Source organism: Agrobacterium tumefaciens (assembly GCF_031801495.1).
GTDB classification, from domain to species: domain Bacteria; phylum Pseudomonadota; class Alphaproteobacteria; order Rhizobiales; family Rhizobiaceae; genus Agrobacterium; species Agrobacterium tumefaciens_K.
The window spans coordinates 1528009-1584759 of the sequence record NZ_JAOEGC010000002.1; the positions used below are offsets into that span (position 1 = coordinate 1528009).

Here is a 56751-nt window from a genome sequence, read left to right on the forward strand (position 1 = left end):
CGCTGGCCTCGATCATCGTCGCCGGTACGGGCGTGCCGGTTGCAAAGCACGGCAACAGGGCTCTGAGTTCGAAATCCGGCACGGCGGATGCTCTGTCAGCGCTCGGCGTGAAGCTCGATATCGGCCCGGATCTGATCTCGCGATGCATCAGCGAGGCCGGACTGGGCTTCATGTTCGCCCAGCTTCACCATTCGGCCATGCGCCATGTCGGCCCGACCCGCGTCGAGCTTGGCACACGCACGGTCTTCAACCTTCTCGGGCCGCTGTCGAACCCGGCAGGTGCAAAACGGCAGTTGCTCGGCGTGTTCTCGCCGCGCTGGCTGGTGCCGCTGGCCGAAGTGCTGCGCGACATGGGCTCGGAGAGCATCTGGGTCGTGCATGGCGACGGCATGGACGAGATCACCACCACCGGCGTGACCCATGTCGCGGCACTGGAAAACGGCAAGATCCGCACGTTCGACCTGACGCCAAAGGATTTTGGCGTCGAAGTGGCGAAAATGGATGACCTGAAGGGTGGAGACGGCATCGCCAATGCGGCGGCGCTACGCGACGTTCTGTCCGGCAAGCGCGATGCCTACCGCGACATTTCACTCTGCAATGCGGCGACCGCGCTTGTGATCGCCGGCAAGGCCGAAACACTGGGCGACGCCATGAAGATCGCCTCCGCATCCCTCGATGACGGCAAGGCCGCAGCCGCACTCGACCGGCTGGTCGCCGTTTCCAACGAACAGTAAGGCAAGATCATGAGCGATATCCTGAAAAAGATCGAAGCCTATAAACTAGAGGAAATCGCCGCTGCCAAGGCGAAGGTTTCTCTGGCGGATCTGAAGGCGATGGCTGCGGACCAGACCGCACCCCGTGGTTTCTACAGGGCGCTGAGGGAAAAACAGGCGGAAGGCAAGTTCGGGCTGATCGCCGAAATCAAGAAGGCAAGCCCCTCCAAGGGTCTGATCCGCACCGATTTCGATCCCCCGGCGCTGGCCACGGCCTATGAGGCCGGAGGTGCTGCATGCCTTTCCGTACTGACGGATACGCCGAGCTTTCAGGGCGCTCCCGAATTCCTGACCGCGGCGCGTAACGCCTGCTCTCTGCCCGCGCTGCGCAAGGACTTCATGTTCGACACCTATCAGGTGTATGAAGCGCGCGCCTGGGGTGCGGACTGCATCCTCCTCATCATGGCGTCGCTTTCGGATGATGACGCACGGCGCCTTGAGGACGAAGCACTCTCTCTCGGCATGGACGTTCTCATCGAGGTTCACGACCCCGAGGAAACAGAGCGTGCCCTGAAACTCTCGTCGCCGCTTCTCGGCATCAACAACCGCAACCTGCGTACTTTTGAAGTCAGCCTCGAAACCAGCGAAAAACTGGCCGGCCTCGTGCCTGCCGACAAGCTGCTGGTGGGTGAAAGCGGCGTCTTCACCTTCGAGGATTGCAAACGCCTCGAAAAGAGCGGCATCAGGACCTTCCTCGTTGGCGAAAGCCTGATGCGCAAGGATGATGTGACTGCCGCGACCGTGGCGCTGCTGACGGGTAATACCGGCATTCTGGCTGCGGAGTAAGCGAGCGAACATGAGCGGAGAGGCGAAACTCACCCATATCGACGCCAAGGGCGAAGCGCATATGGTGGATGTCGGCGACAAGGCAGAAACGGTCCGGGTCGCCGTCGCCGAGGGTTTCGTGAAGATGAAACCGGAGACGCTCGCCCTCATTCTCGAAGGCAATGCCAAAAAGGGTGACGTCATCGGCACGGCAAGGCTGGCGGGCATCATGGCGGCGAAACAGACATCCAATCTCATTCCGCTCTGCCACCCGCTGATGCTGACCAAGGTTTCCGTCGACATCAAGGAAGAGCCTTCCCTGCCCGGCCTACGCGTCGAGGCCATGGCCAAGCTGACCGGCAGGACGGGCGTGGAAATGGAGGCGCTGACTGCCGCTTCCGTTGCCTGCCTGACAATCTATGACATGGCAAAGGCCGCCGACAAGGCCATGGAAATCATCAATATCCGCCTCACGCAGAAGAGCGGTGGCAAATCCGGCGACTTCCGGCGCGAGGAGCAATGAATGAAGTCGCTGATGCCCGTTGACGACGCCAAGGCCCGGCTTCTGGAGGCAGCCTCTCCCGTTACCGGAAGCGAAACCTTGCCGCTGGTCGAATGCGACGGACGGGTACTGGCGACCGATTTGCCTGCCCTCCTGACCCAGCCGCCTTTTGACGCCTCTGCCATGGATGGTTATGCGCTGCGCACGGCCGATGCGCCGTCCATCGGTTCGGTTCTGACCGTCATCGGACAGGCTGCCGCGGGCCATGCCTTCGAAGGCATCGTCGGTCAGGGTGAGACAGTCCGCATATTCACAGGTGCCCCCGTTCCGGAAGGCGCCGACACGGTTCTTATTCAGGAAGATGCGGAACTGCTGGACGGCGGCAAGATACGGACAGCCTTCGAGGTAACGATCGGCAGACATATCCGTCCACGCGGGCAGGATTTCGCAAAAGGCGAGGTCGTACTTGCAGCCGGGCGCAAACTCGGCTTTGCCGATCTGACGGTTGCGGCGGCGATGAACCACGCGGCGCTCGATGTCTACTGCAAGCCGCGCATCGCCATCCTTGCGACGGGAGATGAGCTGCTGCCGCCGGGAAGCGCCCCCGACCCTGCGCAGATCATCGCTTCGAACACGTTCGGCGTCGCAGCCCTTGCCCGCGAGGCAGGCGCAGACGTGATCGATCTCGGCATCATTCCCGACGACGACGCACTGATCCGTGCCGCCATCGGCAAGGCAATCGCCGCAAACGCCGATGTTCTGGTGACACTCGGCGGCGCATCGGTCGGCGACCACGATCTCGTGCAGGCAGCCTTGAAAGCCGAAGGCATGCAGCTCGATTTCTGGCGCATCGCCATGCGGCCCGGCAAACCGCTGATGGTCGGCGCGATCGGTGACATGCAGGTGCTCGGCCTCCCCGGAAACCCGGTCGCAAGCCTTGTCTGCAGCCTGCTTTTCCTCGAACCACTGATCCGCAGGCTTGCCCGCCTCGCGCCGCCGCGGCGCTCGGCAACCGCCCGGACAGCAACAGCGCTCAAGGCAAACGATCACCGGCAGGACTATCTTCGCGCCCGGCTGTTCACCGACGAGAAGGGCCAAACGGTTGCCGAGGCCTATACGAAGCAGGATTCATCGATGATGAAGATCCTGTCCCACTCCGATTGCCTGATCGTCCGCCCACCCGACGCCCCCGGAATGGCAGCGGGCGAAGAATGCCGGATCATCCGGCTTCGGACATAAAAGCGGCACCCCGCGCAGCTGTCGCAATGGCGCGACGATATTCGTGAAAAGCGCCAGCCGACACCCGTCTGCTGTGAAGATCGCGTATGGTCGGCATCCGCTTGCGGTGGTAAGTATGTATCCCTCACTGTCTCGATCGCCCGGGTGACTCAACGATATGGAAATGCCGGTAAAGCTATGCCAAGGAAAGCAGTCACGAAGCGTGATGAAATGAAAAATTCGTATTTATTGAAGTAAGCCATAAATTAGAGAAATAAATTCGGTGAAGAAAAATTCACTTACTGTGAATTAGGCTTCCCAAAACAAGTTTCGTAATAATAATCATAATCAATAAGTAGACTCACTGGAGTTCCTTGATGAACACGGTATCCACGCCGAAGGCGACGGGGCCTGACATAGCCGCGCAGATCACCTATGCAATGCGCAGCATGGGTGTTTCGCCGATTCCGCGTAACTACAACCTCTTCTACGAAGCCTATATCGGCTCGAACCCTACCCTGACCAAGGAACTGGCGGCACTGGGCGGCCGCGCGACGCAGGAAGAACTGGACGAACTCGGTGCACGCTATTTCGAGACGAGCGCCGTCCTGCTGATCGACGAAGTGCATGAAAAGGTCCGGCAGGAACTGGAATCGCTTCTTGGCACGCTGCGCCGGGAGCAATCCTCGATCGAGAACTACAACAGGATTCTCGGTGAAACGCGCCAGCGGATCGACGACAAGAACATCTCCAGCGCCAATATCCTGAAAAGCGCCATCGCGCTGCTCGCCGAGGCCACCGGTTCCAAGCTGGTTGACGGCGAAAAGGCGTTCAATGACGTCAATCGTCACGCCGAGGAAATGCAGCAGGTCCGTCTGGAACTGGACGAATACAAGCGCATCGCCAACACCGATTCCCTGACGCGGCTCTCCAATCGCCGCGCCTTCGACGACCGGCTTGCCAATGTCTATGACAGCTCCATCGGTCTGCAATACACGACACTTGCCCTGCTCGACATCGACCATTTCAAGAAGATCAACGACACCTTCGGCCACCCGGTCGGCGACAAGATTCTCGCCACCGTCGCCTCCGTCATCCGCGCCAACGTCCGCAAGGACGGTTTCGTGGCGAGAAGCGGCGGTGAGGAGTTCGCGGTCATTCTGGATGGAAGCACACCGGAAGAAGTCATGGTGATCTGCGAGCGTATCCGTCTTGCGCTGGAAAGCACGCCATTCCGCCATTCCAAATCGGGCGCGGATTACGGTCCGGTGACGATTTCCATCGGTTTCGCTTGTGCATCGCAGGCGGACAACCCAGCCGAACTGTATTCCCACGCGGACACGGCGCTGTATCACGCCAAGGAAACGGGTCGCAATCGCACCATCTTCTATGAAGAAGGCATGCAAAAGAACTATGTCGGCAAGAACTGGCTGATCTACAAGAAGTAAGGTCGGTGTGTGTCGGGTGGTTCTATGCGAATTCCGGGACACCCTCTCTGCCACCCTCGCCCTTGAGGCGAGGATCGATCATTTTGACGGTTAATGGATTCTCGGCTCAACCCCGAGGATGACGTCGAATATGCGTCAGGTTTTTACCTGCGGCTCCCATACTCTGTCACCACATCGTCTTTGCGGCGCGGGCAGCCCATTCCCGATCATAGGTTTCCTGATCGAAACTGGCCTTCGCGGCCTTGAGCAGGTTTCCCGGCGTCGGCAGCGAAGCGGGATCAACGAAATGCTCGGGGTTCCAGAGTTCGGACCGCATCAACGCCCTCGCGCACTGGAAGTAGACCTCCCCGATGGTGATGACAATCACCGTTCGCGGGTTCCGGCCATCCATCTCGAAACTTTGCAGCAGGTCCGGATCGGCCGATACGATCGCCGTGCCGTTGACACGCATCGTCGTGTTGGAACCGGGGATCAGGAACATCAGCGCCACGCGGGGATCACGCACGATGTTCATCAGGGAGTCGACGCGGTTGTTCCCGCGCCAGTCCGGCAACAGCAGCGTCGTTTCATCCTCGATGCGAACAACGCCGTCACCTGACTGCGGCCTGTCACCGCGCGGCGAGCAATCCACACCCTCCGGGCCGACCGTCGCCAGCGCCACAAAGGGCGATGCCTCGATCATCTGCCGGTACTCGGCGGTAAGCGCGGTCGTCACCTTGGCAACCGATGCCTCGCTGACCCCGTCATAGATGGCTTTCAGTTCCTCGACGCTGCGAATGATCGTCATGTGCCTGTTTTCTCCCTGTAACCGGCCTCGCCTCCCGAACGGAGAACGATGCTGCGGTCATTCCTCTTCCTGTTCCACCTTTTCCCGTTCGGCGCGCTCGCGGGCCGTACGGGCGGCAACGAGATCGGCTGGCTGGGCATTGCCGCGGATCAGCGACCTTCCCGCATAGATACCGCCGACGATTTCCATCGCAAAGCGCTCCGCATCCCGGTCGCGGAACTCCTCGACGAGACGTAGCGCATCCTCTTCGTTCTCGCCCATGGCCGTCAGAACCTCGCCGCTGAAAATCAGGGCAGATTCCAGCGTTTCGCGGATCTGGTAATCCACACCCGCCTTCAGGAGATCGATGGCATGACCACGGTCGAAGGCGCGGGCAAGAACGGGAACAAGCGGGAACTCGTGCTTGACGATCTCGGCAATGCGGATTGCCGCCGCCCTGTCGTCTACGCAGATCAGTACGGCACGCGCCGTGCCTGCCCCGGCCGCATGCAGGATTTCCGCTCGCGAGCCATCGCCATAATAGACCTTGAAACCGAAATCCGATGCATCGCGAACAAAGTCCGCATCCTTGTCGATCAGCGACAGCGTATAACCACGCGCCAGAAGCGGCTGGCTGACGATCTGGCCAAACCGCCCGAACCCGATCATGAGGATGCTGCCCTCGACATTCTCAGGCACATCGAGATCGTCGGTGTTGGGAACCGCCGCCGGAACGACCCGGTCGTGCAGGATGACCATCAGCGGCGTCATGACCATGGAAATGATGATGGTTGCCGTCAGGATGGCATTGGACTCGCGGTCGAGAATGCCAGCGCTGACAGCCGCAGCGTAAAGCACGAAGGCGAATTCGCCGCCCTGCGCCATCAGCACTGCCCGCTCAACACTTTCACGCCGAGTGGTGCCGAGCGCCCGCGCCACGCCGTAGATCAGGAAGCCCTTGAGCAACATGTAGCATGTCACGCTGACCAACACGAGCTGCCAGTTCGAGACAATGACCGCAAGGTCGATCGCCATGCCCACGGCCAGGAAAAACAGGCCGAGCAGAATGCCTCGGAACGGTTCGATATCCGCTTCGAGCTGATGACGGAACGAGGATTCCGACAGCAGCACGCCAGCGAGAAAAGCCCCCATCGCCATGGAAAGACCGCTGACCTGCATCAATAGCGCCGATCCGAGAACCACCAGCAGGGCAGCGGCAGTCATCACCTCGCGCGCACCGGAGGCCGCCAGAAGCCGGAAGAACGGATTGAGCAGATAGCGCCCCGCAAGGATGAGCGCGGCGACAGCTGCGAGTGCGATGCCAACCGAAATCCACCGCTCGGAGGGAGAGACATGCTCGCCGCCCGCGCCAAGAAAGGCAACGAGCGCCAGAAGCGGCACGATGGCGAGATCCTCGAACAGCAGGATCGCGACGATGCGCTGTCCTTTCAGGTTCGACATGCTGTTGCGCTCCTGAAGCATCTGCATGACGATTGCCGTCGATGTCAGCACGAAACCCGTTCCGGCGACGAAGGAAGGGATGACGGCAAAGCCGAGCGAAACGCCGATCAGCGTCAGGCCCGCCATGCAGACCAGCACCTGCAGCGCCCCCAGCCCGAAAATGTCCTTGCGCATCGACCACAACCGTGATGGCTGCATTTCAAGGCCGATGATGAACAGGAACATCACCACCCCGAGTTCGGCGATATGCAGGATGGCCTGCGAATCCGAAAAGAAACCGAAACCATATGGACCTATGGCAAGACCGGCAGCCAGATATCCCAGAACGGAGCCCAGACCGATCCGCTTGAAAATCGGCGCAGCCACGACACCGGCCGCCAAAAGCACGACCACCTGGGCCAGATCATTTCCGTTCGCTTCGACCGCCACACATCACTCCGTATAACAATTGCAGGACGAGCGCGCGCTGCTCGCCGGATCATCTGGTAAACCTGTCCCCCTCGCGCCGTCATCTTCGGGCTTGCCCCAAGGATCCATCTTGCTTGAGGTTGAGGATCCTCGGGCAAGCCAGAGGATGACGGCGGAGAGACTTCAACGCCGCTGCCATCGCTTTCGCGCGAGCACCATCGTCATCTTTTTCTAGCGGGATAGCGGTTCCCGGCTCAAGCCTTTTTCCTTGAGTTCCCGTTCATAGGACTGAAACAGTGCGTCGCCCGTTTCACCCAGTTCACGCAGATATCTCCAGGTGTAGATGCCGCTGTCATGCCCGTCGTCAAAGACGATCCTGACGGCATAGTTTCCCGTTGCGCTGAGCGCCCGTATGGCAACGTTGCGTTTGCCCGGAACCGTAACCTTCTGCCCCGGCCCATGCCCCTGCACCTCCGCAGACGGGGAAAGGACACGCAGCATTTCCGCGCTCAGCCGGAAAGCTGCCCCGTCATCGAACGAAACAACCAGTTCCCGCCTGTCTTTCGACACGCGCAGCTCCGTGGGCCAGACATCACTCATTTTTTTACTTCCGCAGACTTTGCTTTTGAGCGAGAATTACGAGCTTGCCCAACGATAGGCAAGGCACTACATCCTAAGCGACGCCCACGAAAGTCTCTAAAGCGATTTTCAAAGGCATTGCGAAAACGGAGACGCAATGTGAACGGCTTCCTCGGATCGCTGGAAAAGGCGCAATCCCTGACGGATAGCACTTCCCCGATGGTGGACCCCTTCGGCCGGGAGATCACCTACCTGCGCGTTTCGGTGACTGATCGCTGCGACTTCCGCTGCACCTACTGCATGTCCGAGCACATGACCTTCCTGCCGAAGAAAGATCTTCTGACGCTAGAAGAACTCGACCGTCTCTGTTCCGTCTTTGTCGCGCGCGGCGTGCGCAAGCTGAGGCTGACCGGCGGTGAGCCGCTGGTGCGCAAGAACATCATGGCGCTGGTGCGCAACCTCGGACGCCATGTCCACACCGGCACGCTGGACGAACTGACGCTGACCACCAACGGCTCGCAGCTGTCGAAGTTTGCAGCCGAGCTGGCCGATTGCGGCGTCAGGCGCATAAACGTTTCGCTCGACACGCTCGACGCTGACAAGTTCCGCCAGATCACCCGCTGGGGCGATCTGGCACGCGTGATGGAAGGGCTGGATGCAGCCCTTGCCGCCGGGATCAAGGTGAAGCTCAACGCGGTGGCACTGAAGGATTTCAACGAGGCTGAAATTCCTGAACTGATGCGCTTCGCCCATGGCCGCGGCATGGACCTGACCGTGATCGAAACGATGCCGATGGGCGAGATCGAGGAAGACCGGACCGACCGCTACCTGCCGCTTTCAGAACTCCGGGCATCGCTGGAAGAGCAGTTCACCCTGTCGGAGATCGATTATCGGACGGGCGGCCCTGCCCGATATGTGACCGTTGGCGAAACAGGCGGCAGGCTCGGTTTCATCACCCCCATGACGCACAATTTCTGCGAGAGCTGCAACCGCGTGCGCCTCACCTGCACCGGCACGCTCTATATGTGCCTGGGCCAGGAAGACGCCGCAGACCTGCGCACCGCGCTGCGCGCCTCCGATGACGACGCCTATCTTTCAAGGGCCATCGACGAGGCCATTCTGCGCAAGCCCAAGGGCCACGATTTCATCATCGACCGCACCCACGGACGCCCGGCTGTCGCCCGCCACATGAGCGTCACCGGCGGTTAGAACTCTTTCTGTCTATCCCCCATATATAAACGGTTGAAATGACACCCGTACCGTGTCACGTCTCAAGCTTGGAGGAATGCGGAGTCGTGATCCGCGGCAACATGTTGCCGTCGCTGCAAGGCCGGATCGATAGACGATTGCGCATGGTCTAGGACAAGATGGAATGGCATTGACGGACAACACCCGCGGCGCTCTGTTCATGGCGCTTGCGATGGCGAGTTTTACAGCCAACGACGCGCTGACGAAATCCGTCACCCCCTACATCAACACAGGCCAGATCATGTTTGTGCGCGGCTTAATGACCGTCGTGCTCATCTACTTTGCCGCCCGCCATTTTGGCGCTCTGCGTCCGTTGAAAATGCTGATGCGACCGATCATCATCCTGCGGTGTGTCTGCGAGGTGACCGCCGCCGTTCTGTACCTGACCGCGCTCGGCCTCATCGAATTCTCCAACGCCTCGGCAATTCTACAGTCGCTGCCGCTGATCGTGACGCTAGGCGCCGCACTTTTCCTGCGCGAACCCGTTGGCTGGCGACGCTGGGCGGCGATCATCGTCGGTTTCATCGGCGTCCTCGTCATCATCCGGCCGGGTCCGGAAGGCTTCACCTCCGGCGCGCTGCTGGTCGTGGCATCGCTTGCCATCACAGCCGCACGCGATCTGCTCACCCGCAAGATGTATGCAGACGTTCCATCGCTTGCCGTGACCGTGATTACCGCTTTCGTCAACATGGCGGTCGGCGGGTTTCTGATCCAGCCCTTCGGTGGCTGGCAACCCATGAACTGGTCGATTCTCACCCACCTTGCCGGTTCGGCCGTTCTGGTTCTGATCGGTTATCAGGCCATCATCACCGCCATGCGAACCGGCGAAATCTCCTTCGTCGCCCCCTTCCGCTACACCAGCCTGCTCTGGGGCTTCCTGATCGGCATGTTCTTCTTCAACGAGCAGATCGATAGCTGGACCATCGTCGGTGCGGTCATCGTCATCGGCTCGGGGCTTTACACCTTCTCGCGCGAAAGCAAGCGCAAGCGGCCGGAACTCGCCAAGCGATCCGCCGTTACGCCGACCGAACCCTCGACGGAAACGCCGGCTTCCGTTACGGAAGCCGACATAACGCCATGCGTGGGCGTCGAAAAGCCGGGAGCTTAATGTGAATACCGGCCGCTTTCTGGACAGGACGTCACCGCCGCACATCCTCACACTCGTCATCATCGCGGGCGTGGCGGCGTTGTGCATGAACGTGTTCCTGCCATCGCTCGCGGCCATGGCCGTCTATTTCGAAACGGACTACGCGGTCATGCAGTTCGCAGTGTCCGGTTATCTGGCCGCGACCGCTTGCCTGCAACTCGTCATAGGCCCGCTCTCCGACCGTTTCGGGCGGCGCCCCGTGATGCTGGTCAGCATCGCGATCATGATCCTTGCCACGCTCATCTGCGCGCTGGCGTCCACCACGGCAGTCTTCATGGCGGGCCGCGTCGCACAGGCGGCCATCGTCTCCGCTTTCGTTCTGGCACGCGCCATCGTACGCGACATGGTACCGATGGAACAGGCCGCGTCGATGATCGGCTACGTCACCATGGGCATGTCCGTCGTGCCGATGATCGGCCCGACCATCGGCGGCATTCTCAACGACGTCTCCGGCTGGCAGGCCAGTTTCGTGCTGCTCGCCGTGCTTGGTGCGGTCATTCTGGCACTGGCCTGGTTCGATCTCGGCGAAACCAACGACAACAGGTCCACACGCTTTTCGCAACAGTTCCATGCATGGCCCGAACTGCTCCGCTCGCCGCTCTTCTGGGGTTACGCGCTAACCTCGACCTTCTCCTCGGGCATGTTCTTCTCGTTCCTCGGAGGCTCACCCTTCGTGGGCAGCGTGATCTACGGGCTGACACCCGCCATGCTCGGCCTTCAGTTCTTCTTCATGGCGACGGGATACATGATCGGAAACTTCATTTCCGGCCGTTACGCCAGCCGCATCGGCATCACCGTCATGATGCTTTCCGGCAATGTCATCGGCATCATCGGCATTCTGGCCGCTATGAGCCTCACCGCCGTGGGCATTCACAGCGCCTATGTCTTCTTCGTGCCGTTATCGCTGATCGGCGTTGGAAACGGCGTGACGCTGCCAAGCGCCAATGCGGGCATGGTCAGCGTCCAGCCGCACCTTGCCGGTTCGGCGTCCGGCCTCGGAGGCGCGATGACCATCGGTGGCGGCGCAGCCCTTTCAGTCGTCGCCTCGGCGGTCCTGAGCGAAGAAGCTGGCACATGGCCGCTGCTTCTGGTGATGCTGGCAACCGGCATTGTTGCCCTCCTCACCTCCTGGTTTATCCGCGTAAGGGAAATGAAACACGATGTCCGCACATGATCTCCTTCCTGGCCTCGTGCTGGCAGGCGGGCTTTCCAGACGCATGGGCGCCAACAAGGCAACGATCATGCTGGGTAACGAGCCGTTGTTGGCACATGTCCTGCGCCGCATCGCTCCGCAGGTGTCGGACGTCACCGTGAACGCCGCCAACGGCTGGGCAGACCAGTTCGGCAAGCCGGTGCTGCCCGATACGCTCACCGGCCATGCCGGACCGCTCGCAGGCGTTCTTGCCGGCATGCGCCATTTCCGGGATCATGGAAACGGTGCGAGCCATTTCCTGACCGTTCCCGCCGACAGCCCGTTTTTCCCGCTGAATCTCGCCTCCCGTCTGGCCGCGCTTATCACCGGGCCTGACGAGATCGTCATCGCGGCATCCAGCGGCCAGGTGCATCCCGTTTTCGCGCTTTGGCCGATTTCCCTCGCGGATGATCTGGAAGACTGGCTGAGAGACGAGAAAAACCGCCGCATCCGCGCTTTTCTTGCCCGCCACGTCACCATCGGCGTATCCTTCCCACCGCTTGAAACGGTGAATGGCAGCATCGATCCATTCTTCAACATCAACACGCCGGATGAACTCACCGTCGCCCGGACCTATCTCGAAAGCATGGAACCGTGACCGGACAGAAAGTCTTCGGCATTGCCGGATGGAAAAACTCCGGAAAAACCGGCCTTGCGGTGCGGATCGTCATCGAACTGACCGAACGCGGCTACAGGGTTTCCACCATCAAGCACGCCCACCACGACTTCGACATCGACAAGGTGGGAGCTGACAGCTGGCGGCACAGGCAGGCAGGCGCTCACGAAGTCACCATCGTCTCCGGCACCCGCTTCGCCATCATGCATGAGCTGCGCGGCGCACCGGAACCGACATTCGCCGAAATCCTGGCGCGTATCGATCCCTGCGATCTGGTGCTGATTGAAGGCTACAAATACGAGCCGGTACCGAAGATCGAGGCGCGACGGCTGGAAGCGGCGAAAACCGAACCGCTCGCACCGACCGATCCTCACATCGTCGCCATCGCTGCTGACCATCCGGTGAGCGATGCCACCCTGCCCGTTTTCGATCTCGACGATACGAAAACGATTGCCGATTTTATTGAAAAGACCGTTGGGCTGGTGCGAGGGTAAGCTTGCATCCCCGCTGCCGTCATCCGCGGAACAGTTTGTCCCACTATACAAAAAGAAAAAGCCGGGCATAGAGCCCGGCTTCTTCAATCCTTGAGACGCAAAACCTATTCAAGGAAACTGGATGGGTTCACCGGAGTCGCATCCTTGCGAACCTCGAAGTGAACCTGCGGACGCTTGGCGCTGCCGGTCATGCCCGACGTTGCGATGGTCTGGCCGCGCTGAACCTTCTGGCCGCGCTGCACGTCCAGATTGGCAGCGTTGCCGTAAACCGTGACCTTGCCGTCGTCATGACGGACGAGGACGGTGTTGCCGAGCTGCTTCAGCCCATTGCCCGCATAGATGACCACACCGTTTTCGGCAGCCTTGATCGGCGTGCCTTCCGGAACCGAGATATTGATTCCGTCGTTGCGGCTGCCGTCGACGTTATCGCCGAAGTTGTTGATGACCGCGCCACGAACCGGCCAGCGATATTTGCCGATGCCAGTGGATTCCGGAGCGATGGACGCGACATCCGTCTTCTTTTCGATATCGGCGACGCTTGCCGAGGCGGCAGGCGCGGAAGGTGCAGCGGCGGCAGCAGGTGCCTTGTAGGGCTCAGGCTTGGCCGAGGCTGTTTCGACCGGTTTGACGGCAGCTGCTTCCTTGGCGGGAACGGAAGCCGTCTTGATGGAGTCGGTGGCAGCACCCGGCATGGTCAGCGTCTGACCGACACGGATGTTTTCGTTGGAAATGCCGTTCGCCGCCTTCAGCGCAGCAACCGACACGCCGTTTTCACGGGCGATCTTGGCGAGGCTGTCGCCCGGCTGAACCTTGTATCCGCCAGCCGGAGGCAGCGGCTTTCCGCCAGGAGGCGTGAGCTTGCCATTTTCGGCCGAAACCTTGTCACGGGCAGCACCCTGCGAAGGCAGAACGGCAACGTTGTTTTCGGGCGTACGCAGCGGCGTCGGCTGATCGCCATTGCCGTTCAGCGCGATGTTGTCAGCAGCGGCCTTGGCGGCATTGCGCGACTGGCCGAACTTCGGAATGAGGATCGACTGGCCGGGCTGAACCGCCGAGGCGCTCTTCAGGCCGTTGACGCGCAGCAGCTCCTTTTCCGGAACGCCGTAACGGTTGGAAAGCGTCTTGATGTTTTCACCGGCACGCAGGGTGACCGACGAAGCGCCGTCCGTGTGCCAGCCGTTCGTATCCTGCTTGATGGTGGATGTGGTGATGTTGTCGGGGCGAACGGCAGCCTGCTGCGTGGGAGCGGCCAGAGACGGAGCAGCCTTCGGCGCGGCTGAGGGGAACGGCTGCGCCATCGCTTCGTTGCGGGTTACAGGATCACGGCTGGCGACCTGACCCGGAGCGGCCAGTTCGGAGCGCTGGACCGGGGAGGAGGAAACAGACCGGGCCGTCGACGGCTGAACACCGCCGTAACCACCGGACGGGTAAGCCTGCCCCATACCTCCATTGGACGCCATGTTCTGGTTGGCATAACCACCCTGCGGGGCAGATGCGTAACCGCCGTTCATGTCGCCCCGCGGAATGGGAGCCTGCCCGTAAGATCCGGCGCCCTGCCGGTTGGGAATAGATGCCGTGGTCATCTGGTCCGGTCCACTGGAGAAGAGGCCGCTGAACCGCGTTGCATCCGAGCTGCAGCCCGTTGCGACGCTTGCCAGCATTGCCGCTGCGAACATTTTTGCGACTGATTTTCCGATTTTAGGCGAATTACTCATACGCATGACTCGATCTACACTGACGCCAACCCGCCGCATCACGATCGATCCGGCGCAACTTCATTCTTTGCAAGGCACCTTTCCCAGAGGAGGAAAACCATGCGTCTATGGAGATGATTAAAGCGCGTTAGTGTTACCACGCCGTTAAAACGTTAAGCCGTTTGGAGCTTTTTTGACACTTCGATAACCATGTCGCGCGCGGCATGTGCCACGAAGAAACAACAATACAATTGAAAATCAGAGGCTTGAGATAATTCAGAACATTCGAAGGCAGACATGGACCGCCCTCAAAATTTTCACTTTGTCACAAATGGCGCGCTATATGGGTCGCCAGAGGCAGATAAGGCGTCTCGAACAGTTCCTCCCGCTCGAATCGGCTGCCCGTCTTTGAAAAGCGCGTCATGACGCAGCGGTCGTCTTCCGTGATGACCGGCGCGATCATCATGCCGCCGGAAACGATCTGTTCCGCGAAGAAACGCGGCATGGTGGTGAACGCCGCCGTGGAAACGATACGGTCGAACGTACCTTCCCCGACCAGGCCGTTGCTGCCATCGGCCTGCCGGATGACGACATTGCGGATGGAAAGGTCGTCGAGATTGTTCTGCGCGGTCTGAACCAGCGTCTTGAAGCGCTCGAGCGAGAAGACACGCTCGACCCGCCGCGCCATGATCGCGGTCATGAAACCGCTGCCAGTGCCGATTTCCAGCACGCGCTGCCCCGGCTTCAACTGAAGGCGAGCGAGCGTCTTCACCGCCATGTCGGCCCCTTCCATGAAGGAGCCGCAGTCCAGCGGAATGGTCCGGCTGGAATAGGCGTCGTTCGCGAACTGCGCCGGAACGAACCTGGAGCGCGGCGTCTGCTCGACAGCCGTCAAAAGGTCGAGGTCGGAAATCCCCTCGCCCCTCAGCCGAAGCACGAGAGCGGCAAAACCTTCCTTTTCGACCATGGCGGATTTCAATCGGCGACTCCGAATCCAAGAGCTTGAGCAACACGATCCTTGACCGTGTAATCGGTAAGGTCAAGCTTCAGCGGCGTAACGGAGATCTTGCCATGCTTGAGAGCGTGGATATCGGTGCCTTCGCGGAAGGTGCCGAGGCGTTCGCCGAAGCGCAGCCAGTAATAGGGGAAACCGCGACCGTCCTTGCGTTCTTCAACCGTCAGGCCAAAATCCAGCTTACCCTGCCCTGTCACCGATATACCCTGCACATCGTCCGGCGCGCAGTTCGGGAAATTGAGGTTGAGGAACGTACCGTCAGGCAGATCGACGTCGATCAGCTTGCGGATGAGATCCGGCGCGTGGGTTTCCGCAACTTCCCAAGGAGCAGCACGCCCTTCGGCGTGGTTGAACGCCTGGCTGAGCGCAAAGGAACGTACGCCCTGGAGCGTGCCTTCGATGGCACCTGCGATCGTGCCGGAATAGGTCACGTCATCAGCCATGTTGGCACCGGCATTGACGCCCGACAGAACGAGATCAGGCTTTTCCGGCAGAACCTCGCGAATGCCCATGATGACGCAATCGGTCGGCGTGCCGCGCAGCGCGTAGTGCTTGTCGGAAATCTTCCGCAGACGAAGCGGCTCCGAAAGCGTCAGCGAATGCGCCAGCCCGCTCTGGTCCGTTTCCGGTGCAACGATCCACACATCGTCGGAAAGCGTGCGGGCGATACGCTCCAGCACCGCAAGTCCTTCGGCATGAATGCCATCGTCGTTCGTCAACAGAATCCGCATGTTTCATCTCTCCGGTGCCGTATCCCCGTTTGGGGACACTATGATTTCTCTCACAGAAGCTTACCGCCCCCGCCATTCCGGGGGCGTCTCGAGAAGCCTGACAATCAGGCCGCCTTTTCGATCCGCTTCAGGCCGCCCATATAGGGCAGCAGCACATCAGGAATTGTGACAGAACCGTCTTCGTTCAGATAATTTTCGAGAACGGCGATCAGGCAGCGGCCAACCGCCGTACCCGAACCGTTCAGCGTGTGAACGAACTTCGTGGCCTTGTCATCCTTGCCACGGTAACGCGCATTCATGCGACGTCCCTGGAAATCGCCGCAGACCGAGCAGGACGAGATTTCGCGGTAGGTGTTCTGACCCGGCAGCCAAACTTCGAGATCGTAGGTCTTGCGCGCACCGAAGCCCATGTCGCCGGTGCACAGCGTCATGGTGCGGAAATGCAGGCCAAGACGCTTCAGCACTTCCTCAGCGCAGGCCGTCATGCGCTCATGCTCGGCAATCGAGCTTTCCGCATCGGTGATCGAAACGAGTTCGCACTTCCAGAACTGATGCTGGCGCAACATGCCACGCGTATCGCGACCGGCCGAACCTGCTTCCGAACGGAAGGACGGCGTCAGCGCGGTAAAGCGCAGCGGCAACTTTTCCTGCTCGAGGATTTCTCCGCCAACGAGGTTGGTCAGCGTCACCTCGGCGGTCGGGATCAGCCAGCGGCCGTCTGTCGTCTTGAACAGGTCTTCCGAAAACTTGGGAAGCTGGCCGGTGCCGAACATCGCCTCATCTCGCACCAAAAGCGGCGAAGACACTTCCGTGTAACCGTGCTCGCTGGTGTGAAGGTCAATCATGAACTGACCGAGCGCGCGCTCCAGGCGGGCGAGCTGGCTGGTGAGAACGGTAAAGCGCGCACCGGAAAGCTTGGCGGCACGTTCGAAATCCATATAGCCGAGCTCTTCGCCGATGTCGAAGTGCTCTTTCGCCTCATGGTTCCAGCCGGGCTTCTGGCCAATGGTGCGGGCAACCACGTTATCGTGCTCGTCCTTGCCAAGTGGAACATCATCCAGCGGAATGTTGGGGATGCGCGACAGGGCGTCGTTGAGCTCGGCGGTGACCCGACGGTCCTCCTCCTCGGCGCGCGGCATATCTTCCTTGATGGCGGCGACTTCCGCCTTCAGCTTCTCTGCCAGCTCCGTGTTCTTCTGCGCCATGGCGGCGCCAATTTCCTTGGAAGCGGCATTGCGACGCGACTGCATGTCCTGCAGGGACTGGATAACGGAACGGCGCTTTTCATCGAGCGCGATCAGACCGGCTGACGCAGGCTCGACGCCACGGCGGGCAAGTCCCGCATCGAAAGCTTCAGGGTTTTCACGTATCCATTTAATGTCGTGCATCGTGGTTCCAGACCGTTATTGGCGTTCAGTACAAAAACAAAACGCCGGGACGAATGGCCCGGCGTCTGGAGAAAAATGCTGATGGAAAACCGTCAGGCCTCGCCGGAACCTTCAAGCTCCCGGCCTTCGGAATCCTTAGCGCGCTTCTTCTCCACGAGTCGAGCCATGTAGATGGAAATCTCGTAGAGAATGATCGCAGGCAGCGCAAGACCGATCTGGGACATCGGATCCGGCGGCGTCAGCACCGCGGCGACCACGAAGGCCAGGACGATGGCGAACTTGCGCTTCTCGCGCAGCCAGTCGCTCGTCAGGATGCCGACGCGCGCAAGCAGCGTGGTCACGACAGGCAACTGGAACACCAGACCGAACGAAAGCACCAGCGTCATGATGAGGCTGAGATATTCGGACACCTTCGGCATCAGCGAAATCGCCACTTCGCCATCTTCCGGAAGTTGCTGCATGGCCAGGAAGAACCACATCACCATCGGCGTGAAGAAGAAATAGACGAGTGCCGCACCGATCAGGAAAAGGATGGGCGATGCGATGAGGAACGGCAGGAAGGCGGCGCGTTCGTTCTTGTAAAGACCCGGAGCCACGAACTTGTAGAGCTGTGAGGCGATGACCGGGAAGGAAATCACCATGGCGCCGAACATGGCAACCTTGATCTGCGTGAAGAAGAACTCCTGCGGCGCAGTATAGATCAGCGACGATTTCGCCACATCCAGCCCGGCCCACAGAACCGCCCACTTGTAGGGGATGACCAGCAGGTTGAAGAGATGCTTGGCAACGGCGAAACAGGCGATGAAAGCGATGAAGAACGCACCAAGCGCCCAGATCAGCCGCGTGCGCAGCTCCATGAGGTGCTCGATAAGCGGCTGCGGCTTATCTTCGATTTCCTCACTCATGCGTCATCCTTTTTGGCCTTGGCAGCCTTGGCTTTCGGTTTGGCGGCCACAGTCCCGGCGCCGTCCTTCGCTGCAGCCGTCTTCCGGGCAGCCGTCTTCCTGACCGGCTTGAGGGCTGCGGGTTCGCTGGTCTTCGGCGAGATGGCAGCAGCATCCGACGCAGCTGCCGCCTTGGTCCGGGCGACACGTTTCGGCTTGGCGGCGACCAACTCGGCCTCAACCGTCGCAGCTGACTGTGCAGGAACTGCATCAGCAGACGTCTTTTTCGCCCGTGTACGCTTCGGCTTGGTATCCGCGGTTTCGGTGGCGGCAGCAGTGGCAGCTGCCGTGACCGGAGCGACGGCCACCGGGACCACCGGTGCCGTCTCGGGCATCTTCAGGTCCGGCAGCTTCGATGTCTCTTCAGGAGCGCTGACCAGCGGCGCGACAGGCTCGCTCGTTTCCGGAGCGGCCGTAGAAGTCGACGCAGTGGGCGTGGTCACCTTCTGCAGGTCCGACTTGATCTCGTTCCCGAGCTGACGCAGCGGGTTCATCGCATCGCGCAGCGAATTAGTCGGGTTCAGGTTGCGAACGTCCGATATCGTCTGACGCACATCGTCCATGTCAGCCTCTTTCAAGGCCTCATCGAACTGACTGCGGAAATCGCCCGCCATCTTGCGAAGACCGGCCATCGTCTTTCCGAAGGCGCGGATCATTGGCGGCAAGTCCTTCGGGCCGACGACCACGATCAAAACGACCGCAATCACCAGAAGCTCGCTCCAGCCGATATCTAACATCAAAATGCTCCCGAAACCGGTTCGGCAATCTCAACGCAAGCAGGAAAACCTGCTTACTTGATCTCGTCGGCCTTGTGCTCGACCGTCTTCGCATTGGCGTCGGTAGACGCAGGCGGCGGCGTCTGATCCTCGTCGGCGATGCCCTTCTTGAAGCTCTTGATGCCCTTGGCGACATCGCCCATCAGTTCAGGAATCTTGCCACGTCCAAAAAGGACGAGAACAATCACCAGCACGATGAGCCAATGCCACACACTAAAAGAACCCATAACTGCAACTCCTGAATTTCGCTTTCAGACGATGTAAGATGTTTGGAGGGCTTTTTCAAACAGCAAATCGCCCATTCAACAATGAGTGTGCAGAATCTTTTTCCGCTTAAATTCCAAGCAGTAGAACTCGCACGTCAATCGTCGCCATCACCGCCGCTGGGCGCCAGCAATCCAAGCTCCTCCAGATCGAGCTGCGTGATGGGATCCTCGTCCTCGCGAAGCTCGTCGCTCATCATCGGCAGAGGCACACCGAAATTGGAAGGAATGCGGCCGGAAAGCAGCCCTGCCCCCTTCAATTCCTCGAGTCCGGGAAGGTCGCGCAACTCCTCAAGCCCGAAATGGTCGAGGAATTCGACCGTCGTGCCGATCGTGACAGGTCTGCCGGGCGTACGCCGACGACCGCGAAACCGGACCCAGCCGGCCTCCATCAGCACGTCGAGCGTGCCGCGCGAAGTCTGCACACCGCGGACATCCTCGATTTCCGCCCGCGTCACTGGCTGGTGATAGGCAATGATCGCCAGAACCTCGAGTGCCGCCCGCGACAGCTTCTTCGGCTCCTTCTCGTCGGTGCGAATGACGAAGGACAGATCGCCCGCCGTACGGAACGCCCAGTTCCCGCCGACCTGAACGAGATTGACGCCACGGCCATTGTAGAAAACCTTGAGCTTCCACATGATGGACGCAACATCCATGCCGCGTGGAAGACGGTCTGCGATGAAGGCTTCGGACACCGGCTCGGCTGAGGCAAAGACCAGAGCTTCGGCGATCCGCTCGGCCTCTTTCAGCTGCCGCTCGGAAAATGCAGCGGTCTCTGCCCCCGTATCATCAGCCACCATGACGGCTTCATCGCCGGAATTGTGCTCGGAAGCATGTTGGTCAGTCGTCATTCTTGATCCTTTCGGCAGCCTCAGCCTCGCTGCGCCCCTCTCCCTTGCGCACGTAGAGTGGCTGGAAAGCGCCGTCCTGCCGGATTTGCAGGGTGCCTTCGCGCACCAGTTCCAGCGAGGCGGCAAAGGCGCTGGCGATGGCAGTCACCCGCATCGCCGGGTCCGGCACATATCGCAGCAGATAGTGGTCGAGTGCGGTCCAATCCCCGACATCGCCGAGAAGGTCGGTCAGAAGCTCGCGGGCCTCGACCAGCGACCAGACCTGCCGCTTTTCAATCGTGACCTGTGTGATCGCCTGCCTCTGCCTCAGATTGGCATAGGCGCTCAGGAGGTCGTAGAGGTTTGCTTCATAGGACGAGCGGCTGACATGGGGAATATGCTCCGGTGCGCCGCGCGCAAAGATATCCCGACCAAGCTGGTCGCGGTTGACGAGTTTTTCCGCCGCATCGCGCATCGCTTCCAGACGCTTCAGCCGGAAGGCCAGCGTCGCGGCCATTTCCTCACCCGATGGCCCATCGTCTTTCGATTGCTGCGGAATGAGAAGCTTGGATTTCAGGAAGGCAAGCCACGCCGCCATCACCAGATAGTCGGCGGCAAGTTCGATGCGCACCCGACGCGCGCTTTCCACGAATTGCAGATATTGCTCGGCCAGCGCCAGCACCGAAATGCGTGACAGATCGACCTTCTGCGTCCGCGCCAGATGGAGCAGCAGATCGAGCGGACCTTCAAACCCTGCCACATCGATGACAAACGCGGCTTCGCCGGTCAGCCGCTCAGGCGATACATCCTGCCAGAGCTTCTCCATCGGCGTAGAATTGCGAGATTTGTCTGCGGCCATCGTTCCATCCGCCGGGCATCCGGCCTGTCATCCCGAACCAGATGGAACGGTTCTCTCAGGAAACCGCCCACATGGCGTTGAATTCCGCTCTCAACGACGCCTCGTCAGATGCATCTGCGACCGGGAAACCGATCTCGACGGCGCGTGCACGCTCCAAGGAACGGCCGGAAAGAACGGGAACCTCCTTCACGACCTGAAGCATTTCACCCATGACCCCGTTGCAATGCAAGACCATATCACAGCCGCCCTCAACAATATTCGCCGCCCGCTCGCCAAGCGTGCCCTTGAGCGCGTTCATCGAGCTGTCGTCCGACATCAGAAGGCCGTCGAAACCGATGCGCCCGCGAATGATCTCATCGATGACCCTAGCGGAGGTGGTTGCCGGACGTTCGCGATCGACGGCATTGAAGACGAGATGGGCGCTCATCGCCATCAGCTCGCGATTAAGCGCACGGAACGGGACGAAATCATGGGCGTCCAGATCGTCCAGCGGCACGTCCACTACTGGCAGCTCATGATGCGAATCGACCATGCCGCGGCCGTGACCGGGCATGTGCTTCATGACCGGCAGCATGCCGCCAGCCTTGAGGCCGTCCGCCGCCGCCTGCCCCATCTCCGCGACCATCTGCGGTGAATACCCGTAGGCACGGTTGCCGATGACGTTGCTGGCGCCTTCCACCGGAACGTCGAGCACGGGCAGGCAATCCACGTTGATGCCGAACCTCATGAGGTCGAAGGCATGCAGACGCGACATCAACCATGCGGCGCGCAATCCGGCATCGCGATCCCGCTCATAGATCTCACCCAGGATGCGGGCATTGGGATAGGCCTGCAGGACCGGCGGCTTGATTCGCTGCACGCGCCCGCCTTCCTGATCGATCAGCACCGGGGCATCCGGACGGCCGACCGCATCGCGCATCGACGCAACGAGATCGCTGATCTGCTGCGGCTCACCGATGTTGCGGCCGAACAGGATGAAACCCCATGGGCGCTCGTCTCGATAAAGAGCGATCTCGTCAGCCGTCAGTTCGAGGCCGCTGCATCCAAGGATCATAGCTTTGGAAACTGTCATGATGTCATGCCCGCAAAAAAATCAGAAATGGAAGGAATGTCACAAAAAAGCCGGGAGCGTCATCCGTCCCGGCTTTCGTCTTGCAGGTCGCTATTATCAGCGGGCGACGAGGCAGCTTCCGCCTGCGGCGCGGTATCGTTCGCACAGCGCCACGGCTTCATTCTTGTCGCCAGCCGGGATACGGACACGGTAGAACGTGCCCTTGCCGGCAATTTCGGCAGCCTTGATGTCCACACCGCGTCCGCCGATGACCGAACCGAACTTGGCCGACAGGCTCTGGTAGGACTTCTGCGCTTCCGCCTGGCTCGGCAAGGAGGCAACCTGAACATAATAGCCGCCGGAAGACGGTGTGCTGGTTGCAGCCGGGGTGGCGGCGGCAGTCTGCTGTGTCGCCTGCGGCTGCGCCGGAGCCGTCGGGCGGACATTGCCCTGATCTGTGACGGTGGCAACCACTGTGGCGGGCTGTGCGGACGGACGCGTTGCCGGAAGCGGAGCTGCCGACGGCGATGCGGCCGCGGGCGCCGTTGTGGCAGGTGCGGCAGGCGTATGGTTCTGCGCAGGCTCCGGCGTGACCGGAACGCGGGACGCGGCGATCACGGCAGGAACACCCTCGCCCGGCGTCGCCGCCTGCGGCGCAGCGAGTTCCTCAACCTTGGCGGTCTGCGCAGGCTGTGCGGCCGGTGCGTCAACCTCCTGAGCCACGAGCGTACCGTCAGGCTTGACGATCATCGTACGCACCTTGCGTGGCGAGACGCCAGGCGTTGCAGTGGTTTCGCTCTGCGCTGCCTTTTCTTCCGGCGACAGCAGGCGCGGATCTTCCGTCTCACCGACAGGCGTGCCTGCGGCAGCTATATCGGCATCGTCTTCGTTTTCCAGCGGAAGCTGCTCAGGGATCAGCGTGCGCTGAACCACATCGACGGGCTCTTCGTTGCTGGAGATCAGCGATGGCTGCTTCGGATCGGCAGCGCTGCCACCGGCAACGCGATCATAGACTGCCTTGTCCTGGTTCGGGACAACGCGACCGCCCGGATTTTCCGGAACGACCTTCATCGGATCGCTGTCGGCGGAAATGATGACCGGCGCGCCGCCGGAACCCTGGCTGGACGAACCACCGAACATCAGCGCGTAAACGCCACCGCCGACGAGCACGAGGCCCAGTGCGGCAGCAGCCGGCATCAGCCAGCGACGTCCGCTACGTTCCTCTTCGCCGCGATAGGCGGCCTGGTGATCGACATAACCACTGCCGTTGTCCCGCGACTGGCTGCCACGCGATGTGGCGGCTTCCTGCATGGAACGGCGGAAATCTTCCTCCAGCGCACGCTCAAACTCATCGACATCCTGCGGCGGCTGAATGGGCGCGCGTGCCTGTGCGGCAGGTCCGCGCATCTCGGCGTTCTTGTGACGATCCAGACCACCGGTGACCGCAGGCGCAAACAGCGCAGCGAGTTCGGTATCGATGTCCAGATCTTCCTCGTGGCGGCGAACCGGCTTCGGTTCGAAAACTGCAACCGGCAGTTCCGGTACATCCATCTCGGTGATGGTTTCGGGATGCTCTTCCGTTTCACCGATCTGCGACGGATCGAACGGCAGGCTTTCCAGCGATTCCGGAGCAGCAGCCTGCGGTGCAGGCGCGGCGGCAACAGGGGCAGCCGGACGAGGCGCAGCGGGTGCCTGAGCGACTGCGACAGGCGCGGACGCGGCAGCTGCAGGCGCGGCGGCAACCGTCACGGTCGCAGGACGCGTCGAAGCGGCCGGAGCGACACGAACCGGGATCGGCGCGACCACAGGCGCAGGACGAGGTTGGGCCGCGACAACGGGTGCCGCAACGACCGGCGCGGCGGCTACAGGTTCCGACACCACGTCTATCGAGGAGATTTCCGACAGGTCCAGATCAAGATCGAGATCATCGAGCGCCAGCTGGAAATCGTCGTCGTTGAAGCCCTCGAACTCGCCAGCCGGAGCATCGCCAACAGGCACCTCGGCCATGACCGGTTCTTCCCGAACCGGAGCGGACACGACAGGCTCCCGCGCAACGGACGTTTCCGTCTCACGTGTCGGAATGGAGTATTTCGCAACGTCGTAGATCAGCTCATCCATCGGCGACAGCTGGTCTGTGGCAGCAGAGGCAGCAACCGGCGCAAAGGACGGCGCGACATCCTGCGCCTGAACGGCGGCAGGCGTCGGCTCCACGCGGGCTTCAACCCGGCGAGGCTCGGCAGCAGGCACATCGCGGCGCGCGCCGAAATTGGCAAGCGGCAGACGAAGACCGGAAAACTCCAGCGACGAACGGCCGACATGCGACGGCGCACGAACCGTCGGAGCAACCGGTGCAGGCGCAGCCGGCGCTTCGGCGGCAACGGCCTGCTCTACCTCGTCAACAAGATCGAATGCAGAAGACTGCGCGACGTCTGCATGTGCATAGTGCTGCTGGCTCGAGGACACATCGGCAGGCAGCTCGGGCATCTCATGCCATTCGGCCTGCTGCGGCTCGAAGGATGGCTCGGGCTGCCACTGTGGCTGCTCGTAAGCGGCTTCCTGATAGGCAGCAGGCTGGGGCTGACGCGGCTGAACATCGAAAACTTCGGCAACGACGCTCGCGTCATCGCGAAAATCGTCGCGGATATCGAAGGGCTGCGCGCCCTCAACCTGCGGCGTATAGGCGAACTCAGCGCCGGGAAGAGGCTCCTCCCTGACCTGCGGCTCTGCGGCAGGTGCGAAGTCCGGCTCGCGGCGTGCGAAGACGGACTCGACGCGCTGCATGAAGTCACCGGCATGGATACCGCCGCGCACATCGTTGGCCGGATCGAGAACCACCGGCTCGGTGTCGGGCGCATCATACACCTCGAACTCGCGCAGCAATTCGTCTTCAAGATTGAATTCGGGTTCGCGCCGGACGGCCGGCGACGCAACGGACTGCGTAGCCTGGGACGTCACATGCGAAGGACGATCCTCGAAGCCGACGATACGCGCCAGCTCTGCCAGGGGATCATTGTCAGCGAACTCCTCGGACCGGTTGCCCCGGTTATACGCGACATTTTTTTCGACCATTACGTGTTCCACCATCTACGCATTACAGCTCTTGCCAGCGTATTGTGAGCAAATAATGGTGATATGTTATCGCATCTCGTCAGGTGCGTCCGCTCCCAAAAGAGCAAGTCCGGACTTCAAAACATTCGCGACAGCATTCACCAGCCCGAGTCTGGCAATGCTCAATTCTCGGTTTTTATCGTTAACAAAACGTAATTCCGGCTGATCTTTACCTTTGTTCCAGTGTCCGTGGAAGAAACTCGCCAGGTCGTAAAGGTAAAACGCAAGGCGATGCGGCTCCTGCGTGAGCGCCGCAGATTCGATCAGACGCGGATATTCCGCAAGCTTCGCAACAAGCTGCAACTCATTGATATCGCTAATCAATGATGCAGAGGATGCCAACTCTTCCGTTGTTGGAGCAAGACCCGGAAACGCCTCTTTCGCCTGCCGGAAGACCGACATGCAACGGGCGTGCGCATACTGCACATAAAAGACCGGATTGTCCTTCGACTGCTCCGTTACTTTGGCAAAATCGAAGTCGAGCGGCTCGGAATTCTTCCGGTAGAGCATCATGAATCGCACGGGATCGCGTCCGACCTCGTCTACGACGTCGCGCAATGTGACGAAATCGCCGGAGCGCTTCGACATCTTGACCGGCTCGCCATCGCGGAAAAGCTTCACGAGCTGGCACAGCAGAACCGTCAGCTTCGAGTTGCCTTCGGACACGGCCCGCGCAACGGCTTCCAGACGCTTGACGTAACCGCCATGGTCCGCGCCGAGTACATAGATCATCTCCTTGAAGCCGCGGTCGTACTTGTTCTTGAAGTAGGCCACGTCGGCAGCGAAATAGGTGTAAGACCCGTCCGACTTCATCAGGGCGCGGTCCATGTCATCGCCGACTTCCGTCGAACGGAACAGCGTCTGTTCGCGGTCTTCCCAGTCATCAGGCAGCTCACCCTTCGGCGGCGGCAGGGTTCCCTTGTAGACGTGTCCCTTGAACGTCAGGTCGTTGATGGCCGACAGGATTGGCCCGCCATTGCCCTCGTGCAGCGTGCGCTCCGAGAAGAACACGTCATGCTTGACGTTGAGGGCAGCCAGATCCTCGCGGATCATCACCATCATCGCAGCGATCGCCTTGTCCTTGACGATCGGCATCCACTTGTCTTCCGGCATGGTGCGCAGCTTGATGCCGAACTCATCGGCAAGCGCCTGACCGACCGGAACGAGATAGTCGCCCGGATAAAGACCGGGTGGAATCGTGCCGACGTCTTCGCCAAGCGCCTCCCGGTAACGCAGGAATACCGAACGCGCCAGGACATCGATCTGCGAACCAGCGTCGTTGATGTAATATTCCTTGGTGACGTCATAACCGGCAAACGCAAGCAGGTTCGCCAGCGTATCGCCGACAACCGCACCACGGCAGTGACCGACATGCATCGGACCCGTGGGGTTGGCGGAAACATATTCGACGTTGACCTTCTGGCCACTACCGACCTTGGAGCGGCCGAAATCCGTGCCTTCTGCAATCATGCCCGACAGGAGGCGCTGCCAGTAGCCGACTGAAACCTTGAGGTTGATGAAGCCGGGGCCGGCGACGTTGACGCTGTCTACATCAGGATCCTGCTGGAGCGCAGGGACGATCAGTTCGGCAAGCGCACGCGGATTGGTGCCGAGCGGCTTTGCCAGAACCATGGCGGCATTGGTCGCGACATCGCCGTGGCTCGCATCGCGCGGCGCTTCGACGGTCACTCGACCGAAATCGATATTTTCGCGGTTTTCTTTCACGAGATCGACTGTCTCGAGCGCGTTTTTGATTCGGGTATCGAAATCGGCAAAAATATTCATCGTTCCAACCTGCGCGAAGCGCTTTCTCTTTTCATGTCCGGCAATATGTCTATGTCACCAGCCGGGGTTCGCGATCGCCCGCTGCCCTATCGTAAATCGGGTGTATGGTCAAACAGCCGCTGGTGAGTACGCAGTGCATAACTGTCCGTCATACCGGCCAGATAATCACCGACATGGCGGGCCTTGGCGGCAACGCTCATGCCCGAAATGCTGTCCACCCAGTAGTGGCTCTGCATTTCAGCGGGCGTTTCCATGTAGCGGTGGAAAAGATCCGTGACGATCTGGGTGGCGCCCGCACGGATGCGCATGATTTCCGGATTCCGGTAGATGTGGCCGAACAGGAGCTTCTTGATCTGCCTGTCGGTTTCGGCCATCGCCGGGGAAAAAGTCGCGACAGTCAGGTCCGCGCCGCGAACGTCGGCCGCGCTCTTCGGCTTCAGTCTTTCGAGATTGTGCTGGGCAACGCCGATCACGTCCTCGACCATTCGGGTGATCTGCCGGCGCATGATCTCGTGCGCGAAGCGGTCATCGTCCAGTTTCGGATATTTCGCCCGCACCTCCGCCATCAGCCCGGAGAGAAACGGCACCTCCTCCAGCATATCGAAGGTCAGATATCCGGCGCGCAGGCCGTCGTCGATGTCATGGGTGTTGTAGGCGATGTCGTCGGCGATGGCGGCGACCTGCGCCTCGAGACTGGCATAGCTGCCGATCTCGAGATCCTGCAACTGGCAATATTCGATTATGGGCAAAGGCACCGGCCCCTTGATACCCTCACCATTGGCGTCAATCAGCGGCCCGTTATGCTTGACCAGACCTTCCAGCGTCTCCCATGTCAGGTTGATGCCGTCATATTCGGCGTAGCGCCGCTCCAGCTTGGTCACGATGCGCAGCGACTGGGCGTTGTGGTCGAAACCGCCATAGGGTTTCAGAACCTCGTCCAGCGCATCCTCGCCCGTATGACCGAACGGCGTGTGTCCGAAATCGTGAACGAGCGCCACGCCTTCGGCCAGATCCTCGTCCAGCTTCAGGGCGCGCGCCAAGGCGCGGGCGATCTGCGCCACCTCGATGGTGTGGGTCAGGCGCGTGCGATAATGATCGCCATCCGGGCTGATGAACACCTGCGTCTTGTGCTTGAGGCGGCGGAAGGCTGTTGTATGGACGATGCGGTCACGGTCGCGCTGGAACTCGGATCGCGTCAGGCTGGTCTCTTCCGGGAAAAGACGCCCACGCGTCGTCCATGGATCGGCAGCGTAAACCGCCCTCTCCCCACTTCCGAAACCCAGTGCACGCTGATCAATTATCATACCTTGTCCTGCCATATGGCCATTGACCTTTTCATCTACCCTTCATACCTATCGCGAAGGTTGCCGCAAAGCACGTTCGCAATGCGGTAACGCTATAGACGGCCAATTTGACTGGTTTATAATCGGTCTTGCACAGAACTTTACTCGCCGGTTCTTGACCCCGGTTGGAGAAACGACATGACGACTGACATCACACTCTCCGAATCCGCCGCAAAACGAATCGCCCAGATCGTTGCTGCAGACGCTGGAAAACAGGCCCTTCGCGTTTCCGTGGAAGGCGGCGGCTGTTCCGGATTTTCCTATAAGTTCGATCTGGACGGCGAGCCGACTGACGACGACATCGTTATCGCCCGTGGCGAGGCCAAAGTACTGATCGACAGCATGTCGGTGGTCTATATGGCCGGCTCCGAAATCGACTTCGTGGACAACCTCCTTGGCCAGTCCTTCCAGATCAAGAACCCGAACGCGGTCGCCAGCTGCGGCTGCGGCACAAGCTTCTCCATCTGACGTCTCTTTCCACCGTTACCACAGCGCCGTTTATGGAAAACGGTGGAAATCACGGCTGCATCGGCTAAAAGAATCCTCACAAGAGGGAAAACTCCGATGAAGATTGCCACCTGGAACATCAATGGCGTCAAGGCGCGTATCGAAAACCTTTGCCAGTGGCTGAAAGATTCGTCGCCGGACATCGTTTGCCTCCAGGAAATCAAATCGGTGGACGAAGGTTTTCCACGCCTTGAGATAGAGGCGCTGGGTTATCACGTCGAAACTCACGGCCAGAAAGGCTTCAACGGCGTTGCCTTGCTGTCAAAGGTAAGGCCGGATGAGGTCAATCGCGGCCTTCCCGGCGACGACGCCGACGAACAGGCCCGCTTCATCGAAGGCGTATTTTCGGTCGAGGGCGGCGTCATCCGCGTCTGTTCGCTTTATCTGCCGAACGGCAACCCGCCGGACGATCCGGTCAAATATCCTTACAAACTTGCATGGATGGAGCGGCTGCGCCGCTTCGCCGAAGATCGCCTCGCGCTGGAAGAACCGCTTGTCCTGGCGGGTGACTACAACGTGATCCCCGAACCATTCGATTGCCACGATCCGCGCGTGTGGGAAGGCGATGCGCTCTTCCTGCCGCAGACGCGGGCCGCCTTCCGCAGGCTGGAAAATCTGGGGTTCACGGATGCCGCCCGTGCAACGACCGATGCTGCGGGGCTTTATTCTTTCTGGGATTATCAGGCTGGCGCATGGCCGAAGAACAACGGCATCCGCATCGACCACCTGATGCTGTCGGCGGAAGCTTCCGACCGGCTGCAGTCCGTTGCCATCGAAAAACACGTCCGCGGATGGGAAAAGCCATCAGACCATGTGCCGGTCTGCGGTTACTTCGATTTCCGGCCGGTCAACGCATAACCGGCCAATCACCAGCAAGTTCTCGCGGGCGATACAGGCCGTATGGCGTCAGGGTATCATCAGGTCCTGACGGACCAATTCAATCGAGATCTTCGCCACGCATGCTCTGCGCCAGGGAAATCGCGGAGCGGCGGTCGTTTTCCGAGGCTAGCGAGAACGCCTGTTCCTGAATGTTCTGGATCCAGGTGCAATCGGCTGCCGTGCACTTGTCCAGCGCCGCCGTCATGAACGCCAGTCCACGCGTCGTCTGACCTTCCTGGAACAGCAGATTGCCGAAGATCGACATCGCACCCGCATGGCCGTGCCTGCGGGCCTGATTGAGCCACTTCTTGGCCTGCTGCACATCGGCGCGACCGCCCTCACCTGCGAGGATCATTTCCGCCAGCTTGAACTGCGCTTCCGCCACGCCGAAGGTGGAAGCTACCTGGAAATAGAGTTGCCGCGCCTGTGACATATCCATCCTCACCGGGCTACCGGGAATGCCATGGCGATAATAATTCGCGAGCGACAGCAGCGCGTTGACGAAGAAGCCGGTATCTTCCGAACCGGGCTCGACACCCTGGCTGGCGATTTCGCTGTAGATCTTGAAAGCCTCGAAGTCGTTCTTTGCAACACCGTCGCCATAGGCGTACATGTTTGCCAGCGCCCAGCGCGAACCGGTGTGGCCCTTTTCCGCAGCGTAACGGTAGGCCTCGACAGCCTCGTCCTTGTTGCCGTTCTTGTAGGCCTTGAAGCCGAACTTGAACAGATCAAAGGGGCCGGATTCCTTCGTCACGCCTGCATTGATATCGAAAGCCGCAGCAGGCATTGCGAGCGACGCAAGCATCATGCCCAGGAAGAGCGACTTCAAAACGTTGGCTTCACATTTCAGCATTTCAGCGAACTTCTCTCACTCTTCCCGGCGTATAGCCAATACTTGCGGAATACTGCAAAGCCAAATTCCGCCGGGGCGCGATTTTTCGAATACACTGCGTCTTTCCGGCAGCACTTCCCAGCGCACCACCGATGGTCTGCTGCGGTAATTGCTCAAGTTTTTCAGTGAGACAGATATAGACATAATTTCCGGCAATATCGCGGCGTTCCACCGCTCCTTTACCGGCATCAAGCAAGTGCCGGGACCGAAATCCCCTCGTTACTTGCTTAAACCCTGAATCCAAATCCGTTTTCACTTTCCGCAATTCCGCCGGTCCATAAAAAACGCCTGCATATTCTTCCATTCCCCCGTCCGTGAACAAAGCCAAGCACCTTGTTTGTGGCGGGAAATGGACAAATCTGCCTACATTCCAACGCGGCTCAAAGCTTGCAGAAAAGTGTTGCGAAATCGTCACAAAACTACGGCGCTAGAAAATTTTGTCCATCAGGAATCACAGTGCAACATGAAAAAGGCCCGGTTGGTAAACCGGACCTTTCCAATCGTTACAACACACAGATTGCCTCAGAACTTGACCTTCACACCGGTCGAGATCGCGGCAACGATATCGTTGCCAAAATCGTAGCCAGCCTCATCGCCGCAACGGGCCGTGGATGGGCCGCAAGGTGCTCCCGCAATCGACGAACTACCGGACGTTAGGAGACCGACCGCACCTGCGATCTTGAACTCGATATTCTTGTAAGGTGAATAAATGAGTTGCGTACCGACCATCCACGTATCGGTCTGCGTACCGATAACTGTCGAGGTGCCACGATCCCAGGTCAGGCTAACAGCGCCGCTCCACTGTTCGTTGAACTTGTGACCGATACCGCCGGAAATCGTCCAGCCATCGCGATAGAACAGGTCGAGCGTGTTGATGGCCGCAGTCGTTCCGGCAACGCAGGTCGGCGAACCAATCGCGCAGAAAGGGATCGTCTGGATCTGGCTCCAATCGGTCCATTTTACCGAACCGAACGCAAGCCAGCCGGGCGCGATGCCAGACTGCACTTTCCACTCGATGCTATCAGGCATGGAAACCGCACCGTAAACCGGTGTAATTCTGCCGGAGATCGCGTTTAGACCAAGTGGAAGATGGGTTAGATCGACATTGCCCGTCAGATCAACGTCAACGGCGCTGTTATAAACGAGGCTTGTGCGGAAGGCGATTTCAGGAATTTCGTAAGCCAGACCGGCACGCCAGCCCCAGCCATCGCCTTCCATTTCCAGCTTGCCGACACCGTCATAAATGGACGTGGGTATGCCGTTTGCGGTCATGAAGGACGGTGACAACACCTGACGGTATTTGTACCCGTTGATTTCCTGATAGAAACCGCCACCGATAATCGAGAAATCACCCTTGCCGAGATCGAATTTCACGCGGCAGGTCGTGGCGTAGTTGTGCGATTTGACCTTGGTTTCGATATTATAGCTCGACCCCTGCCAGATGCCGGGATTAAGGTCCGCACCCCACGGCTGGGAATAATCGAACATACAGTCGGCGAAATCGCCGATAGCCGCCTTACCGCCGACGCGGGTAGTCCAGTAATTCTCTGAATCGTCAGCCGTCGTGGACCACGAGGCTGGCAGAGGGAAAGCAACAGGGCTGGCAGGACTCTTGTTCGGATTATCCCGCGCGTTCTCCACCTTGCGCTGCGGAGCAACGAAGGTTGTGGAACTGTCCAGAACATAATCCGACGGATCGAACAGCAGATCGATATTATAGCCGCCGCGCTCGAGGCCGCCCGCCAGCGAAGGCGTGACCATCGCGATGCCGGCCGCAAAACATACCGCGCCGCGAAAAATTGCAGTTTTTGCCATCTCTCTCCCCAATCAAGGCAATGTGATCGACGACAGACTGTCGTGCTTGGCAGGAAATGACAATCTGCCGCAATATGGCGCAGTTGCGCGACACTGTTCCATTTTTTTACGTAAGATTTTCATCATCGCCCCTCGCGCATAATCATTTTAGGCTATTTTTCTAACCCGCAGCAAAAACCAGTGATAAAACGAAACAAATTCCCACACAAAACAGGAATTGTCGCTGAATGACAACACCTGCGGCTTTCAAAAAGAAACTCGCTTATCAGGCCGTTTTTATTGAATATTTCGCCGTTTTCGCCTGTGTCCCGCCATCCCGACGCCACCGGAATATTCCACATCGCCATCATGGACGATTCGTTGCCGCAGCGCAGCAAACGACCGGCACGAAACCTTGCAAAACGCAAAAAAAGCGCTCCCTTTTTTAAGGGAGCGCTTTCCATTTCTGCACGGTATGGAAACAGGATTATCCGGCTTCGGTTACGCGTTGCAAGGCCGTCCTGAGATTGACGAGCTGAACGTCCAGCTCGGCCTTGCGCTCGCGGTCCGCAGCCACGACATCCGGATCGGCGTTGGCGAGGAACTTCTCGTTGCCAAGCTTCTTGTCGATGCGTTCCATTTCAGCCTCGACCTTGGCGATCGCCTTTTCGAGACGCCCCTTTTCAGCCGAAAGGTCGATCAGATTGCCGAGCGGCAGGCAGACCGTAGCCTCGCCGATGATGATCTGCGCCGACCCCTTCGGAGCGACATCCGCACCGCGGATTTCGTCCGCACGGGCAAGACGACGGATGGCTGCCGCGTGGCGGTCGAGGCGAGCCTCCGTCGACGTGTTGGCACCGACCACGACGAGCGCGGCGGTCGCACCCGGCGGAACGTTCATCTCGGCACGTGCCGAACGGATGCCGGAAACGAGATCGATCAGCCAGTTGATTTCCGCAGCCGCGGCATCGTCACGGAACTCCGGTACCGGCCAATCCGTGTGGCAGAGAAGATCGTCGCGTTCTTCGCCCTCACCCGCCGTGTGCGCCCACAGCTCTTCCGTCATGAACGGCATGAAGGGGTGCAGCAGCTTGTAGATCTCATCCAGAACATACGCCGCGCATGCCTGCGATTCCGCCTTGGCAGCTTCGTCCTCGCCACTGAAGACGGGCTTCAGCAGTTCCAGATACCAGTCGCAGAACTGGTTCCAGACGAAGCGATAGATCGTGCCCGCCGCATCGTTGAAACGGAAGTTCTCGATCGCAGCCGTCAGATCACGCGCCGTATTGGCAAGCTCGGTCAGGATCCAGCGGTTGATGGTGAAGGACGCAGTTTCCGGCAGGAAATGCGGATCGCGCTTCACGCCGTTCATTTCGGCAAAGCGCGTCGCGTTCCAGAGCTTCGTGCCGAAGTTGCGGTAACCCGCAATACGCGCCGGATCGAGCTTCACGTCACGGCCCTGCGCCGCCATGATGGCGAGCGTAAAGCGCAGCGCATCCGCACCGTATTCGTCGATCAGGTCGAGCGGATCGATGACGTTGCCCTTGGACTTCGACATCTTCTGGCCGTTCTTGTCGCGAACCAGTGCGTGGATGTAAACCGTGCTGAACGGCTCGACCGGGTTGCCCGCATCGTCCTTCATGAAGTGCAGACCCATCTGCATCATGCGAACGACCCAGAACGGAATGATGTCGAAACCGGTGACAAGCACGTTGGTCGGATAATAGCGCGCCAGTTCCGGCGTCTTTTCCGGCCAGCCGAGTGTCGAAAACGGCCAGAGTGCAGACGAGAACCAGGTGTCAAGAACGTCCTCGTCACGGATCAGGATTTCACCCGGCTTGAAGTTTTCGAGCTTTTCCTCGACCCACGCCTTCCATGGACCTTCATGCGCAAGGTAGTGCTGAATGGCCGCTTCCAGCGCCTCTTCCTCAGTTTTCTCAACGAAGACCTGACCATCCGGGCCGTACCAGGCAGGGATCTGGTGTCCCCACCACAGCTGGCGCGAAATACACCACGGCTGGATATTCTCCATCCACTGGAAGTAGGTGTTTTCCCAGTTCTTCGGAACGAAGTTCGTACGGCCTTCGCGAACGGACGCGATCGCCGGTTTGGCCAGCGTCTTGTTGTCCACCCACCACTGGTCGGTCAGGCGCGGCTCGATTGGAACCCCGCCGCGATCGCCATGCGGGACAACATGCTTGTGCGGCTCGATCTTGTCGAGCAGACCGGCTTCCTCGAAGATTTCGACGATGATCTTGCGGGCCGTGAACCGGTCCTGTCCTTCCAGACGATCCCATGCGCCGTGAAGCGCTGCCGGGTGGCTTAGACCCTCCAGGAAATCCTCGTTTTCCTTGATGGAAATCGTCGCATCGATGTTCATGACATTGATGGCGCGCAGACCGGCACGCTTGCCGACTTCGAAGTCATTGAAGTCGTGGGCTGGCGTAATCTTGACGGCACCCGTTCCAGCCGTCGGATCGGCGTAGTCGTCTGCAACGATCGGGATCTTGCGACCGACGATCGGCAGAATGACGTGCTTGCCGACGATTGCCTTATAGCGCTCGTCTTCAGGGTTGACCGCAATGCCGGTGTCGCCAAGCATGGTTTCGGGACGCGTCGTCGCGACGACGATATAGTCCCGCGTTTCGAATTCGGTAGGCTTGCCTTCCTCATCGAAGGCAACCGGATATTGATAGGTGACGCCCTTTTCCAGCGGATAGCGGAAGTGCCAGAGGTTGCCCTTCACTTCCAGCTGCTCGACTTCCATGTCGGAAATCGCGGTGAGAAGTTTCGGGTCCCAGTTCACAAGGCGCTTGTCCTTGTAGATCAGGCCGTCCTTGTAGAGCGAAACGAAAACCTCGAGAACGGCCTCGGAAAGCCCCTCGTCCATGGTGAAACGCTCACGCGACCAGTCGCAGGACGCGCCAAGGCGCTTCAGCTGGTTGAAGATCAACCCGCCGGATTCGGCCTTCCATTCCCAGACCTTCTCGACGAAAGCGTCGCGGCCCATGTCACGGCGGCCCGGAAGCTGCTGTTCCATCAGCTTGCGCTCGACGACCATCTGCGTGGCGATGCCCGCATGGTCCATGCCCGGCTGCCACAGAACGTCCTTGCCGCGCATGCGCTCGAATCGGACCATGATGTCCTGAAGCGTGTTGTTCAGCGCATGCCCCATGTGCAGCGAGCCCGTCACGTTCGGCGGCGGGATCACGATGGTGAAGGTTTCCGCGCCCGGTTTGGCGTTGGCACCGGCACGAAAGGCGTTGGCCTCGTCCCAGGCGCTGGCGATCTTCGGTTCGACGGATGCGGAATCGTAGGTCTTCTCGAGCATTTCCTGACCTGAATTTTAGAGTTCTATGTTGATTTTTTAAATAAGGATGGCCGGTTGAGAGTCAACAGAAACCGGACATTTCGACGGCAAAGGTTATCAAACAAAAAAGCCGCTCCGATACCGGAGCGGCCTTGATCGAAACCTGTCCGGTCAAATCAGCGGCGCGAACCGCGTGCCACGCGCTCGATTTCCTCACGCACAAGGCGCTCCACCAGCGTCGGCAGATTGTCTTCCAACCAGTCATGAAGCATCGGACGCAGCATTTCCTGCGCCATGTCTTCCAGCGAGCGGCGCTCGACACCATCGAACACCTGCGCCAGTTCGCCGAAGGAGCGAGCGATCTGAGCACCGGCTTCGGCGGAGATGAGAGAGGTCAGCGACGACATGCCCTCATGCTGCGACGACTCGTTCTGCACTGCCGGTCCGGCAGCCGCTTCGGTGAGCTGCGGCGCCTGTTCGGCCTGTTCGACAACGAAGTCAGGCAGGACCGGCATTTCGAAGCGTTCTTCGGCGACCACCGTCTCGATGGCACCGCGCAACGCGACATCCTCGAAGCGCGGCTCGACAGGCGCAGCACTCTCGATGGCGGCGGCAGCGGCACGGTCCTCGACGGCGACAAAAGCGGGCGCCTGCTCCTTGGATTCCTGAGCGGCCGCAACCATCAACGGGCGAACATCGGTCGGACGCTGCGCCACTGGGCGCTCGACGGGCGCGGACATGACCGGCGCTGGCGCGGCAGGAATTGCCGCAACCTGAGCAAACTCTTCCGCGCGGCGCTGCTGCGCCTGCGCGGCAAACGCCTGCGGCCCCATCGCGGCATTGCGATCGGCAGCGGCGCGGACGCGCGCAGCCACGTCGGCAAGCGACATGGTTTTTTCAGCGGCCGTTTCCTGTCGTTCATGCATCGGAGAAAAATCCTGTGCGGGCCGCTGACCGAAGGACTGATTGGCAGCCGGAGGAACACGCGTGGGAAGACTGGAAGCATCCGCGCCGAACGAGGTTTCCGCAATGATGTCGTCCTCGTCATCATAGACAGGCGGCAACTGCCCGGAGAATGAACCGGACGGGCCTGGCTCGTTGCTTTCGATGATCCGCCGGATCGACGCCAGAATTTCTTCCATGGACGGTTCACGCGCTACGCTTGGCTGAGCCATTTCTATCCCCGGTTTCCACTTAAAGACCACACGGGGCGGAAAAACACGATACGCCCCGAATCACCCTTAGTTTAGGCCAGCCGACTCAGGAACTAAATCGCCGAATGCGCGACTTTCTCAGCGGTACACAGCTTTGTTACGCCAATAAAAAAGCCGGAATGGACAATCCATTCCGGCCTTTCGAAAAAAATATATCCGCCTTCCTCAGAAAACGAATTCCTTGACCTTCGCAAAGCCCGGCACCGGCTTGACCGAGGCATTGAAGAGCGTCACGGCCGAAGTACCGTTTCCGTCACGACGATAAACGGTTGCCATCGCCGCATTGCCATAACCGACGACGACAACCAGACGTCCGCCATCGCGCAGCTGGCCAAGCAGTGCCGCAGGAACTTCCTCGACGGAACCGTTGATGAAGATGAGATCGTATGGCGCCTCGCCCGCATATCCCTTTTCGAGATCGCCCGTGACAACGGCCACATTGTCGTAGCCCAGCGAGGCAAGGGTTTCGGTCGCCTCGGCAGCAAGCTGTTCGTCGCTTTCCAGGGAAACGACGGAACCGGCAAGCTGCGACAGGATGGCAGCCGCATAACCGGAGCCGCCGCCGACTTCAAGAACCACATCGTCCTTGGTAACGGCTGCAAGCTGAAGCAGCTTTGCAAGCGGCGATGCCTTCATGACGTAACGGGCCGGACGGCCATCCTTGGCGGGACAGATCTGGAGGTCCTCGTCAACATAGGCAATCTGCCTGGCGCCAGCCGGGACGAAAGCCTCGCGCGGGACGTTCAGAAATGCGTTAAGCACCGAATGCGACGTCACGTCTGTCGTGCGCAACTGGCTGTCGACCATTTTCGCGCGCGCGGTTTCGAAATCCATCATATCGTTATCGCCTCAATTTCATGGGATGCGGGCGGGAAGGCCGCGTCTCCGAAAACTCCAAGCGGCACAGGGCTCCCCCTCGCCTTTCGATAATCTCATAATTGCCCGCGCCCTCGCTTTCAAGCGCGGTATCGGAGCTTGGCAGGAAAAAGCGTATTTATCTTTGTCGATAGGAACCCATTGAATTGCACGCAACCCGGAGGCGCGGGACGAACAAAAACGGTCACATTCGAGATTAAGCCTCTTGCACCCAAAATGGATTCGTTCTAAATGCCCGCCATCGCTCGAAACGACGAGCGGTTGAGGCCTCGTGGCGGAGTGGTGACGCAGAGGACTGCAAATCCTTGTACCCCGGTTCAATTCCGGGCGAGGCCTCCAAGACTTTCAAATCCACTCCATAAAAATTCTCGAAATGAAACTGCGCGATCCGTGGTCCAGGATGACAGATTTCCTGATGCTTGAGCGCGCATGCTGCTTCGTGAAATAAAACTGTCGCGGGCCTGACAAGGACCAGCGACAGAAGCACGTCATCGACTCGTCATGTGTTCAGTCGCTCAAATCCTGCCCATAAGGACCAGGATCAGCACGATCACCAGAACAAGGCCGAGGCCGCCCGATGGACCGTATCCGTAGTTGTGATACCCCCAGCTTGGCAGAGCGCCGATCAGGAAAAGAATAAGCAGGATAACAAGGATTGTGCCGAGCATTTAGGTCCTCCTGGATTGACATTTTTCATGTGGATTCAAATGACGGGGAGCAACAAAGGTTCCAGCGGGCGATGCTGATTCTGCACGGTAATTTCTCGGTCTATATGTAAGCGCCTAGCTTGGTCATACTTCAAATCCAGTCGCCCGTCCCCTGAAACTGACGGGAGGCGGAGAGGCTCGGTCTCACAGGCAGTGCGCCGGGCCTCTTTACATCCATCGGTCCAATTACAGGCCTCGCAGCCGTACCCAGCGCTTCTCACGGAACGGTGACGGGACGTCGGGTGGCGCGATCTCTATCCCACTATTCTCCGGCCCGCCCCGATCGTCGTCACGGAGAAAAATCGAGAATTTCATGTCCGGTTTCGCAAACCTTTTCCCACTCTTCATCTGCGCCTTTCTTCTCTATGTCTTCTTCCGATGGGTCGCGAAGGACATCCAGACCCCGAAGAAGAAATAGCCGCCCTCGCCCCTCCCCGTCGTTGACAAACGGTTCCATGCAACGGAAACCGGAGCAGCTGGAACCGGTTTGCCGCCTGCATCGTTTTCAACGACGCACTTCGGAGGATATGATGACCAAGATCGCGCCTTATGCCGCAATCGTCCTGACGATTGGCCTCGCTGGCTGTACCGTTGCCGCCCCGGCCTATGAATTGGAGCCGATTCCAGGCAGCATCATCTATAATGGCCAACCGCGCACCAAGCTGACGAAATCGCCGATCGGCAGCACCTTCAGCCACGAGTTCCGTATCGACAGCAGCACGCGGGCCGTCGAGACGTATCGTATCGCGCCCGACCGCTCGCTTCAGCTTATCAATCGCCGCATCATCCGCGACTGGCCTCTGTGGGGACGCGACGACTGACGCACGCGCGCAAAGCCGCGCTGCACTCTCGCGATAACGGCGTGCGACGCCATGACCGGTGCCAATGGGATTGCACATCCCCGGCGCTTCGTTTAGAGCCGGGCCTGGATTTGATATGGATGAGCGATGAACACGCGCTGGCAAAAACCCGTTCTGATCGCGTTTGAAACGCCGGGTGAATACACGACCATCGAAACGACGCAGGCAGCCTCCTGGGCGCTGATCGAGGATTGGCCCGTTGAAGACGGCGATGCGCTGGACAAGGCGCTTCTTGTCTGTGCTGCCGTCGATGCCGGTAAAAAGAAGCCGGAAGATGCCAGAAAGGCATTCGTGGCAGCTGCAATCGAAGCAGGGCTGGATTTCAAGGCGTAAGGATCGGCGAAAACCAGATGAAAAAAGTCCTGCTCATCATCATGATGTCCTGCCTGGTGATCGGCCTGATTGGCCATCTCATCGTCGCCTTCGTGTTGACGGGCTAAGCGCCGGCACGCTGTCCGTTCATCAGCACGGCGAAAATTTCCTCGGCCCGCAGGAACCACAATCGGCATTTTTCGTTCTTTCTCCAAGCGATGCAAGGAGGACGAACCATGCGAGACGGATTGAACGGTGTTCTTGAAATTTCATTGATCGGTGTTGTGATCGTAAGCTGCATGTTCATGGTCAGCCTGCCTGTCTGACCGCTCCAACCAGAGCATCTGAGCCACGCCTGCGACATCATCGCGGGAATGAAAAATGCGGCCCTTGAGGCCGCATTTCGTTTTTAGATGGGCAGTGCAGATCAGGCCGAAACCTTGGCCGCGATCTTGGCCACATGCGCGCCCTGGAAACGTGCACCTTCAAGTTCGATCTCGGAAGGCTGACGCGAACCGTCGCCGTCGGTGATCGTCGAAGCACCGTAAGGCGAACCGCCCTTGATTTCGTCAACGCCCATCTGGCCCTGGAAGGCGTAAGGCAGACCGGCAACGACCATCCCGTGGTGAAGGAACGTCGGAAGGAAACCGAGGATGGTGGATTCCTGACCGCCATGCTGCGTCGCCGACGATGTGAAGGCCGACCCGACCTTGCCGACCAGCTTGCCGGTGAACCACAGACCGCCGGTCTGATCCCAGAAATTGCGCATCTGCGACGCAACGGTGCCGAAACGGGTACCGGCGCCAACGATGATGGCATCGTATTCCGCCAGCTCATCGACGGTCGCAACCGGCGCCGCCTGATCCAGCTTGAAGTGCGAGGACTTGGCAACCTCTTCGGGCACCAGCTCGGGAACCCGCTTTACCACTGCTTCCGCACCCGTCGATTTTACGCCTTCAGCCACGGCATAAGCCATTTTTTCGATATGGCCGTAGGAAGAATAATAAAGCACCAGAACCTTGGTCATTTTCTTGATTTCCTTTGCTGGAGTGGTTTCCGGCGTACCAGCCAGGAACCGTTTCAAAAACTCGATAATCATAGACAACTACCCGCTACAATCTTGTGATGGAAAGGTAGCGAAGCGCATGCCGTCCGCCCAGCCGGGCTTTCGCAGACGCACTGTTCACGATGATTGAACAGACAACGCCGATGTCAACCGATCCTATCCATAAGTTCAGTCAAAACCGCTTTGCATTCGAACCGGCGGGACGCTAACCTTGAGTGAAACAGAAGACGAGTACAACCATGTCCATACCCTCCTCCACTCCATCCGTCGTGACTGCAGCCATGCTTGCCATCGGTGACGAACTCCTGTCGGGACGCACCAAAGACAAGAACATCGGCCATCTCGCCGATGTTCTTACCATGTCGGGTATAGACCTCAGAGAAGTACGAATCGTCGCCGATGAGGAAGCGGCCATCGTCGAGGCGCTGAATGCGCTGCGCGCCCGTCATGATTACGTGTTCACGTCCGGCGGCATCGGCCCAACCCATGACGATATCACCGCCGACGCGGTATCCGCCGCTTTCGGCCTGCCCTGCGAACATGACGCCGAGGCGCTGCGCATTCTGGGCGACATGTACCGGGTCCGCGAGATGGAATTTACCGAGGCACGCAAGCGTATGGCGCGCATGCCCAAGGGTGCCGCCCACATCGCCAATCCCGTCTCCGTTGCGCCGGGATTCGTCGTTGAAAACGTCTACGTGATGGCAGGCGTGCCGCAGGTGTTCCAGGCCATGCTCGACAACGTGATGCCGACGCTGCGCACCGGTTCGCGGGTCATGTCGCAGTCGGTCCGCTCACCCTATGGCGAAGGCGATATCGGCACCCCGCTGACGGCCATCCAGAAGGCACACCCGGAAACAAGCATCGGCTCCTACCCGAAATATGACGGCCAGCGATTTTCAACGGAAATCGTCGTGCGCGCCCGCGACCCACAGGTCCTGAAGGCGGCGGCAGATGCCGTTTCCGAAATGATCGAGGCTATCGGCCGCGAGAAAAGGCTTGCGGTGAGCAAGGGCGACGCAACCGCCTGAACAACAAAACGGTTTGACCAATATCAAGGTGATGTCCGTAAAACCGGACCACGCTTCATCATCGAAAATGCCGGTGCACAACCGGCCAACGAGGAGACTAGCATGGGTTACAAGACGATACTTGCCGTTGTCGACAATGTTGCGAACACGCGAAAGCTCGATGATTTCGTCGTCAGCCTTGCAAACCAGTTTTCCGCCCATGTGATCGGCCTGCACATGGAAACGCTTGCCGCCGTTCCTCTTGTTGCCCCGATGGAAATTCCCGATCCGGCAACCGTGCAGGCCATTCAGGACGTGGCGCACAAGGAAACGACGGAAATCGGCACGATCTTCGAGCGTGCGCTTTCGGCAAACGGCATCTCGCACGAATGGCGCAGCTTCGTGACCTCGGTGGGCTACACCTCGGCCGCGGCCATCGACAGCGCCCGCTGCGCCGATCTTGTAGTCGCACGCCAGAGCGACACGTCGATTCTCTCCGACAGCCGCTCCGATATCGACAGCTTCCTGTATGAAAGCGGCCGTCCCGTTCTTCTCATCCCGCATATACTGACGGAACCAAAGCCGATCCGCAAAGTGCTCATCGCCTGGAACGGATCGCGTGAGGCAACCCGCGCGACCTTCGATGCCCTTCCCTTCCTCAAGGAGGCGGAAAGCGTCGAAATCTTCTCCGTCGATCCGGTGGAAAGCGAAACGCAGTCATCCACCCTGGCCGGTGCGGAACTTGCCGCCACGCTCGCCCGCCATGGCGTGAACGTGACCGTGAGCTCGCAGGAGAGGATCGCCGGCGTCTCACCCCAGACGGCAATCGAGAACCGCCTCTCCGACAACAGCATCGACCTGCTGGTGATGGGCGCCTACGGCCATTCGCGGTGGTGGGAAATGTTGTTCGGCGGCGTGACGCGCACCCTGCTCGACTCCATGACGGCGATGACCCTGCTGTCTCGCTGAACATCCCCGTTGGAAGCCCGATGCCCCGGCTCAATTGTACCGGGGCATTTTTTCTATTCCTATCTCGCAGGTCCACAGCCGCGACCACTGTGGAAATGCGCGAGGTAGAAATGCGTGAAATGGCAGGGAAAGCAGCGCAAAGCTTGCCTTTTTGCGGAACTTGCGGCTATTAGCCGAGACAATCACCAATTTGACCAGACGGTAAACCATGTCCCTGCCTGATAAAGCCTTTCCCGTTTCCTGGGATCAGTTCCACCGCGACGCCCGCGCACTTGCCTGGCGTCTTGCCGGCCTTGACCGCGAATTCAAGGCCATCGTCTGTATCACCCGCGGCGGCCTCGTTCCGGCAGCGATCATTTCGCGCGAGCTGAACATCCGCCTGATCGACACGGTCTGCATCGCGACCCGCCACGATTACGTCAACCAGGGCGATACCCTGCTGCTGAAGGGCATCGCTTCGGAACTGGCGGCCGATGGCGGCGAAGGCGTTCTCGTCGTGGACGACCTGACCGATACCGGCAAGACCGCCATCGAAGTGCGCGAAATGCTGCCGAAGGCGCATTTTGCCTGCGTCTACGCCAAGCCGAAGGGCGTACCGACCATTGACACCTTCGTCACCGAAGTGAGCCAGGACACTTGGATCTATTTCCCCTGGGACATGGGCTTCACCTATCAGGAGCCAATCGCCAAGGGTTCGCGCGGCTGATATCGGCCGCGCCAGTTCGGGAATGCATGATGCGCCGGAGATCATCCTCTCCGGCGTATTTTTATATCATCTGGTGCCGACGAGACGCGGAATGATGCGGATGTAAATCAGCTCGGCAATCAGCTCCACCATCGTCTGCGTCACGATCACGGCGGGCAGCACCGGAATGGCGCCCGGCACCGCAAGCGCCAGCGGCAACACGACCAGCGAATTGCGCGTAGCCGACGAAAAGGAAACGGCACCCGCACTTTGCGGTGCCAGTCCGAACAGTTTCGACACGGCGAACCCGGCAAGTGGCGCCAGAACGGCAAAGGCCACATAGACCGGCAACGCAGACAGCGCGTGGCCTGCCGCCGCTCCAAGAACCGGTACCGTCGCGGCAACGACCAGAAACAGCACCACAGCTGTCGCCGGGACTGGCAGAAGACCGAGATATCCGTTGATCTTCTCTCCCATGTCATGTCGCGACGCCCAGAACTGCACTGTCGCGGCAAGAAGCAGCGGCACGGCGATCAACCAGACGAAGGCATGGAAAAACGGACCGATCTGCACCAGTCCGGCAGCATCATCACCAAGAAAAATTGCCAGATAGAGCGGCAGCAACGCCATCTGCACCAGAAGCAGGATCGGCGTGGCGGAAAGCAGCAGGCGTGCATCTGCCCGCGCCAGATGAGCGAAGGTAATCACGTAGTCGATGCATGGTGTCAGAAGCACTATGAAGATGCCGAGCCTCAGCATCGCATCGTCGGCCGTCAGCCCTACCAGCAGGAAGCAAAGCACGGGGATGGCGAGAAAATTGCTGGTCATGAGGGCCGCAAGGAACCGGGTTTCGCCGAACCCCTTGCCGATATCCGCGATCGGCACCTGCAGAAACGTCACGAACAGCATGAACGCCAGTGCGGGGTTGATGGCAGCCTCGAGGCCTTCAGTGCCCGACACCGCAAATGCAGTGAGCACCCCAAGCGCCACAGAGACGAAATATATCCAGACCTGTTGCCGTTCGAGCACATCGCGCATGCCGCACTTTTCTCCACGCTCACAAGACGGTCCGTCTTAGCGGAAAAGTGGCACGGCAACACGCGTAAACTTCTGACGAGAAATTCCCTGCGTTTCAGGGTGTTCACGCCAGTCGCAACACCACAAGATTTTGTAGCCGCGCACCGATTTTTGCATATTCCGGCCACGACTCTTGTGGAAAGAGAAAAATTATCCGGCCGCTCGGAACACCGTTCAGCCGCACAAAAGATATCATTTACACACTCCACGTTACGGAGGGTGACGTTTGGCAACCCTGAACATTCCAGGCCAAGTCACTGATATTTATAGCGGGTTTTTCTTTCCCCGTTTTCCACAACCACTTCACACAATATCTTGTGGTTAACAAACGGTTGCAAACTAAGGCTTGACGGAATCACCACACTTTTTAAAAGTGACACTCATGTTGCGGCGGCAACGGAATCGGGTGTCTCACCTTCGGTTCTTGTCCCATTTCAGTTGATGCGTTTGCCTGCGTTCCGGCCGTGAGGGGGTGGAACGCAATGGTATTCTGCGCACTGGCTTTGTCGCTAAAAACATGATGCGGGGACTGGCGGCCAGAAGCTGTTGATACTATATTTAGTATTCTGATTTAGCTTGCAGCCGAATTCGCCACGAGATACAGGGACGACATCCAAGGATGAACATCCCATTCATATCGGCAAACAACCGGCTGCACGCAGACTGCGCACAGCTGGAACGAATTCTTGCGTCCCTCATCGGACGCCCAATGGACGAGGACACGAACCAATGCGCATTGAACGTCGCTTCACGAAGCCCGGCCAGTCGCCTTATGCGGAAATCGACTTCCGCAAGGCCGTCAGCGAGATCAAGAACCCGGATGGTTCCATCGTGTTCCGTCTGGCGGATATCGACGTTCCCGCGCAGTTCAGCCAGGTTGCGACCGACGTTCTGGCGCAGAAGTATTTCCGCAAGGCCGGCGTTCCGAAGATCCTGAAAAAGGTCGAGGAAAACGATGTTCCGTCCTTCCTGTGGCGTTCGGTTGCCGACGAAAAGGCCATGAAGGATATTCCCGAAGGTGAGCGCTACGGCTCGGAGACGGATGCGCGTCAGGTGTTCGACCGTCTCGCCGGTACGTGGACCTACTGGGGCTGGAAGGGCAAATATTTCTCGTCCGAAGAAGATGCTCTCGCGTTCCGCGATGAGCTTGCCTACATGCTCGCCACCCAGCGCGTTGCACCGAATTCCCCTCAGTGGTTCAACACCGGCCTGCATTGGGCCTATGGCATCGACGGCCCCGGCCAGGGCCACTTCTACGTCGACCCCTTCACCGGCAAGCTCACCAAGTCCAAGTCCGCTTACGAACATCCGCAGCCACATGCCTGCTTCATCCAGTCCGTCGAGGACGATCTGGTGAACGAAGGCGGCATCATGGACCTGTGGGTGCGTGAAGCGCGTCTGTTCAAATACGGTTCGGGCACCGGCTCCAACTTCTCTTACCTCCGCGGCGAAGGCGAGAAGCTTTCGGGTGGCGGCAAGTCCTCCGGCCTCATGAGCTTCCTCAAGATCGGGGACCGTGCAGCAGGCGCTATCAAGTCCGGCGGCACCACCCGCCGCGCAGCCAAGATGGTCGTCGTCGACGCCGATCATCCGGATATCGAAGCTTACATCGACTGGAAGGTGAACGAAGAGCAGAAGGTTGCGGCTCTGGTGACCGGCTCCAAGATCGTTGCCAAGCACCTCAAGGCGATCATGAAGGCCTGCGTCAACTGCGAAGCCGATAACGGCGATTGCTTCGACCCGGCCAAGAACCCTGCCCTCAAGCGCGAAATCCGCGCCGCCAAGAAGGATCAGGTTCCGGAAAACTACGTCAAGCGTGTCATCCAGTTCGCCCAGCAGGGCTACAAGGATATCGAATTCAAGACCTATGACACGGATTGGGATTCCGAAGCCTACCTCACGGTTTCCGGCCAGAACTCCAACAACTCCGTGTCACTGAAGGATGACTTCCTGCGCGCAGTTGAAAACGACGGCGACTGGAACCTGACCGCACGCCGCGATGGCCGCGTCATGAAGACGCTGAAGGCCCGCGATCTGTGGGAAAAGATTTCGCACGCCGCATGGGCATCTGCCGATCCGGGCCTGCACTTCAACACCACCATGAACGACTGGCACACCTCGCCGGCCGCTGGCCCGATCCGCGCATCCAACCCGTGCTCGGAATACATGTTCCTGGATGACACGGCCTGCAACCTTGCCTCGCTGAACCTCATCCAGTTCAAGGACGCAGCCACCAAGAACATCAACATTGCCGATTACGAGCACGCCGTCCGCCTGTGGACGATCGTTCTCGAAGTTTCGGTCATGATGGCGCAGTTCCCGTCGCGCCAGATTGCGGAACTCTCCTACGAATACCGCACGCTCGGCCTCGGCTACGCCAACATCGGCGGCCTACTGATGTCCTCGGGCATTCCCTACGACAGCGACGAAGGCCGTGCGATTGCCGGTGCCCTGACCGCCATCATGACTGGCGTTTCCTACGCAACGTCCGCAGAAATGGCAGGCGAGCTTGGTCCGTTCCCCGGCTTCGCGCCGAACCGAGACAACATGCTGCGCGTCATCCGCAACCACCGCCGCGCCGCTCAGGGGCTGGCTTACGGTTACGAAGGCCTGTCGGTTAACCCGGTCGCGCTCATTCATGCCGATTGCCCGGATCAGGACCTCATCACCCACGCGGTTGCCGCATGGGACAAGGCGCTGGAGCTTGGCGAACAGCACGGTTACCGCAACGCCCAGACCACCGTTATCGCGCCGACAGGCACGATCGGCCTCGTCATGGATTGCGACACGACCGGCATCGAGCCTGACTTCGCGCTGGTGAAGTTCAAGAAGCTCGCCGGTGGCGGTTATTTCAAGATCATCAACCGCGCCGTTCCGGAATCCCTGCGTTCGCTCGGTTACTCGGAAAGCCAGATCGCCGAGATCGAAGCCTACGCGGTCGGCCACGGCAACCTGAACCAGGCGCCAGGCATCAACCCCGGCACGCTGAAGGCCAAGGGCTTCACGGATGAGAAGATCGAAGCCGTCAACGGCGCGCTGAAGTCCGCCTTCGACATCAAGTTCGTCTTCAACCAGTGGACGCTGGGCGCGGACTTCCTGAAGGACACGCTGAAGGTTTCCGACGAGCAACTCGCCGACATGAGCTTCAACCTGCTGGAGCATCTCGGCTTCGGCAAGAAGGACATCGAAGCGGCAAACGTGCACGTTTGCGGCGCGATGACGCTGGAAGGCGCGCCGTTCCTGAAGGACGAGCACCTGCCCGTCTTCGATTGCGCCAACCCCTGCGGCAAGATCGGCAAGCGTTATCTCTCGGTCGAATCCCACATCCGCATGATGGCAGCGGCACAGCCGTTCATCTCGGGCGCGATCTCCAAGACGATCAACATGCCGAACGACGCAACGGTGGAAGATTGCGGCGCAGCCTACATGCTGTCCTGGAAGCTGGCACTGAAGGCAAACGCCCTTTACCGCGATGGTTCCAAGCTGTCCCAGCCGCTCAACGCATCGCTCGTGGAAGACGAGGATGACGAAGACGCAATCGAAGAGCTGATCGCTCAGCCGCAGGCAGCCCAGGCTGTCACGCTGACCGAAAAGATCATCGAGCGTGTGGTCGAGCGCGTCAGCCGCGAACGGGAGAAGCTGCCGAACCGCCGTCAGGGTTACACCCAGAAGGCTGCTGTCGGCGGACATAAGGTGTATCTGCGCACCGGCGAATTCGGTGATGGCCGCCTCGGCGAAATCTTCATCGACATGCACAAGGAAGGCGCTGCTTTCCGTGCGATGATGAACAACTTCGCCATCGCCATCTCGCTCGGCCTGCAATACGGCGTACCGCTGGAAGAATATGTGGAGGCCTTCACCTTCACCAAGTTCGAACCGGCCGGCATGGTCATCGGCAACGACGCGATCAAGAACGCCACGTCGATCCTCGACTACGTGTTCCGTGAACTGGCGGTTTCCTACCTCGGCCGTCACGATTTGGCGCATGTCGATACGTCCGACTTCTCCAACACGGCGCTCGGCAAGGGCATTCAGGAAGGCAAGACCAACCTGCTCTCCACCGGCTGGACCCGTGGCTACAAGCCAACGCTGGTTTCCAGCACCGGCAGCGAGCGTTCGTCTTCCGAGCCGAAAGGTTCGGCAACCGCCGCCCCGGCACGCGCTTCGGCCAGCGTGACCTCCATCTCCGGCAATGCCGTACGCAAGCTGGAGCCGGTCGTCGCCGCCTCGACCTCCGAAATCGTCGCCTTCAAGCGCGACTACGAGGAACGCGCAAAGGAACTGGCGGACGAGATCGCCGACGAGGCACTCGCCACCGAAACCGAACAGGCAGCAACGGCCCTCTTCTCCGACAAGGCAGCAGCAGACGCCGCCTCCGCCAAGACGGAAGCCAAGAAGGTCGAAAACGAACGCCGCATGCGCTCCATCGCACAGGGCTACACGGGCAACATGTGCTCCGAGTGCCAGAACTTCACGATGGTGCGGAACGGGACTTGTGAGAAGTGCGATACGTGTGGTGCGACGAGCGGTTGCAGCTGATATAGCTGTGGATAACTCAAAAATTTCTAGCCCGGCGATTCTGTCGGGCTGGAGTTTTAAAGAGAACAAAACCAGAATCGTATTTGTGATTTGCAGAGCATTAGAAATACAAAAGCCGGGACACGAATGTCCCGGCTTGTATACCGCGAAAAAGCCGAAGCCCACGCGGGACGAAGAGACTCTAATGCCTCCTCTGTTGGCACAGTAATTATGGAGCATAAGAGTATTGGAGTCGAGGTAGCTTCGGTAGCCATCAACAAGGAGTTTTCCAGATGGCCCGCAATGAACGTACTTCTAAATCGGTTGCATCTACGGCAGGAAAGCTGCTTAGCAATCCAAAGACACCCGCTGCCGTAAAAAAGGTAGCGGCCTCAGCCTTAACTCAAGCGCCCAATAAGAAGAAATGACCAAATTTGGGGGCTCTTTCTCACACGAAGAAGCCCCCGAACTGCTTCCAGCGCCATTTGACTCTACAGCTACTGGAAACCCGTAGTTCGCCATGTTATATTTCGAATGGGATGAGCAAAAGGCTTTAGCCAATCTCACAAAGCATGGCGTGAGTTTTGACACAGCGTCGCATGTTTTCGACGACCCGTTTGCAATCGACATTGAAGAACGTTCAATGGCATACCACGAAGTAAGAAGGCGCATCGTTGGTTTGGGCAGCGGTCTAGTGCTAACCGTCATCTATACTGAACGAGACGAAGCGATCCGCATCATTTCCGCACGAAAAGCAACGCGCGCAGAACGCAAGGATTATGAAGATGGCGGATGGTAAAATCGATCAGACCGAATGGGCTCGTCTTCACGCTATGACCGACGAAGAAGCCGAAGCCAACGCGTTGTCTGATCCTGACAATCCCCCGCTTTCCGCCGCGCAATTGTCTTCTGCCAAAAGAATGCCGCGCATCAAGATCATTCGCCGCGCGTTGAAACTGACGCAGGAAGAATTTTCTGTCCGTTACCATATTCCGCTTGGCACTCTGCGCGATTGGGAACAGGGCCGCAGTGAGCCGGACCAACCCGCCCGCGCTTACCTGCGGGTCATCGCCGTCGACCCTGAAGGCACCGCAGCCGCCCTTCGAACAAGCGTTGCCTGACAGCAAGGTAAAGCTCTCCGAAAATTGCCAACGCACACGGAAAACCGCCTCCCCATCATGGTCGGGCTTGACCCGACCATCCACAGCTCACTGAAAAATGGATCCTCTGATCAAACCAGAGGATGACGTCGAGTGTGCAGGCAGGACCCCGCTTATATCCAAAGTTTCTAGGCCGTAAGCCCGCCAAACTGCGCATCATGCAAACGGCTATAATGCCCCTTCGCCGCCAACAATTCCGCATGGTCGCCGGTTTCGGCTATGCCGGTCTGGTCTACCACCACTATGCGGGAGGCATCGCGGATCGTCGCCAGGCGGTGGGCGATGACGAGCGTGGTGCGGCCCTTGGCGAGTTCGCTCAGCGATTGCTGGATCGCGCGTTCCGTCTCGGTATCGAGCGCCGAGGTCGCCTCGTCGAGAATGAGGATCGGCGGATTTTTCAGGAACATGCGGGCAATGGCCAGGCGCTGTTTCTGGCCGCCGGAGAGTTTCACGCCCCGTTCGCCGATGATGGTATCCAGCCCGTTCGGCATCGCCTCGATCACGCCATCCAGCCGCGCCCGGCGGGCCGCGTCCATGATCTCCGCATCAGAAGCGCCGAGGCGGCCATATTCGATGTTTTCGCGGATCGAACCCCCGAACAGGAAGACGTCCTGCTGCACGATGCCGATCTGGGCGCGCAACGACGACAGCTTCATGTCGCGAATATCGATGCCATCGATGGTGATCGCGCCGCCCGTCACATCGTAGAAGCGTGGCAACAACGAGCAAAGCGTCGTCTTGCCGGCACCGGATGGGCCGACAAAGGCCACCGTCTCACCTGCCCTGATCTTCAGGTCGATATTGCGCAGAACCTGCTTGCCCTCGGCATAGGCGAAATCCACGCCGCGATATTCGATCGCACCGCGAAATGCCGGTGCCTCAACCGCACCGGGCGCATCGACGATGTCGGGCGCCGTATCCATCAGTTCTGTGAAGCGGCGGAAACCGGCAATGCCCTTGGGATAGGTTTCGATCACCGAGTTGATCTTTTCGACCGGGCGGAAAAACACGCCGACCAGCAGCAGGAAACCGACGAAACCGCCCTCCGTCAGGCTGCCGTTCAGCACGAAGTAGGCGCCGCAGATCATCACGATCATCTGCGTCAGGCGCATGCTCATGTAGCTGAGCGACGTGCTGGCGGCCATGATCTTGTAGGCATTCAGCTTCGTCTGCCGGTATTTCTGGTTGTCCTTGTCGAACAGAGCGCGCTCGTGGTCCTCGTTGGCGAAAGCCTGCACGACGCGCATGCCGCCGACATTTTCCTCGATACGGGCGTTGAACGCGCCGATACGGCCGTAAAGCTGGCGGAAATTGTTGGTCATGCGACCGCCGTAACGGCTGGTGACCCAGGCTGTCACAGGCACGACGGCAGCGGTGATCAGCGCCAACTGCACGTTGACGGACAGCATCAGCAGGAAAGCGCCGATGAAGGTCATGATGGCAATGAACAGGTCTTCCGGACCGTGATGAGCCACCTCGCCGATCTCTTCCAGATCCTTTGTCAGCCGCCCGACCAGATGGCCAGTCTTCTGGTTGTCGAAATAACGGAAGGAGAGCTTCTGCAGGTGATCGAACGCCAGGCGCCGCATATCGGTTTCGATATTGATGCCAAGCATATGTCCCCAGTAGGTGACGGTCGCCATCAGGCCGGTGTTCAGCACATAGATCATCAAAAGAGCGACCGAGGCCGCGATGATGATGCCCCATTCTCCGCCCGGCAACAGCACGTCGACGAACGCCTTCACCGCCATCGGAAAGCCGAGTTCCAGCACGCCGGAAAGCACGGCGCACGAAAAATCGAGGATGAACAGCCCCCGATAGGGGCGATAATAAGCGAAGAAACGGCGCAGCATGGGACAACCTGAAGAAGATAATTGCGGCAGGCAAAACCGCGATAAAACGCGAGTTCAATTGTCATATTTCTACGCGCCCGCCAAGGCCGATGTTCTATTTTTACCAAAATCGTTCAATAGACTACACGATAAACACAGAACGGTAATGTGATCTGGTCATATTGCACTTATATGTATCGGTGTGACAGAGTGAACGCGCCCCACGGGAGCCTCGTTGGGGGAGAGTGCGAGAAAGAACCTGCCGTGAGTAAGACTGAAAGCCGTAAGCCCAATGGCGAACCAAGATGGCTTGGCCCTGCCAGCCCGACCAGGATTGCCGTGATACCGCCGATCTCAGCGGCACGCTGGCTGCTTGTGCTGATTGCGCTGGCGGGCATCTACTTCTTTCACGGCTTCCTCGTTCCGGTTCTTGCGGCGCTGGTCATCGGGTTTGCAAGTTGGCCGGTCTACACCCGGTTGCTGAGACAGGTAGGAGGCAACACAACGCTTGGCGCAAGTGTCGCCATCATCCTCATCATCACCTTCCTCGTTGTGCCGATTTTCATCGCCGCATCCTATACCGCGAGCGAAATCCGCGAGTGGTTCGGCTGGGCCGTGGAGGTCAACAAGACCGGCGCGCCGGTTCCTGACTGGATCGCAGCCCTGCCCGCCGTCGGCCCGTGGTTCGGCGAACAGTGGGTGAAATATATCGGCACGCCGGGCGCTATCGGCGAAGTCATCCAGCTCGTCAGCGGCGCCAACATCGGCAATATCTACCGGGCGGTTCTGGCGGCCGGGAACGGCGCATTCCATCTGGTCCTGACCCTGTTGTTCATGCTGATCGCCCTGTTCTTCGTGTATCGCAACGGCGCAGGCTTTTCAAAACAGGTCGACCTTGTCGGCGAACGCATCCTGCCGACGCGCTGGGAGCGTATTTCCCGCGTCGTGCCCGCCACGATCAGCTCGACCGTTACCGGCATGACGCTGATCGCCATCGGCGAAGGCATCATCCTTGGCATCGCCTACTGGGTCGCGGGCGTCCCCTCGCCCGTCACGCTCGGCGTCCTTACCGGCGTCATGGCGCTCATTCCGGGCGGCGCACCGCTCTCCTTCACGCTCGTCTCCGTCTATCTGGTCGCCAGCGGCTCTCCTGCCCACGGGCTTGCGCTGTTCGTCTGGGGCTCGGTCGAACTGTTCATCGTCGACAAGACGATCCGGCCGAAACTTGTCGGCGGACCGATCAAGCTTCCCTTCCTGCCGACCTTTTTCGGTCTGGTCGGTGGCGTGAAGACTATGGGCTTTCTCGGCCTTTTCATCGGCCCGGTGCTGATGGCGCTGCTGGTCGCGATCTGGCGTGAATGGGTGCGCGAGGTGGAACTCTCCTCCTCCCCCGGCAGCGATGCCCTTGCGGTTCCAGAAGAGGTCGATCTGGACGGCCCGCAGTCGACTGCCGAGACGGCTTCGCCGCTGAGAAAAGCCGCCTCCTGAGCGGTCGAAACAGGCGGACGACGAGGTATCGTCGCTTGCCTTCAACCCTTCAGGTCTGTCATCAGGGCCATTTACGTCACTTTCCGTTCAGGCCGTAATCTCACTACAATCGGCGTGGATGAGTCTCCTCAACGGAATCACGAGAGAGACAATGGATAGACCATGAAGACAGCCCTCGTTCTCATGACCATTCTCGGCTGCGACGACAGCGCGACTGAATGCAATTACATCGCGACCTCGCCGCAACGCTGGACCAGTATCGAGCTGTGCGATGCCGTTTCGGAAAAGGAGCTGGAAAGCTACGCCAACGCACCCTACCCGGTGGTTGTCGCCGTTTGCCAGACACCCGAAGAAACCGCACCGCAGACAGCGACCAACACGACGCCGGACGCCAGCCAGCCGCAACAGCAGGCAACGGCACCAGAGGCCACCGAGCAGCAGCAGGAAGAAAGCCTGACCCGCAAGGCAATCACCCGCGTCAGCAGGATTCTGCCTTCGACGGAAGGCGTGAAACATATTCTGGGAACGCCGGTGAGAATGGTCGAAAACAGCTATTCCTGGATCGCCAAACGTTTTGAGAAATAGCCGTCAGGCGGCTTCCAGCGCGATGGAGCGCGCATAGTTTCTGGCGTGCTGCCGCTGCTCTGCAAGCGCAAGCCTGCGGATGGCATGCAGGAGGTCGAGGAACGTCTCCGAACCGTCCACGTCCTTGAAATGTGCCAGCAGTTTCGTGGAAACGGAGGTGGCCGCATCCGGCGCATGCGACTGGGCAGCACCGCGCCAAAGCATGGTGGCCTTGATGAAGACAGCCGCAACATCACCAAAAAGGCCGACCGATTGGAAAAGCGCCTTGAGGGCGTGAGGACGTGCCGTAGCCAGCATCGAACGGACCTTGCGTTCGTCCAGACCGGAAAGATTGACCATCGCAGCCGTGAAGAACTCAAGCCTGCCGGAAGAGATGGCGTGAACGAGAAGGGCCGGTGTCAGCTCTTCTTTCTGCCGAAGATGTTCGACCAGTGCGGGCATGTCACGCGGCGTCACGGAGGCTGCAATCAGGATCGTCCCTGAATCGGCGGCTTCGCGCAGAATGTTTTCAACACGTCCGCGTGCGATGAGGCCATGCACAAGAGCCGAACCGGCCAGCGCCTCGCTGACGCGCTCCATCAACAGGTGTCGCGCATCGGCGGGCAGATTGTCACGCTGCAGCAGGAGGTCGCGGATGTCGGCATTGTCGCCATGGCGCTCCGCAATGCGGCGCAGCGAAAAAGGTGTAACGGGTGAGGTTTCATTTTCGAGAAGAATAAGCGTTTCCGGCAGGTCGCCGATTTCGGCAAGAGCCGCGCAGACCCCGCGCGACAGTTCCTGACGGGCCGCAATGAACGAGCGGGTGATGCTGTCGCCGCGACCGGCCAGATCGACCAGATCGCCCTCCGCGAGAACAGGCGAACGGGCAATGACGGTGCAGGCGATTTCCGGCTGATCTTCTGCCAGAGAAACGACAACGGCGCGTGGCGCATCATCGGCATCGGCCAAAGCCTCCGCCAGCGCCAGCCGGACGCGCGGCGATGGATCGTCCAGCAGATAGGTCATGGCCATATAGGCGGCGTCACGCTGTTCACGCGCCATCGTGGACTGCAGATAGGCCCGGCCGAGCATATGGGCGGCCTTCGCCCGTTCGCTCGACCCCGCTTTTTCAGACCAGCGAAGAAATGCCTGTACGATCACCCGAGCCTCGACGTAACTGTGCGCCACCATCATGGGCGGCAAGAACGCCGCCCTCATCGAGAGACTCTAGGCAGAAAAGGTTTACGTTTGGTTCACCATAAAACTTAACCTGCCACACTTATCCGGCCTTGGGGCGCGCAAGCTGGAAAACGTCACTGCCGCCATCGGAGTAATCCATGTACCCCATGCGGGCGACGGGACGCGCCAGCCCCATATCGACCCTGCCATCGCGGATGATCGCCTCGTCGATATGGATCGCCATCACCTGCCCGATCACCATCCACGAGTCGGACGGCTGCCCATCTATATCCCTGAGCTGGGTTACGTCCGTCACACGGCACTCCAGAGCGGCGAACGCCTCGCCGACATAAGGAGCGTCCACGACACGGCCGGGAACAGCCGTCAGACCTGCGAGCTGGAATTCATCGACATCATAGGCGACAGGAGCCGAGGAGATGTTCATCCGGTCGACCAGATGGCGACTGACCAGAGAGGCGGTGAAAACACCGCTCTCCTCCACGTTGCGAAGGCTGTCCTTTCGCCCGCTGGACGAAAACATCACCAGCTTCGGGCGGTCGGAAATCGCGTTGAAGAACGAATAGGGCGAGAGGTTGAGATGTCCCCCACGCCCTTTCGAGCCAATCCAGCCAATCGGTCGCGGCGCGACGATCGCCTTGAACGGATCGTGCGGCAGACCGTGCTGGTTGGTATCGGTGGTGTAGAACATCACGCCTCGCCTTCTGCGGAGCCGACCCATGTGACGACATCGGCAAGTTCCGGGCGCGGACGCTCGACCGGCGGAAATGTCGTGGAGCCGATATACATGAAGCCCGCGACCTTTTCGCCGCCCTTGATGCCGAGTTCTGGCCATACCGTTTCATCGAAGGCCAGCCATTCCGTCAACCAGTTGGCGGCGTAACCATGGGCGTTTGCCGAGATGAGGAGATTGAGGCAGACCGCACCGGCCGACATCACCTGTTCCCACTCAGGGACCTTGAAATGCGGCTGTGCCGTGCTCACGATGGCGATAACCACCGGCGCGCGGGTAAAGCGCGTCCGCTCCACATTTTGCTGATCTTCGCCAAGCGCCGGGTTCTTTTCCAGAGCGATCTTCAGCGCCGCCTCTCCAAGACGCGCCCGCTCCTCGCCTCGATAGACGATGAACCGCCACGGAGCCAGCTTGCCATGGTCGGGAACGCGAACGGCAAGACGAAGGATATCCTCGATTTCAGCCTTGCTGGGGCCAGGTTCGGAGAGCTGAAGGGCGGGGGTGGAACGGCGAACCTTGAGATAATCGAGAAGCTTGATGTCAGTCGTCATGGTCAAAAATCTTCCATTCTGCGATCGTGGGAAAAGATGGGCCTTGAAATAGCCACGGCATTGGTTTTGAAGTGGTCCCGGAAACTCAAGAAGTCAATCGGCCAAACGCCAATCGGAACGAGAAATGACTGCAATCAAATTCGCGA

Annotated in this window: 55 protein-coding genes and 1 tRNA gene (2 of these 56 cut by a window edge); 26 read left to right on the forward strand and 30 right to left on the reverse strand. The window is 59.5% G+C overall.

Going from position 1 to position 56751, the window contains the following annotated elements; all coding sequences use genetic code 11:
• From trpD to N7578_RS16845, 5 genes are all read left to right on the forward strand, one after another.
• Positions 1-734 carry the 3' portion of an anthranilate phosphoribosyltransferase gene (gene trpD / locus N7578_RS16825; RefSeq protein ID WP_311111414.1) on the forward strand. It extends 280 nt beyond the left edge of the window, so only the last 734 of its 1014 coding nucleotides appear in the window; its start codon lies off the left edge, out of view; it ends in the stop codon at positions 732-734.
• A 9-nt stretch (positions 735-743) separates the two neighbouring features.
• A complete protein-coding gene (trpC, locus tag N7578_RS16830; protein ID WP_311111415.1) occupies positions 744-1559 on the forward strand; it encodes an indole-3-glycerol phosphate synthase TrpC in 816 nt (271 codons plus the stop codon).
• 10 nt (positions 1560-1569) lie between these two features.
• Complete coding sequence (gene moaC, locus N7578_RS16835) at positions 1570-2061, forward strand: cyclic pyranopterin monophosphate synthase MoaC (protein WP_311111416.1); 492 nt, start codon at positions 1570-1572, stop codon at positions 2059-2061.
• Positions 2062-3279 (forward strand): gephyrin-like molybdotransferase Glp, encoded by a 1218-nt coding sequence (gene glp, locus N7578_RS16840; RefSeq protein WP_311111417.1) that lies wholly within the window; start codon positions 2062-2064, stop codon positions 3277-3279.
• 356 nt (positions 3280-3635) lie between these two features.
• Positions 3636-4706 (forward strand): GGDEF domain-containing protein, encoded by a 1071-nt coding sequence (locus tag N7578_RS16845; protein ID WP_311111418.1) that lies wholly within the window; start codon positions 3636-3638, stop codon positions 4704-4706.
• A 166-nt stretch (positions 4707-4872) separates the two neighbouring features.
• Here N7578_RS16845 and N7578_RS16850 read toward each other — a convergent pair whose 3' ends face one another.
• The 3 genes from N7578_RS16850 to N7578_RS16860 form a co-directional block, all read right to left on the reverse strand.
• On the reverse strand, positions 4873-5493 hold the full coding sequence (locus N7578_RS16850; RefSeq protein WP_311111419.1) for a pyridoxamine 5'-phosphate oxidase family protein: 621 nt from the start codon (positions 5491-5493) through the stop codon (positions 4873-4875).
• A gap of 57 nt (positions 5494-5550) precedes the next feature.
• Positions 5551-7362 (reverse strand): monovalent cation:proton antiporter-2 (CPA2) family protein, encoded by a 1812-nt coding sequence (locus N7578_RS16855; RefSeq protein WP_311111420.1) that lies wholly within the window; start codon positions 7360-7362, stop codon positions 5551-5553.
• A gap of 210 nt (positions 7363-7572) precedes the next feature.
• Positions 7573-7941: a DUF971 domain-containing protein gene (locus N7578_RS16860; protein WP_311111421.1), complete on the reverse strand. Its 369-nt coding sequence runs from the start codon at positions 7939-7941 to the stop codon at positions 7573-7575.
• A 198-nt stretch (positions 7942-8139) separates the two neighbouring features.
• Between N7578_RS16860 and moaA the strand changes: the two genes are divergently transcribed.
• The 5 genes from moaA (at position 8140) to mobB (ending at position 12617) form a co-directional block, all read left to right on the forward strand.
• Complete coding sequence (gene moaA, locus N7578_RS16865; RefSeq protein WP_311112540.1) at positions 8140-9129, forward strand: GTP 3',8-cyclase MoaA; 990 nt, start codon at positions 8140-8142, stop codon at positions 9127-9129.
• 163 nt (positions 9130-9292) lie between these two features.
• A complete protein-coding gene (locus N7578_RS16870; protein WP_311111422.1) occupies positions 9293-10276 on the forward strand; it encodes a DMT family transporter in 984 nt (327 codons plus the stop codon).
• Between the two features lies 1 nt (position 10277).
• Positions 10278-11489, forward strand: coding sequence for a multidrug effflux MFS transporter (locus N7578_RS16875; RefSeq protein ID WP_311111423.1), 1212 nt, complete (start codon positions 10278-10280; stop codon positions 11487-11489).
• Entirely contained in the window at positions 11476-12105 is a 630-nt protein-coding gene (gene mobA, locus N7578_RS16880; RefSeq protein WP_311111424.1) for a molybdenum cofactor guanylyltransferase MobA, read from the forward strand. The genes N7578_RS16875 and mobA overlap by 14 nt, the downstream gene beginning before the upstream one ends.
• Positions 12102-12617 (forward strand): molybdopterin-guanine dinucleotide biosynthesis protein B, encoded by a 516-nt coding sequence (mobB, locus tag N7578_RS16885; protein ID WP_311111425.1) that lies wholly within the window; start codon positions 12102-12104, stop codon positions 12615-12617. Before mobA ends, mobB begins: the two co-directional genes overlap by 4 nt.
• 104 nt (positions 12618-12721) lie before the next feature.
• Here mobB and N7578_RS16890 read toward each other — a convergent pair whose 3' ends face one another.
• The gene (locus N7578_RS16890; RefSeq protein ID WP_311111426.1) at positions 12722-14293 is read right to left on the reverse strand and encodes a peptidoglycan DD-metalloendopeptidase family protein; all 1572 of its coding nucleotides are present in this window, start codon (positions 14291-14293) and stop codon (positions 12722-12724) included.
• Between N7578_RS16890 and N7578_RS16895 the strand changes: the two genes are divergently transcribed.
• On the forward strand, positions 14193-14453 hold the full coding sequence (locus tag N7578_RS16895; RefSeq protein WP_311112594.1) for a hypothetical protein: 261 nt from the start codon (positions 14193-14195) through the stop codon (positions 14451-14453). The genes N7578_RS16890 and N7578_RS16895 overlap by 101 nt on opposite strands.
• Positions 14454-14636: 183 nt before the next feature.
• On the opposite strand, the gene N7578_RS16900 is transcribed toward N7578_RS16895, so the two are convergent.
• The 12 genes from N7578_RS16900 to N7578_RS16955 all read right to left on the reverse strand — a co-directional run bounded on the left by N7578_RS16900 (position 14637) and on the right by N7578_RS16955 (position 28365).
• Complete coding sequence (locus N7578_RS16900; RefSeq protein WP_311111427.1) at positions 14637-15290, reverse strand: protein-L-isoaspartate(D-aspartate) O-methyltransferase; 654 nt, start codon at positions 15288-15290, stop codon at positions 14637-14639.
• Entirely contained in the window at positions 15287-16057 is a 771-nt protein-coding gene (gene surE / locus N7578_RS16905) for a 5'/3'-nucleotidase SurE (RefSeq protein ID WP_311111428.1), read from the reverse strand. Before surE ends, N7578_RS16900 begins: the two co-directional genes overlap by 4 nt.
• A 104-nt stretch (positions 16058-16161) precedes the next feature.
• Entirely contained in the window at positions 16162-17445 is a 1284-nt protein-coding gene (serS, locus tag N7578_RS16910) for a serine--tRNA ligase (protein ID WP_311111429.1), read from the reverse strand.
• Positions 17446-17537: 92 nt separating this feature from the next.
• Positions 17538-18350, reverse strand: coding sequence for a twin-arginine translocase subunit TatC (gene tatC / locus N7578_RS16915; protein ID WP_311111430.1), 813 nt, complete (start codon positions 18348-18350; stop codon positions 17538-17540).
• Positions 18347-19126 carry a Sec-independent protein translocase protein TatB gene (gene tatB / locus N7578_RS16920; RefSeq protein WP_311111431.1) on the reverse strand — a complete coding sequence of 260 codons (780 nt, stop codon included), beginning with the start codon at positions 19124-19126 and terminating at the stop codon, positions 18347-18349. The genes tatC and tatB overlap by 4 nt, the downstream gene beginning before the upstream one ends.
• A gap of 53 nt (positions 19127-19179) precedes the next feature.
• Positions 19180-19392 carry a twin-arginine translocase TatA/TatE family subunit gene (locus N7578_RS16925; protein ID WP_311111432.1) on the reverse strand — a complete coding sequence of 71 codons (213 nt, stop codon included), beginning with the start codon at positions 19390-19392 and terminating at the stop codon, positions 19180-19182.
• 134 nt (positions 19393-19526) lie between these two features.
• Positions 19527-20228: an SMC-Scp complex subunit ScpB gene (scpB, locus tag N7578_RS16930; RefSeq protein WP_311112541.1), complete on the reverse strand. Its 702-nt coding sequence runs from the start codon at positions 20226-20228 to the stop codon at positions 19527-19529.
• Between the two features lie 40 nt (positions 20229-20268).
• Positions 20269-21117, reverse strand: coding sequence for a ScpA family protein (locus tag N7578_RS16935; protein ID WP_311111433.1), 849 nt, complete (start codon positions 21115-21117; stop codon positions 20269-20271).
• 55 nt (positions 21118-21172) lie between these two features.
• Positions 21173-22189 (reverse strand): beta-N-acetylhexosaminidase, encoded by a 1017-nt coding sequence (gene nagZ, locus N7578_RS16940; RefSeq protein ID WP_311111434.1) that lies wholly within the window; start codon positions 22187-22189, stop codon positions 21173-21175.
• A gap of 96 nt (positions 22190-22285) precedes the next feature.
• Positions 22286-25237: an SPOR domain-containing protein gene (locus N7578_RS16945; RefSeq protein WP_311111435.1), complete on the reverse strand. Its 2952-nt coding sequence runs from the start codon at positions 25235-25237 to the stop codon at positions 22286-22288.
• Between the two features lie 66 nt (positions 25238-25303).
• Positions 25304-27061, reverse strand: a complete 1758-nt coding sequence (gene argS, locus N7578_RS16950) for an arginine--tRNA ligase (RefSeq protein ID WP_311111436.1) — start codon at positions 27059-27061, stop codon at positions 25304-25306.
• Between the two features lie 86 nt (positions 27062-27147).
• Positions 27148-28365 carry a deoxyguanosinetriphosphate triphosphohydrolase gene (locus tag N7578_RS16955; protein ID WP_311111437.1) on the reverse strand — a complete coding sequence of 406 codons (1218 nt, stop codon included), beginning with the start codon at positions 28363-28365 and terminating at the stop codon, positions 27148-27150.
• Positions 28366-28542: 177 nt separating this feature from the next.
• Between N7578_RS16955 and erpA the strand changes: the two genes are divergently transcribed.
• Complete coding sequence (gene erpA / locus N7578_RS16960) at positions 28543-28872, forward strand: iron-sulfur cluster insertion protein ErpA (RefSeq protein WP_311111438.1); 330 nt, start codon at positions 28543-28545, stop codon at positions 28870-28872.
• Between the two features lie 96 nt (positions 28873-28968).
• A complete protein-coding gene (gene xth, locus N7578_RS16965; RefSeq protein ID WP_311111439.1) occupies positions 28969-29769 on the forward strand; it encodes an exodeoxyribonuclease III in 801 nt (266 codons plus the stop codon).
• A 79-nt stretch (positions 29770-29848) separates the two neighbouring features.
• Here xth and exoR read toward each other — a convergent pair whose 3' ends face one another.
• From exoR to N7578_RS16980, 3 genes are all read right to left on the reverse strand, one after another.
• Positions 29849-30643 carry an exopolysaccharide production regulator ExoR gene (gene exoR, locus N7578_RS16970; protein ID WP_311111440.1) on the reverse strand — a complete coding sequence of 265 codons (795 nt, stop codon included), beginning with the start codon at positions 30641-30643 and terminating at the stop codon, positions 29849-29851.
• A 1-nt stretch (position 30644) separates the two neighbouring features.
• On the reverse strand, positions 30645-30986 hold the full coding sequence (locus N7578_RS16975; protein ID WP_311111441.1) for a hypothetical protein: 342 nt from the start codon (positions 30984-30986) through the stop codon (positions 30645-30647).
• Positions 30987-31204: 218 nt separating this feature from the next.
• Positions 31205-32497: an OmpP1/FadL family transporter gene (locus N7578_RS16980; protein ID WP_311111442.1), complete on the reverse strand. Its 1293-nt coding sequence runs from the start codon at positions 32495-32497 to the stop codon at positions 31205-31207.
• 227 nt (positions 32498-32724) lie between these two features.
• Here N7578_RS16980 and N7578_RS16985 point away from each other — a divergent pair, with 227 nt between their 5' ends.
• A complete protein-coding gene (locus N7578_RS16985; protein WP_311111443.1) occupies positions 32725-32925 on the forward strand; it encodes a hypothetical protein in 201 nt (66 codons plus the stop codon).
• 38 nt (positions 32926-32963) lie between these two features.
• Here the strand turns inward: N7578_RS16985 and N7578_RS16990 are convergent, their stop codons facing one another.
• The 3 genes from N7578_RS16990 to N7578_RS17000 form a co-directional block, all read right to left on the reverse strand.
• Complete coding sequence (locus N7578_RS16990; RefSeq protein ID WP_311111444.1) at positions 32964-35807, reverse strand: valine--tRNA ligase; 2844 nt, start codon at positions 35805-35807, stop codon at positions 32964-32966.
• Between the two features lie 155 nt (positions 35808-35962).
• Entirely contained in the window at positions 35963-36961 is a 999-nt protein-coding gene (locus tag N7578_RS16995) for a DUF2497 domain-containing protein (protein WP_311111445.1), read from the reverse strand.
• A 204-nt stretch (positions 36962-37165) separates the two neighbouring features.
• Positions 37166-37837 carry a protein-L-isoaspartate O-methyltransferase gene (locus N7578_RS17000; protein WP_311111446.1) on the reverse strand — a complete coding sequence of 224 codons (672 nt, stop codon included), beginning with the start codon at positions 37835-37837 and terminating at the stop codon, positions 37166-37168.
• A gap of 304 nt (positions 37838-38141) precedes the next feature.
• On the opposite strand from N7578_RS17000, the gene N7578_RS17005 reads away from it, so the two are divergent.
• Positions 38142-38215 (forward strand) — tRNA-Cys (locus N7578_RS17005).
• Positions 38216-38391: 176 nt separating this feature from the next.
• Here N7578_RS17005 and N7578_RS17010 read toward each other — a convergent pair.
• Complete coding sequence (locus tag N7578_RS17010; protein ID WP_004442177.1) at positions 38392-38544, reverse strand: DUF3309 family protein; 153 nt, start codon at positions 38542-38544, stop codon at positions 38392-38394.
• 569 nt (positions 38545-39113) lie between these two features.
• On the opposite strand from N7578_RS17010, the gene N7578_RS17015 reads away from it, so the two are divergent.
• A complete protein-coding gene (locus N7578_RS17015; RefSeq protein ID WP_311111447.1) occupies positions 39114-39404 on the forward strand; it encodes a hypothetical protein in 291 nt (96 codons plus the stop codon).
• A gap of 126 nt (positions 39405-39530) precedes the next feature.
• Complete coding sequence (locus N7578_RS17020; protein ID WP_311111448.1) at positions 39531-39776, forward strand: DUF982 domain-containing protein; 246 nt, start codon at positions 39531-39533, stop codon at positions 39774-39776.
• Positions 39777-39879: 103 nt separating this feature from the next.
• Here the strand turns inward: N7578_RS17020 and N7578_RS17025 are convergent, their stop codons facing one another.
• Positions 39880-40062, reverse strand: a complete 183-nt coding sequence (locus N7578_RS17025; protein ID WP_311111449.1) for a hypothetical protein — start codon at positions 40060-40062, stop codon at positions 39880-39882.
• Between the two features lie 120 nt (positions 40063-40182).
• Positions 40183-40782, reverse strand: a complete 600-nt coding sequence (gene wrbA / locus N7578_RS17030) for an NAD(P)H:quinone oxidoreductase type IV (protein ID WP_311112542.1) — start codon at positions 40780-40782, stop codon at positions 40183-40185.
• Between the two features lie 278 nt (positions 40783-41060).
• Here wrbA and N7578_RS17035 point away from each other — a divergent pair, with 278 nt between their 5' ends.
• The 3 genes from N7578_RS17035 (at position 41061) to gpt (ending at position 43506) form a co-directional block, all read left to right on the forward strand.
• Positions 41061-41852 carry a competence/damage-inducible protein A gene (locus N7578_RS17035; RefSeq protein ID WP_311111450.1) on the forward strand — a complete coding sequence of 264 codons (792 nt, stop codon included), beginning with the start codon at positions 41061-41063 and terminating at the stop codon, positions 41850-41852.
• A 102-nt stretch (positions 41853-41954) separates the two neighbouring features.
• Entirely contained in the window at positions 41955-42800 is an 846-nt protein-coding gene (locus N7578_RS17040) for a universal stress protein (protein WP_311111451.1), read from the forward strand.
• Between the two features lie 208 nt (positions 42801-43008).
• Positions 43009-43506, forward strand: coding sequence for a xanthine phosphoribosyltransferase (gene gpt / locus N7578_RS17045; protein WP_311111452.1), 498 nt, complete (start codon positions 43009-43011; stop codon positions 43504-43506).
• Between the two features lie 66 nt (positions 43507-43572).
• Here the strand turns inward: gpt and N7578_RS17050 are convergent, their stop codons facing one another.
• Positions 43573-44523: an arsenic resistance protein gene (locus N7578_RS17050; protein ID WP_311111453.1), complete on the reverse strand. Its 951-nt coding sequence runs from the start codon at positions 44521-44523 to the stop codon at positions 43573-43575.
• A 768-nt stretch (positions 44524-45291) separates the two neighbouring features.
• Between N7578_RS17050 and N7578_RS17055 the strand changes: the two genes are divergently transcribed.
• The 3 genes from N7578_RS17055 (at position 45292) to N7578_RS17065 (ending at position 50201) form a co-directional block, all read left to right on the forward strand.
• Positions 45292-49101, forward strand: a complete 3810-nt coding sequence (locus N7578_RS17055) for a vitamin B12-dependent ribonucleotide reductase (RefSeq protein ID WP_311111454.1) — start codon at positions 45292-45294, stop codon at positions 49099-49101.
• Between the two features lie 499 nt (positions 49102-49600).
• Entirely contained in the window at positions 49601-49879 is a 279-nt protein-coding gene (locus N7578_RS17060; RefSeq protein WP_311111455.1) for a BrnT family toxin, read from the forward strand.
• Positions 49880-49913: 34 nt separating this feature from the next.
• Positions 49914-50201, forward strand: coding sequence for a helix-turn-helix domain-containing protein (locus N7578_RS17065; protein WP_422646731.1), 288 nt, complete (start codon positions 49914-49916; stop codon positions 50199-50201).
• Positions 50202-50368: 167 nt separating this feature from the next.
• Here N7578_RS17065 and N7578_RS17070 read toward each other — a convergent pair whose 3' ends face one another.
• Entirely contained in the window at positions 50369-52093 is a 1725-nt protein-coding gene (locus N7578_RS17070; RefSeq protein WP_311111457.1) for an ABC transporter ATP-binding protein, read from the reverse strand.
• Between the two features lie 243 nt (positions 52094-52336).
• On the opposite strand from N7578_RS17070, the gene N7578_RS17075 reads away from it, so the two are divergent.
• Positions 52337-53560, forward strand: a complete 1224-nt coding sequence (locus N7578_RS17075) for an AI-2E family transporter (RefSeq protein ID WP_311111458.1) — start codon at positions 52337-52339, stop codon at positions 53558-53560.
• A gap of 162 nt (positions 53561-53722) precedes the next feature.
• The gene (locus tag N7578_RS17080; protein WP_311111459.1) at positions 53723-54145 is read left to right on the forward strand and encodes a hypothetical protein; all 423 of its coding nucleotides are present in this window, start codon (positions 53723-53725) and stop codon (positions 54143-54145) included.
• Positions 54146-54148: 3 nt separating this feature from the next.
• Here N7578_RS17080 and N7578_RS17085 read toward each other — a convergent pair whose 3' ends face one another.
• From N7578_RS17085 to N7578_RS17095, 3 genes are all read right to left on the reverse strand, one after another.
• Positions 54149-55342, reverse strand: a complete 1194-nt coding sequence (locus tag N7578_RS17085) for a DUF2336 domain-containing protein (RefSeq protein ID WP_311111460.1) — start codon at positions 55340-55342, stop codon at positions 54149-54151.
• Positions 55343-55403: 61 nt separating this feature from the next.
• Positions 55404-56012, reverse strand: a complete 609-nt coding sequence (locus N7578_RS17090) for a flavin reductase family protein (RefSeq protein WP_311111461.1) — start codon at positions 56010-56012, stop codon at positions 55404-55406.
• Positions 56012-56605 (reverse strand): nitroreductase, encoded by a 594-nt coding sequence (locus N7578_RS17095; RefSeq protein WP_311111462.1) that lies wholly within the window; start codon positions 56603-56605, stop codon positions 56012-56014. Before N7578_RS17095 ends, N7578_RS17090 begins: the two co-directional genes overlap by 1 nt.
• A gap of 124 nt (positions 56606-56729) precedes the next feature.
• Between N7578_RS17095 and N7578_RS17100 the strand changes: the two genes are divergently transcribed.
• A protein-coding gene (locus tag N7578_RS17100; RefSeq protein ID WP_311111463.1) for a hypothetical protein crosses the window boundary here: on the forward strand, positions 56730-56751 show its beginning. 959 nt of this gene lie beyond the right edge of the window; 22 of the gene's 981 nt are visible here — the first part of the coding sequence; the start codon lies at positions 56730-56732; the stop codon falls past the right edge of the window.

What these genes read in the sequence shown, in the direction of transcription:
- trpC (WP_311111415.1), top strand. Translation starts at nt 744, where the DNA reads ATGAGCGATATCCTGAAAAAGATCGAAGCCTATAAACTAGAGGAAATC.
- moaC (WP_311111416.1), top strand. Translation starts at nt 1,570, where the DNA reads ATGAGCGGAGAGGCGAAACTCACCCATATCGACGCCAAGGGCGAAGCG.
- glp (WP_311111417.1), top strand. Translation starts at nt 2,062, where the DNA reads ATGAAGTCGCTGATGCCCGTTGACGACGCCAAGGCCCGGCTTCTGGAG.
- N7578_RS16845 (WP_311111418.1), top strand. Translation starts at nt 3,636, where the DNA reads ATGAACACGGTATCCACGCCGAAGGCGACGGGGCCTGACATAGCCGCG.
- N7578_RS16850 (WP_311111419.1), bottom strand. Translation starts at nt 5,493, where the DNA reads ATGACGATCATTCGCAGCGTCGAGGAACTGAAAGCCATCTATGACGGG.
- N7578_RS16860 (WP_311111421.1), bottom strand. Translation starts at nt 7,941, where the DNA reads ATGAGTGATGTCTGGCCCACGGAGCTGCGCGTGTCGAAAGACAGGCGG.
- moaA (WP_311112540.1), top strand. Translation starts at nt 8,140, where the DNA reads ATGGTGGACCCCTTCGGCCGGGAGATCACCTACCTGCGCGTTTCGGTG.
- N7578_RS16870 (WP_311111422.1), top strand. Translation starts at nt 9,293, where the DNA reads ATGGCATTGACGGACAACACCCGCGGCGCTCTGTTCATGGCGCTTGCG.
- mobA (WP_311111424.1), top strand. Translation starts at nt 11,476, where the DNA reads ATGTCCGCACATGATCTCCTTCCTGGCCTCGTGCTGGCAGGCGGGCTT.
- N7578_RS16890 (WP_311111426.1), bottom strand. Translation starts at nt 14,293, where the DNA reads ATGTTCGCAGCGGCAATGCTGGCAAGCGTCGCAACGGGCTGCAGCTCG.
- surE (WP_311111428.1), bottom strand. Translation starts at nt 16,057, where the DNA reads ATGCGGATTCTGTTGACGAACGACGATGGCATTCATGCCGAAGGACTT.
- serS (WP_311111429.1), bottom strand. Translation starts at nt 17,445, where the DNA reads ATGCACGACATTAAATGGATACGTGAAAACCCTGAAGCTTTCGATGCG.
- tatC (WP_311111430.1), bottom strand. Translation starts at nt 18,350, where the DNA reads ATGAGTGAGGAAATCGAAGATAAGCCGCAGCCGCTTATCGAGCACCTC.
- tatB (WP_311111431.1), bottom strand. Translation starts at nt 19,126, where the DNA reads ATGTTAGATATCGGCTGGAGCGAGCTTCTGGTGATTGCGGTCGTTTTG.
- N7578_RS16925 (WP_311111432.1), bottom strand. Translation starts at nt 19,392, where the DNA reads ATGGGTTCTTTTAGTGTGTGGCATTGGCTCATCGTGCTGGTGATTGTT.
- scpB (WP_311112541.1), bottom strand. Translation starts at nt 20,228, where the DNA reads ATGGTGGCTGATGATACGGGGGCAGAGACCGCTGCATTTTCCGAGCGG.
- N7578_RS16935 (WP_311111433.1), bottom strand. Translation starts at nt 21,117, where the DNA reads ATGGCCGCAGACAAATCTCGCAATTCTACGCCGATGGAGAAGCTCTGG.
- nagZ (WP_311111434.1), bottom strand. Translation starts at nt 22,189, where the DNA reads ATGACAGTTTCCAAAGCTATGATCCTTGGATGCAGCGGCCTCGAACTG.
- N7578_RS16945 (WP_311111435.1), bottom strand. Translation starts at nt 25,237, where the DNA reads ATGGTCGAAAAAAATGTCGCGTATAACCGGGGCAACCGGTCCGAGGAG.
- argS (WP_311111436.1), bottom strand. Translation starts at nt 27,061, where the DNA reads ATGAATATTTTTGCCGATTTCGATACCCGAATCAAAAACGCGCTCGAG.
- N7578_RS16955 (WP_311111437.1), bottom strand. Translation starts at nt 28,365, where the DNA reads ATGATAATTGATCAGCGTGCACTGGGTTTCGGAAGTGGGGAGAGGGCG.
- erpA (WP_311111438.1), top strand. Translation starts at nt 28,543, where the DNA reads ATGACGACTGACATCACACTCTCCGAATCCGCCGCAAAACGAATCGCC.
- xth (WP_311111439.1), top strand. Translation starts at nt 28,969, where the DNA reads ATGAAGATTGCCACCTGGAACATCAATGGCGTCAAGGCGCGTATCGAA.
- exoR (WP_311111440.1), bottom strand. Translation starts at nt 30,643, where the DNA reads ATGCTGAAATGTGAAGCCAACGTTTTGAAGTCGCTCTTCCTGGGCATG.
- N7578_RS16975 (WP_311111441.1), bottom strand. Translation starts at nt 30,986, where the DNA reads ATGGAAGAATATGCAGGCGTTTTTTATGGACCGGCGGAATTGCGGAAA.
- N7578_RS16980 (WP_311111442.1), bottom strand. Translation starts at nt 32,497, where the DNA reads ATGGCAAAAACTGCAATTTTTCGCGGCGCGGTATGTTTTGCGGCCGGC.
- N7578_RS16985 (WP_311111443.1), top strand. Translation starts at nt 32,725, where the DNA reads ATGACAACACCTGCGGCTTTCAAAAAGAAACTCGCTTATCAGGCCGTT.
- N7578_RS16990 (WP_311111444.1), bottom strand. Translation starts at nt 35,807, where the DNA reads ATGCTCGAGAAGACCTACGATTCCGCATCCGTCGAACCGAAGATCGCC.
- N7578_RS16995 (WP_311111445.1), bottom strand. Translation starts at nt 36,961, where the DNA reads ATGGCTCAGCCAAGCGTAGCGCGTGAACCGTCCATGGAAGAAATTCTG.
- N7578_RS17000 (WP_311111446.1), bottom strand. Translation starts at nt 37,837, where the DNA reads ATGATGGATTTCGAAACCGCGCGCGCGAAAATGGTCGACAGCCAGTTG.
- N7578_RS17010 (WP_004442177.1), bottom strand. Translation starts at nt 38,544, where the DNA reads ATGCTCGGCACAATCCTTGTTATCCTGCTTATTCTTTTCCTGATCGGC.
- N7578_RS17015 (WP_311111447.1), top strand. Translation starts at nt 39,114, where the DNA reads ATGACCAAGATCGCGCCTTATGCCGCAATCGTCCTGACGATTGGCCTC.
- N7578_RS17020 (WP_311111448.1), top strand. Translation starts at nt 39,531, where the DNA reads ATGAACACGCGCTGGCAAAAACCCGTTCTGATCGCGTTTGAAACGCCG.
- N7578_RS17025 (WP_311111449.1), bottom strand. Translation starts at nt 40,062, where the DNA reads ATGAACATGCAGCTTACGATCACAACACCGATCAATGAAATTTCAAGA.
- wrbA (WP_311112542.1), bottom strand. Translation starts at nt 40,782, where the DNA reads ATGACCAAGGTTCTGGTGCTTTATTATTCTTCCTACGGCCATATCGAA.
- N7578_RS17035 (WP_311111450.1), top strand. Translation starts at nt 41,061, where the DNA reads ATGTCCATACCCTCCTCCACTCCATCCGTCGTGACTGCAGCCATGCTT.
- N7578_RS17040 (WP_311111451.1), top strand. Translation starts at nt 41,955, where the DNA reads ATGGGTTACAAGACGATACTTGCCGTTGTCGACAATGTTGCGAACACG.
- gpt (WP_311111452.1), top strand. Translation starts at nt 43,009, where the DNA reads ATGTCCCTGCCTGATAAAGCCTTTCCCGTTTCCTGGGATCAGTTCCAC.
- N7578_RS17050 (WP_311111453.1), bottom strand. Translation starts at nt 44,523, where the DNA reads ATGCGCGATGTGCTCGAACGGCAACAGGTCTGGATATATTTCGTCTCT.
- N7578_RS17055 (WP_311111454.1), top strand. Translation starts at nt 45,292, where the DNA reads ATGCGCATTGAACGTCGCTTCACGAAGCCCGGCCAGTCGCCTTATGCG.
- N7578_RS17060 (WP_311111455.1), top strand. Translation starts at nt 49,601, where the DNA reads ATGTTATATTTCGAATGGGATGAGCAAAAGGCTTTAGCCAATCTCACA.
- N7578_RS17065 (WP_422646731.1), top strand. Translation starts at nt 49,914, where the DNA reads ATGACCGACGAAGAAGCCGAAGCCAACGCGTTGTCTGATCCTGACAAT.
- N7578_RS17070 (WP_311111457.1), bottom strand. Translation starts at nt 52,093, where the DNA reads ATGCTGCGCCGTTTCTTCGCTTATTATCGCCCCTATCGGGGGCTGTTC.
- N7578_RS17080 (WP_311111459.1), top strand. Translation starts at nt 53,723, where the DNA reads ATGAAGACAGCCCTCGTTCTCATGACCATTCTCGGCTGCGACGACAGC.
- N7578_RS17085 (WP_311111460.1), bottom strand. Translation starts at nt 55,342, where the DNA reads ATGAGGGCGGCGTTCTTGCCGCCCATGATGGTGGCGCACAGTTACGTC.
- N7578_RS17090 (WP_311111461.1), bottom strand. Translation starts at nt 56,012, where the DNA reads ATGTTCTACACCACCGATACCAACCAGCACGGTCTGCCGCACGATCCG.
- N7578_RS17095 (WP_311111462.1), bottom strand. Translation starts at nt 56,605, where the DNA reads ATGACGACTGACATCAAGCTTCTCGATTATCTCAAGGTTCGCCGTTCC.